Below are 55,833 nucleotides of genomic sequence, written 5' to 3'. Positions count from 1 at the left end.
CCTCAAACGGCGTCAACGCCCCGTCGCGGTCGAGGTCGCGGAAGGAAATGCCGTCCGCCTCCAGCACGGCGATGCTGCGGCTCTCGATCGATGGCGCCTCGTCCGCCCCGCCCGCGCATCCGCCCAGCGCCAGCGCCGCAAGCGCCACCGCGCGAAAATCGCATTTCACGTGTAAAACCCCCTCATGTCAGGCGCTTGCCCTTGGCATGGATTACCTCGACGAGCAAACCGCGACACACCTTGCCCAACAGGCGCTTAACCCCTATCTGCGCGGGCAAATCCTGACACTTTCAAGATACTCCACGAAGGACGACGAATGGCCGCCCAATACGCATATGTCATGAAGGACATGACGAAGACCTTCCCCGGCGCGCAGAAGCCGGTGCTGGAGCATATCAACATCCAGTTCTACCAGGGCGCCAAGATCGGCATCGTGGGTCCCAACGGCGCGGGTAAGTCCACGCTGATGAAGATCATGGCCGGCATCGACACCGATTTCACGGGCGAGGCATGGCCGGGTGAGAACATCACCGTCGGCTACCTCCCGCAGGAGCCGGAGCTGGACCCCAGCAAGACCGTGCTCGAAAACGTCAAGGACGGCGCGCGCGAGACCGCCGACCTAGTCGACCGTTACAACGCGGTTGCCGCCGAAATGGCCGAGCCCGATGCCGATTACGAGAAGCTGGGCGAGGAGATGGCGGACCTCCAGACCAAGATTGACGCGGTGGACGGCTGGACGCTCGACAACCAGCTCGAAATCGCGATGGAGGCCCTGCGCTGCCCGCCCGGCGATGCCTCGGTCGAAAACCTCTCCGGCGGTGAAAAGCGCCGCGTCGCCCTCACCCGCCTGCTGATCCAGAAGCCCTCCATCCTGCTGCTGGACGAACCGACCAACCACCTCGACGCCGAAAGCGTGCAGTGGCTGGAAAACCACCTGAAGGAATATGCGGGAGCGGTGCTGATGATCACCCATGACCGCTACTTCCTCGACAATGTGGTGGGCTGGATTCTCGAGCTCGATCGCGGGTCCTACTATCCGTACGAAGGCAATTACTCGACCTACCTCGAAAAGAAGGCCAAGCGGCTGGAGCAGGAAAGCCGCGAGGAAAGCGGCAAGCAGAAGGCATTGCAGCGCGAACTGGAATGGATCCGGCAGACGCCGGCCGCGCGCCAGACCAAGTCCAAGGCGCGTATCCGCAAGTTCGACCAGCTGCAGGACGAGATGGGCCAGCGCAAGCCCGGCAAGGCGCAGATCGTCATCCAGGTGCCCGAACGCCTCGGCGGCAAGGTGATCGAGGCGAAGAACATCTCCAAGGCCTATGGCGACAAGCTGCTGTTCGAAGACCTCTCCTTCATGCTGCCCCCGGGCGGCATTGTCGGCGTGATCGGGCCGAACGGCGCGGGTAAATCCACGCTGTTCAAGATCATCACCGGCAAGGAAACGCCCGATAGCGGCACGATCGAGATCGGCGACACCGTGCATCTGGGCTACGTGGACCAGAGCCGCGACCACCTCGACCCCAAGCACAATGTGTGGGAGGAGATTTCGGACGGCCTCGACTACATGAAGGTCAACGGCCACGACATGTCCACCCGCGCCTATGTCGGCGCCTTCAACTTCAAGGGCGCGGACCAGCAGAAGAATGTCGGCAAGCTCTCTGGCGGTGAACGCAACCGCGTGCACATGGCCAAGATGCTGAAGGAAGGCGGCAACGTGCTGCTGCTGGACGAACCGACCAACGACCTCGACGTGGAAACGCTCTCCGCACTGGAAGAGGCGATCGAGAACTTCGCCGGCTGCGCCGTGGTCATCTCGCACGACCGCTTCTTCCTCGACCGCCTCGCGACGCATATCCTTGCATTCGAAGGCGACAGCCACGTGGAATGGTTCGAGGGGAACTTCGAGGCTTATGAAGAGGACAAGCGGCGTCGTTTGGGCGATGCTGCGGATCGTCCGACGAGGTTGGCGTATAAGAAGCTGACTAGGTAAGTTGAACACGCGCTCAGTATCCGATCGGCTTGAGCCGCTTTACCAGCCGTATATTTCGGCGTTCGCCGACTTGGATACATATATAGAGGAGGTATGGCCGAAGACTGACGCCGAGTACCCCCCAAACCTGAATCAGACTTTGAGATTTTTTGTTGGGGCAATGCAGTCGAGGGCGCGCGCGTCTTTTTTACTATTGCAGGCCAACTCTTATTGGGAATCGGAGATCGTTCTGAGGTCTCTCCTTGAGGCGGTTGTCAAATGTCTAACGTTTGCCCGCAGGAAAGATGTCGATGCGCTGTTAGAACAGTTTTGGGTTGAATTGCAGGCCTCTTCTGACCGTAAGACTGCGCTCAAAGCAGCGATGGCCCAAGAGCTAATGGCGGAGGGCAGCGAGGATCACTCGATCTTTGCGGATCTGCAGAACCCGGAATGGTTTTCCATCGAGCCCGCATCCAACAAGCAGCGGCGGCGTAGCTTAGACCATCAATGGTCGCTTCCCGAGCTTGTAAGAAAGTTGATGGATGAGTCAGAAACGACGGAGCCTGTGGCAGGTCTCGACGCGATGCTCCACAGCTACGGCCTTCAAAGTGAGATCACCCACGTCTCTTCGAAGTACTATGACCTCCTTTGGGATCGAATGATTCGCGGGGCCGAACTGGAGGCGCTGGAAGACACGCACTACTGCCGTCAGATGACCGACGCCCTCTTCCTGACAGCTTTCTCTATCGTTCTCAGTTTGCAGAGACTGAACGTTGATAAAGCGAAGTTGAACAGACCAATTGAAATCGCGGAAAAGTTCTCAAAGCTGGCTAAACCTTATCGGGAAGAGTTCGCGCGCATCAGACGTCCGGACTAGCAAGCGAAATGCCCGCCACCCACCTCATCATCCACGGCCGCGTGCATGGTGTGTTCTACCGGGACTGGACGGTGCGCACCGCGCGCGAACTCGGCCTTGCGGGATGGGTGCGGAATTTGCCGGACGGGACGGTCGAGGCGCATCTGGAGGGAGAGGCGCAGGCGGTCGGCGCGATGATTGCGCTGATGCATGATGGCCCGCCTGCCGCGCGGGTGGATCGGATCGAGCAGAGCGAGGTGGCGGCCGAGGGGCTGGACAGGTTCGTGCGGCGGTAGGGGCCGCCTTGCGCCAAGCTCTCCTCCGTTCGCCCTGAGCTTGTCGAAGGGCCGCTATTCCTTTCGAGGCATCGCTGAAACAAGAACGGTGCTTCGACAAGCTCAGCACGAACGGGAATTCCGGAGACAGTATACCTAGTTCAAGTCCTTTCCTCTGGCGAAGCGGTTTCCCCGGCAGTTCTCCGCATCTTATACGCTCACAAAGACACAGAGGTGTCCTGCAACCCCTTTACGCCTTTGTGCCTCTGTGAGCGCCAAAAACCAGCAACGCCTGCGGCGCAGAACAACCATGCGAGCGGTGCGCCCGGGGGTCGTTTGCCCCTCGACAAGCACACGGCGAACGGGAGGATGGGTCTACATGGCCCAGCAATTGAAGCGCTGACCCACCCGAGATTCCCGCCTTCGCGGGAATGACGAATGGTTACGGGACGGATGCTCTGCACACAAAAAAGGGGCGGACCTTACGGCCCGCCCCCTTGTTCAGCATCAAGCCGAAATCAGATCCCGTCGACAGCCTTGCTGACGAGGATGTTCACCGAGACGCGGCGGTTCTGCGCGCGGCCGGCGGGGGTGGTGTTGTCCGCCATCGGGTCGGCCTCGGCCATGCCGGTGGGGGTCAGCATGCGCCAGGGTTGCCAATCGCATTCCTGCTGCAGGAAGTTGACCACGCGGCCCGCGCGGCGTTCGCTCAGGGTCTGGTTGTAGTCCTGGTCGCCCACGGAATCGGTGTAGCCGACCACCAGCAGCAGGGCGTTGTCCATGCCATTGGCCTGTGCGGCGGCGGCGCAGAGTTCCTGCTGGGCGCCCGGGGCAAGGTTCCACTTGCCGGTGTCGAAATAGACGTTGGTGGTTCCCTTGAGGTTGTACTGGTCGATGTCGCCCACGCGGCCACGCAGGGCCTCGGTGGCGGCGGCGTTCTCCTCGATCAGCTCGCCATGTTCGGCGAACTGCTGGCCCGTGCCGTTGCGCACGATATTGGCGGTCTCCAGGTCTTCATCGTTGAAGCGGACCTGGCTGGCGACGAGGTTGCCGCCCCACTCGACCGTCTTCACCGTGACCGGCAGGCCGTTCATCAGCGCATCGGGGCCGAATTCGGTGCGGTTGATACCGAAGAGGCCGCTGCGCTGGCGGATTTCGGTCGCGGGCGAAATGTGGACCGTGGTGTTGGAACCGTCGGCCGTCGTCACCTGCATGCCGCTGCCGCGGCGCATGGAGATGAAGCCTTCGACTTCGGGGCCTTCTGCCATGCCGGTCAGGTCGGCGGGCACCTGGCCTTCAATGGTGATGCGGGTGTCATCCTGCACCGATGCCAGTTCCTGTGCCGAACCTGAAGTTGCGGGGATCGCCATCGCTGCTGCGAGGGCAATGGGGGCTACTGCTGTCATCGTCCCGGAAATGAATCGCATAATCTACTCCTTCACATGGCGGCAGCCGGTGGCATGGCCTGTCTCTCAACCCATGCCTGCCATCGGTGATGGCGTGTGGCAGCCTGAATTCCTGTCCCTGTGCCGGTCCGATACGACCGGCTGCGATATTGTTAGCCGCACGAGGCGCCTGTGGAGCCGCGACTGATGGGGGCAACCTTGCCTCCTTATTAACGGTTCCCGCAACATGGTTAATGCACGGGTAACCGGAGCGTGGGTTGCGATGAGCCGTTTTTGCGGCGAGCGGCGGGCGGCTTTCCTACAGCGCCTGTGCGGGCGCATCGGGGCGGGATGGCTTGCTTTCGCACCCCTTCCGGCAACCCGCGCAGCGTTCGGGTCGCGCCTCCGCGTGGCGTGGGGGGATTTTATCCAATCAGGACAGTGTTCCATGTGTTCCAGCCGTGCCCGAGCTGCGACGAATGGAGCGATGAAAGTTGTTCATGTAACGAGTTGCCAAGATGAACGTTAAGCTAACACACCGGTTCAGTTAACGGTCAGGGCGAATCGGTAGAACGGGGATCACACGGGCCGCATGCCACTCGGCGGCATTCAGACTAGAGGACGCCGATATGACCATCTCCAAACTCATGAAGACCAGTGGTTTGGCCGCATTGGCCATCGCGCTGGCAACCCCCGCCCTCCCCGCGCAGGCTGCCGCCAGTGCGGACACGGCCGCTGAACAGCAGCGCAGTGATCGCGAGAACCGCGGCAATCGCGGCGACCGCGCTCGCAACGAAACGCGCCAGAACCGCCGCAGCAATGACTCCGATCGCAGCCAGATGCGCGAAGCCCGCCGCGAGGCGCGCCAGGTCGAACGCCGCAGCGAACGGCGTGCCGAGCGCGTCGAGAATCGCGGTGACCGCGCCGCAGCGCGGGCCGCTAGCGAGGGCGAGCAGCGCGCCGCCCGCCAGATCGACCGCAACACCGAACGCCGCGCCCAGCGGATCGAGCGTCAGGGCGACCGCCGTGCCGCGGAGGTCCGCCGCGATGCGCGACAGGATCGTCGCGAGGACAACCGCGCGGTCGCGCAACGCGATGGGTCGCGTGATGGCGACCGCGCTAGGAGCAACGACCGTCCGCACAACTGGGGCGAGCGCCTAGGTGCGACCGACAGCCGCGCGATCGACCGTGCCGAGCGCCGCGACAACCGCCGCGACCGGGATCGCGACTACCGTGACCGGGACCGCAACCGGGACTATCGCGATCGCGACCGGAACCGTGACTATCGCGACCGTGACCGCAATGGCTCCTATCGCGACGGGTATCGCGATGGCCGCCGGGACTATCGCCGGTGGGACCGCCGCTGGCGCGACAACAACCGCTACAACTGGAATCGCTACCGCTATTCCAATCGCAGCCACTACCGCCTGGGCCGCTACTACGCTCCCTACCGGAACTACAGCTATCGCCGCCTGAGCATCGGCTTCTACGTCGATAGCCTGTTCTTCGGCAGCCGCTACTGGATCAACGATCCCTGGCAGTACCGCCTGCCCGACGTCTACGGCCCCTATCGCTGGGTGCGCTATTACGACGACGTGCTGCTGGTGGACATCTATACCGGCGAAGTGGTCGACGTGGTCTACGACTTCTTCTGGTAACCGCCCTTCCAGCCAGATGCCGGAAGAGTGGCCGGCAACTGGAACCCCCGCCTTCGCAAGAGGGCGGGGGTTTTGCATTGCCTATACTCCGCCGCCCCGCATATGCAGGGCCGCATGGCAGTGAAGACGAAGCCCGAATTCCTGAAGGACCAGCCGCGCCTGCGCCGCGTGGGCGCCGAGGTGCGCGAGCGGCTGGCGGCCAATCCAGCCGTGTGGCAGGTACCGACCGACAAGGCGGAGATCTATGCCGTTGCAGACTTCATCAAGCCCGAGGAATGTGATCGGCTGATCGCGATGATCGACGACGTGGCGAAGCCCTCCACCGTCTTCGACATCGACTATTCGGAAGGTTATCGCACCTCCTATTCGGGCGATGTCGATCCGACCGATCCTTTCATCAGGAAGCTCAACCGCCGGCTGAACGACCTGATGGGGGTCTATCCCGAATGGGGTGAGACGATCCAGGGGCAGCGCTACCTGCCGGGGCAGGAATTCAAGCCGCATCATGACTGGTTCCACCCCAATACCAGCTATTGGGATTTCGAAATGGGCCGCGGCGGGCAGCGCGCCTACACCGCCATGGCCTTCCTCAACGATGTGGAGGAAGGCGGCACAACCGATTTCACCGACCTGGAGATGTCGATCGAGCCCAAGCCCGGTGCGCTGCTGCTTTGGAACAATGCCGACAAGGATGGGCTGCCCAACCCGCACACGATCCATGCCGGGCGGCCGGTCGTGAAAGGCGTCAAATACATCTTCACCAAGTGGTACCGCGCGCAGAAGTGGAACTGAGCGCAGTCTAGAGCCTCCGCCCGTCATTGCGAGGAGGCCCGAACTCGTTTCGGGGCGACGCGGCAATCCAGTTCCGACGGTCGCCCCGTATGGCCAAGCTAGGGACTGGATTGCTTCGCTTCGCCCGCAATGACGAAGTTCAGGCGGCTTTCGCCAAAGCCTCGGCGATCAGCTTGCGGCTGTTCTCGATCCCGTAAAGCGCGATGAAGCTGCCCATGCGCGGCCCCTGGTCGCTGCCGAGCAGCGTCTGGTAGAGCGCGCGGAACCAGTCGCGCAGGTTTTCGAAGCCATACTCTTCCTTCTTGCCGATCTCGTAGACTTCGGTCTGCAAGTCCTCGCCCGACGTATCGGCGGGGACCGAGGCGAGATAGGCGTCGAGCTCGCGCAAGGCTGCTGCCTCATTCGGCTCCGGCGCGCGCTTCTTCAGCGTCGGCGCGACGAAATCGCGGTTGTAGGCGAGCGCCTTCTCCACCAGCCGGTAGAGGTCCGGATGATCATCCGGATCGGCATCCTGAATGTAGTTGCCGAGGTACGACCACACTTGGCTGTGCGTCGCATCGGCACCCAGCACGCCGACCAGGTTCAGCAGCAGGCCGTAGGTGACAGGCAGGCTATCCCCTGCCCCCTCGTCATGGCCGGCGGCATGCAGCAGGTTCCACGCCGGATTGCCCAGCCGCTTGTCCCACTCCTGATCGGGAATGCGTTCGCGGAACTGCCAGTATTCGTCCACCGCGCGCGGGATCACGCCGATATGCAGCTGCTTGGCGCTCTTCGGATTGGCGAAGAGGTAATGGCCGAGGCTCTCCTCGCTGCCATAGGTCAGCCATTCCTCGATCGAGAGGCCGTTGCCCTTGGACTTGGATATCTTCTCCCCATTGGCGTCGAGGAACAGCTCGTAGATCATGCCTTCCGGCTTGCGGCCGCCCAGCACCTTCACGATGCGGCCCGACTGGGTGACGCTGTCGGTCAGGTCCTTGCCGCACATCTCGTAATCTACGCCCAGCGCATACCAGCGCATGGCCCAGTCGACCTTCCATTGCAGCTTGGACCGGCCGCCGAAGATCGACTGTTCGACCACCTCGCCCTCATCCTCGAAACGGACGATCCCGTTCTCGGCATCGATGACTTCGATCGGGACCTGCAGCACAATACCGCTCCTGGCGCTGATCGGCAGGACCGGCGAATAGGTTTTGCGCCGCTCCTCGCGCAAGGTCGGCAGCATGATCGCCTGGATATCGTCATACTTGCGCAGCACCTGGCGCAGCGCATCGTCGAAACCGCCCGAATTATAGCGCTCGCTGGCAGAGACGAACTCGTAATCGAAGCCGAAACGGTCGAGGAATTCGCGCAAGCGTCGGTTGTTGGTCCCGGCAAAGCTGTCATTCGAGCCGAAGGGATCGGGAATGCGGCTGAGCGGCATGCCAAGGTGACGCGTCAGCATCTCCTTGTTGGGCACATTGTCGGGCACCTTGCGCAGCCCGTCCATGTCGTCGCTGAAAGCCACCAGGCGCGTGGGCGCGGGCGTGCCGTCCGCACTCGCCACGATCTCGTAAGCCTTGCGGACCAGAGTTGTGCGCAGCACTTCCTGGAACGTGCCGATATGCGGCAGGCCGGAGGGGCCGTAACCCGTCTCGAACAGTACCGGCACCACAGTGCCATCGGCATCCGTCTTGGAACCATTGAAACGCTTCACGAGTTTCATGGCCTCCTGGAAGGGCCAGGCCTTGGAAGTTCGGGCGGCAGAGATCAGGGCGTCGTCAAACATGATGGTCGCGCCCATTGCCCAAAGAACGGTTTTTCGCAAGCGCGAAAGGGCATGGAGGCCATCCCGCACGCATAACCACAACAGGGGAAATTACCTTGGATTTCGTTGCCACTATTCGCGAGCAGATCGATGGAATGCTGATGGGGGCGGTAGCGATTCTGCCCAACCTGGCTGTCGCGCTGGTCGTGCTCATCATCACCTGGCTGGTCGCCAAATCGGCAGTGAAAATCGCCGACCGCATCACGGGGAAGACCGATGTGCGCGAGGATCTGCGAAACCTCACCGCCACGCTGGTGCGGGTCCTGATCTGGATCTTCGGCCTGCTGATCGCGGCGGCTGTCGCCATTCCCGGCTTCACCCCTGCGGGACTGATCGCCGGCCTCGGCATCGGCGCGCTAGCCATCGGCTTTGCCTTCCAGGACATCTTCGAAAACTTCCTCGCCGGTGTGCTGATCATGCTGCGCAACAAGATGAATATCGGCGACGTGATCGAGGTGGAGGGCGTGCTGGGCAAGGTTGAGCATATCACCCTGCGCGAAACGCATGTGCGCCACCTCTCCAACGAGCTGACGATCATGCCCAATTCGATGATCTTCAAGAACCAGGTGAAGATCCTCACCGACCAGGACGTGCGGCGCGACCAGATCGTAGTCGGTGTTGCCTATGATACGGACCTGCCCGCCGCCAAGGCCGCGATCCAGCAGGCGGTGGAGGGGCTGGACATTATCCTCGTGGACCGGGGCGTGGACGTCTTCGCGCAGGAGTTCAATTCCAGCTCGATCGACTTCCTCGTCCGCTACTGGACTCAGTCGCGCCCTCGCGACCTGCGCGAGACCAAGAGCGAGGTCGTTTTCACGATCAAGCAGGCGCTGGACGATGCGGGGATCGAGATTCCCTTCCCCTATATCACGCATACCTTCAAGGAGCCTGTGCCGCTGGTGCAGTAACGAAAAGGGCGGCCCCGCGAGGCCGCCCTTCCCCCCTCTCCACTCGGAAATTGGTGTCAGGCGAGGTCGAGGCTGGCGATCAGCCAGCCCTCGCCGCGCTTGGCGTATTGCGCGGACAGCGTCACGCGGGCCGACTGGCTGCCGGCCGAGTTCCCCTGCATGCGTGCCATCTGGACGAGGGTTTCCTTTCCGGCGAGCTCGTCCGCGATCTCCGCCGTGCAATCGTAGCGGGCCGTGGCGGTGGCGCCGTCCTCGGCAATCGCGAAGCTCCTGGGCTCCTCGGCAAGGTCGAGGCTCAGCTTGCTGACGCCTTTCGCAAAGGCCGGGCCCTTGCGGTCGGCGAACAGGCTCGCCGTGTCCTTCGCCCCGCCCCGGTTGAAGGCGCGCAGGAAGTCACGGTTGAGTGCTTCAATCGCGCGCTCATCCTGCAAGCGGGCGAGCGCGGCCTTGCTGCCATCCTCCGCCATCGCAGCGACCGGAATGCCGATAGCCGCCGCCGGGGCCGCGACCAGTGCGCCGACCTTGAGGAAGGAGCGGCGCGTGGTGTCGATAGTCTTGCTCATGGCCTTATCCCCCATATCCTCAACTCCTTGTCCGGTGCTGATAGAAGCGATCGAGATCGAACTGCCCGGCATGGCGCAGCAGCGCGCTGACCGGGCTCATGCTCAGCCCCTCCGTCCCGCAATGATAGCCGATGCCGATATCGTGCATGGTCCGCAGGTTGAGCAGGATAGTGCCCAGCGTGCCGTTACACGCCTCCTCGATCCAGTAGAGGAAGTAGAGCCCGTCGCGGATCTTGATCTGCGCGCCGGAACCCGCCCATTGCAGGCCGGCCGATCCGGTCGGCGTGAAGATGATCCAGCTGGTCGTGCTCGGCGTGGAGTAGAAGTGCATCGAGGTGAGGCCGGGCGAATAGCTGTAGGTGATGCAGCGGCCCAGCATGTCCTCGGTGAATTCGTGCCGTTTGACGCCTGGATCGGGCACGCCTTCAGCCTCCAGCTTCCCGAATAGCGGGCGGCACCCCGCCTCATTGGCGATATAGGGCGTGTTGAGGTAGCCGTTATAGCAAGTGGCCTTGCCCTCCTCGAAATCGAGGACGGTGATATGGCCGTCATGGTTGGGCTCGCCGTGCAGCACGTGGCCCATCAGGAATACGTCGTCGATGGCTTCCCATGCATGGTAGCGCGTGCTGGTCCAGGCCCCGCCATCCTTGCGGTAGCGCAGTTCGTCCACGCTGGTGAATTCGTAATCCATCACCGGTCCGCCGTCATAGCGGATCGTGGCCGTCTTCCCGACCAGCTTGTCGCTGGGCGTGCCGACATTGGCGGCCATGCCGGTCGCCCCGCTGCCCGCGCCGACCCGTTGGGCGAAGACGCGCGTATGGTCGGGAACGATCGCATCAACCTCTGCCTTCGTCATGGTGGCGTAGGTTTCCATCGGGCGGTAGACCGCCCGCGCACCCTTCGCCGTGGCATCCACCTCGCCGGTCTGGCCCGGCCCCGGACGCGGCAGCATCGGCCCGCCCTCGGTGACGCCGAAATCCTCGAACTTGGCGATCTGGCCCAGCCATTCGCCTGTGCCGCGGAAGACATAGAATTCCAGCTCGTCCGCCGCGTTGAAGCCCAGCCGCAGCCCGACTTGCTTCAGCGCGTTCACGTCCATCGTATAGACGGTGAACATGCCGGAAAACTCGCATTCGGTGCGGGTGTAGATGTATTTTCCGTGGCCGATCTCGATATAGTCGGCAGGCGCGCAATAGCCTTGCGAGCGGTCCATCCGGCTGAGTTCGACCCAGTGCGTGTAGGCAATCGAATCGTAGAATTCGAGCGTCTCTGCGCCCGTATCCTGGCGCCAGAAATAGCCTGCGCCTTCCAGCCGGTTGTTGAATTCGTGGCGGACCTCGCTCGGCGCCTGCCCATCGACATGGACATAGCCCTGATAGACCTCGCGCATGACTTCGCGCTTGCGCTTGTAGCCGCCGAACCACAGCTCGAAGACCGTGGCCGAATGCGTGTGGTTATCGACCACCACGGCATAGCCGCGCAGCGATCCGGGCAGCAGGTGGGCTAAGAAGGTCAGGTCGCCAAGTTCGAGCGCCGCATAGCCCGCATCGACTGCCCCGCCCGCATTCTCGCTCAAGGACAGGCGGTTGCCGGTGTTGAAGCGGTAGGACAGCGAAGGCCCATCAACGCCCGTCGTCCCCTTGTCGCAAACGATCTGCATCGTCTGGCCCGCCAGCGACAGGTCGGTGCGCGAGGCACATTTCGGCCCCTCGGCAGCAACGGCGTTCAATCTGGCTCCGATGTCCGCATCCGTCATCGCAGTCCAGTCGATACGGAATAGCGGCAAATCGGGATATGCTTCACTTGGCATGGAATCCCCTCTCCCATTGTTTGGCGCGGAGCCTATCACGCAGGCTTGCGCAGTCCAGCGCGGGAGCGGGCCAAAGCGGCAACTTAATGTGAATTTAATCTAAGCCCATGCCTTGCCGCCGCCGGGCGCCGCCACAAGACGGTTGGCAGCCCCCATGCCTCAAGCTAGCGTCCGCGCCGAAACTCATTTTGGGGAGAGAAGATGATGAGGAAACTTGCTGCCGTCAGCCTGACGGCGCTTGCACTTGCGGCCTGCAATTCCAGCGAAGACACTCCCGCCGTGGCGATGGCTGGCGCCGAGGATTGCGCCGCGATCGACGTGTCGGTGCTGGGCGTGGAAGGGGCCTCCACCAACTGGGTGGAAGCGACCGAGGAGCTGCCTGCCTTCTGCGAAGTCTCCGCCACGCTGAGCCCGGCGGAAGGCTCCACCATCGGCGTGGTTTATCGCCTGCCCGAGGCCTGGAACGGCAAGCTGCTGGGCCTGGGTGGTGGCGGCTGGGCCGGCAATATCACGCTGCAATCGGCATCGGACGGCCTCTCCAAGGGCTATGCCACGATGCAGACCGATGGCGGCAATGCCGGCACCGACGTCTGGAACAATAGCTGGGTGGCCGAGCGGCCCGAAAGCGCGACCGACTTCTCGCACCGCGCGATCCACGAAATGACCGTTGCGGGCAAGGCGCTCGCCAATGCACATTACGGGCAGGCGCACCAGCGCGCCTATTTCCAGGGCTGCTCCACCGGTGGCCGCATGGCGCTGATGGAAGCGCAGCGATACCCGACCGATTACGACGCGATCATAGCCGGCGCGCCCGTTTATACCTTGCAGGTGCAGACCAGCGCCGTCTTCCGCAACCAGACCTTTGCCGCCAATGGCGGTGCGGGCGGTTTCACTCCCGAAGACCTGCAGTTGGTGCAGACCAGCGTCCTCGCGCTGTGCGACGCGGCGGACGGGCTGGCGGATGGCATCGTCAACGATCCCGCCTCCTGCAGCTGGGAGCCTGCCAGCCTGCAATGCGAGGGCGCGAAGGACGCCTCCTGCCTTTCCAGCGGCCAGGTCACCGCGATGCAGGCCGCCTATGACGGCCGCCGCGCTTCGGACGGCAGCTGGATGATGCACCCGATGCGCAGGGGTGGAGAGGCCGGCTGGGCCTTCTTCGTCGGCACTGACGGGACCGGCAACGATCCCACCGGCGGCGGCGGGCTCGCCAACCTGTTCCCGCTGTTCTTCGGCGAGAACAACCGCGTCAAGCTCGGCAACTTCAACGATGCCAACTACCTCGGCGTGCGTGGTAGCGACTTCGCGGAAATGTATGAGGCGAAGAATGCCGACCTCAGCGAGTTCTTCGCCAATGGCGGACGGCTGATGCTGTGGCATGGCGAGAGCGATCCCGGTCCCAGCCCGGTCGGATCGAACGAATATGCCGAAGCGGTCATGAGCGGGAATCCCGCCGCCGCCAGCCAGTTCCGCTATTTCACCCTGCCCGGAGTGGGCCATTGCGCGGGCGGCCCCGGCGCGGACATGGTCGATTATGTCGCCGCCATGGATGACTGGGTGGAAAGCGGCACCGCCCCCGAACGGCTGATCGGCTCCAAGCTGGATGGCTCGATCACCCGCCCGCATTGTGCATGGCCCAATGTCGCCCGCTTCGAAGGCGAAGGCGATGCCAATGATCCGGACAGCTGGAGCTGCGTGCCCCGCACCTGATCCCGCCGCGCCAATATTGAAAAGGGGCGGTGCCGCAGGGTGCCGCCCCTTTCGTTTGGGATGAGCCGGCACCGCGCGTTTACTTTTCGTTCCGCGCTGCCCATGGTCCCGCTCATGCCCGCACTACCTCTTCCCGCGCTCCATGCCAGCCATGCCGGATGCTGGCTGCGCGCCGCCAATGGCGCCACCCGCGCGCTGGGCAAGGGAGAGGCGGTAATGGCCGCGGCCGATACGCCGCTGCTGATGGTCAACGCGCCGCTGGTGGCGACGCGGCTCGGCTACCCCGACCTCTCGGGCCTCGACCTGCTGGAGCTGTTCGCCTTCGTCCACCCGGCGCGCTTCTGCGTGCCCACCGCCAAGGGCCTCGCCCATGCGTTGGGGTTGGAGGAGCCAGCCGATGGCGATGACGTGCCGCGCTTCCTGCAGGAGGCTGCGGGCGCATTGCTGGAAACCTGCGAAAGCCCCGAGTGGCCCGAGCGTGAGGGCGCGTGGAGCGCACTGCAATCGCTCGCCCGGCTGCGCTGGCCATGGGCGGGCGTGATCGCGCCGCATATCCGCCAGCCGGAACGGGCGGAGAAGTGGCTGTTCTCCCGCCTGCCCGAATGGGAAGAAAGCGGCGAGCGGCCCCAGCCCGCGCAAGTCACGCTCGATGATGGCGATGTGCAGGCGCAGCTGGCGCGGCTGACCGGCGAAGGCGCCGAAAAACGGCAGGGCCAGCGCGATTACTCCAGTGCGGTGGCAGGCATCTTCGCCCCGCGCACGCGGCGGGAGGCGCCGCATATGCTGCTGGCGCAGGCGGGCACGGGCATCGGCAAGACGCTCGGCTACCTTGCCCCCGCCTCGCTCTGGGCCAAGGCTTCGGGCGGCACGGTCTGGGTCTCCACCTTTACCAAGAACCTGCAACGCCAGCTGCGCAGCGAAAGCGCACGCGCCTGGCCGGAGGAACGGCCCGACGGCTCGCGCCCGGTGGTAATCCGCAAGGGGCGCGAGAACTATCTCTGCCTGCTCAATCTGGAAGACGCCTTGCAAGGCGGATTCGGCGGGCGCGCGGCGGTACTGGCGCAGCTGGTGGCGCGCTGGGCCGCCTATAGCCGCGATGGCGACATGATCGGTGGCGACCTGCCCGGCTGGCTCGGCACCTTGTTCCGCAGCCGTGCTATCCGTTCGCTGACCGATCAGCGCGGCGAATGCGTCTATGCCGGCTGCCCGCATTACCGCAAATGCTTCATCGAACATGCAAGCCGCGCCAGCGCGCAGGCAGACCTCGTCATCGCCAACCATGCGCTGGTGATGGTCAATGCCGCGCGCGGACGCGACCATGCGCAGCGCCCCGCCCGCATCATTTTCGACGAAGGCCACCACGTTTTCGAGGCCGCCGATTCGACTTTCTCCGCCGCGCTGACCGGTATGGAGGCGATCGAATTGAAGCGCTGGCTACTGGGACCAGAACGCGGGTCGAAGGGCCGCCGAAGGGGCCTCGCCGCGCGGCTCGCGGATGTGTCGAGCTATGATGAACAAGGCGGCAAGGCAATTTCCGCGGCTTGCCATGCGGCGGAGGCTTTGCCTGGCGGCGGCTGGCTGCAAAGGCTGGCCGATGGCGAACCCTCAGGTCCGGTTGAGGAATTGCTCGCAGCGGTCCGGTCGCTCACCTATGCGCGCGATGAAAGCGGAGGGCAGGAAGCAGGCTATGGCATCGAGACCGAGGCCGCACAGCTCGAAGGCGATTTCGTCGAACGTGCACAGGCGGCCGCCATGGCGCTGGCCGAGATTCGCCAGCCGCTCATCCGCCTCGGCGTCCGGCTGGAAGCGGTGCAGGAGGATGCGCCCGACTGGCTCGATTCTCAGGGCCGCGCGCGGCTGGAAGGGGCGCGTCATTCGCTCGCCTGGCGGATCGAGATGCTCGCGGCGTGGGAGGCTTTGCTGGAGCGGCTCGGCGGCCCGGCCAATCCCGATTTCGTCGATTGGCTGGCGGTCGACCGCTCCGACGCACGCGAATATGATATCGGCATCCACCGCCATTTCCTCGACCCGATGAAGCCATTTGCGCAGACCGTGCTCGAAGGCGCGCATGGCGTGATGCTGACCAGCGCCACGCTCTGCGACCGTGGGACTGAGGGTGAGGACTGGAACAGCGCCATCGCGCGATCCGGCGCGGCCTATATCGATACGGCGCCGCAGAAGGTGCAGGCCGAAAGCCCCTTCGATTACGCCTCCCGTGCCGAGGTGCTGATCGTCACCGATGTGAAGAAGGGCGACCTCGCCGGCCTCGCGGGAGCCTATGCCCGCATTGTCGAGGCATCGGGCGGCGGCGTACTGGGCCTGTTCACGGCGATCCGCCGCCTGCGCGCAGTGCATGGCCGCATTGCCGACCGGCTGGCGCGCGCTGGGCTGCCGCTCTTCGCCCAGCATGTCGATCCGATCGATACCGGCACGCTGGTGGATATCTTCCGCGACGATCCGCATGCGAGCCTGCTCGGCACCGATGCCTTGCGCGACGGGGTGGACGTGCCCGGCCATTCGCTGCGCTGCGTGGTGATGGAGCAGGTGCCCTGGCCTAAGCCGAGCATCCTCCACCGCGCCCGCCGTGCGGCAGGCGGTGGCTCCACCTATGACGACCGCATCATCCGCGCGCGTCTGGCACAGGCCTTCGGGCGGCTGATCCGCAGCAAGCAGGATAGCGGCCACTTCATCGTACTGTCCCCCGCCTTCCCCTCGCGCCTGCTCTCCGCCTTCCCGGCGGGCACGCCTGTCACACGATTGACGCTGGAGGAGGCTTTACATCGCGTCGCTGCCGGTGTTGTGATAAATGAAAGGGACGCGCTTGGGGCGCAGGGAGAATAACACGCGGTGAAACTGCTCGGCCTGCTCAGACATGCGAAGTCGGATTGGGACGATCTGTCGCTGCGCGATTTCGACCGCGGCCTGAACGATCGTGGGCGCAAGGGCGCCGGCCTGATGGGCGCGCATATCAGCGATCACGGTGTGAAGTGGGACGCGATCGTCGCCAGTCCCGCCGAGCGGGTGAAATGCACGCTGGAGGCATCGGGCCTGGGCCTGCCGATCACCTATGCCACCGATGCCTATATGGGCGATGCGGCCACGCTGATCCGCCTGCTGCGTGAACATGGCGGCGATGCCCGCGCGTTGCTGCTGGCGGCACATAATCCCGGCCTGCAGGAACTGGCACTTCAGCTGGTCCCGGCGGAAAAGGAAAACGCGCTGTTCGAAGAGGTGATGGAGAAATTCCCCACCGCCGCCTTCGCCGTGTTCGAGCTCGATATCGATGACTGGGCCGATTGCGAACCGGGCTGCGGCAAGCTCGTCCACTTTGCCCGCCCACGCGACCTCGATCCCGAACTGGGGCCCGAACGCGTGAATTGACGAAGCGGCGGCGGGCTGCCCCTATATTCCCAAAGTACGGTATTCCGTTCGATCAGGCCGCTTCGATCGCGGCCGACAGGCGCGCGCGCAAAGCCTTGAGCTGAGGGAGGATGTCCAGCCCCTTGCCCACTGCTTGCGCTGGAGCTGGCGAAGCTTCGCGCGCAGCAGGCTCGGCCCCAGCCGAGCCCGCCGATTGCAGCACCTGCTTTGCGCCCTTCAGCGTGTAGCCTTCGCGATTGATCAGCGCGTCGATCCGCGCGACCAGCTCCACATCCGACGGGCGGTAGAGCCGCCTGCCGCCGCTGCGCTTCAGCGGCTGCAGCATCGGAAACTGCTGCTCCCAATAGCGCAGGATGTGCTGCTTGATGCCCAGCCCCCGCGCCACTTCGCCGATAGTGCGCATGGCATCGGCATCCTTGCCGTCGTCGAATGGAAATGCGGGGGTCATTTTTGTCACGATGCCTTGGCGATCCTGTCTTTCAGCTTCTGGCTCGCGCGAAAAGTCATCACGCGGCGCGGCGTGATCGGCACTTCGACGCCGGTCTTGGGATTGCGGCCGATACGCTCCTTCTTGTCGCGCAATACGAAGCTGCCGAAGCCGGAAATCTTCACATTCTCGCCATCGGCCATGGCGTCGCACATCTTGGCCAGGATCGCTTCGACGAGGTCGAGGCTTTCCGAGCGGGGAAATCCCATTTTGCGATTGATCGTTTCAGCAAGATCGGCGCGGGTCAGCGTTCCGACGGATCGCATCGAATCCATGCGTCCCTTCTCCTTTTCAAGCGCGACCCGCCGCAACAATGCAGCTTTGTCCGGCACTTGGCAAGGTTACGGCGGGCACAAACCCCCCGAATTATCCTATACGCGCAACAGGCTGGCGCCCCAGGTGAAGCCGCCGCCCATAGCCTCCAGCAGCACAAGGTCTCCACGCTTGATGCGCCCGTCGCGCCAGGCGACGTCGAAGGCCAGGGGCACCGAGGCAGCAGAAGTGTTGGCGTGCTTGTCCACCGTCACCACCACCTTGTCCATCGGCAGGCCCAGCTTTCGCGCGGTTGCATCGAGGATGCGCAGATTGGCCTGATGCGGCACCACCCAATCGACCTGCGTGGCAGTAAACCCCGCCTTTTCAATCACATCAGAGAGAACCTGCGCAAGATTTGTCACCGCATGACGGAACACCTCGCGCCCCCGCATCCGCAAATGGCCGACAGTACCGGTGGAGGACGGCCCGCCATCGACATAGAGCAGGTCCTTGTGCTCCCCATCGGCATGCAGCTGTGTGGCGAGCACGCCTTTGTCGCTGTCGTCGGGCAGATCCTCGGCACTGATGACGAAGGCACCGGCGCCATCGCCGAACAGCACGCAGGTTGCCCGGTCTTCCCAGTCGAGAATGCGGCTCATGGTCTCGGCACCGATCACCAGCGCGTTCTTGCTCATGCCCGAGCGGATCATCGAGTCAGCGGTGCCCAGCGCATAAAGGAAGCCGGAGCACACTGCGGCCACGTCGAAAGCAGGGAAGCCCGCGCCGCCCAGTTCCTTCTGCACGATGGTGGCGGTGGCGGGGAAAGTGACGTCAGGCGTAGCAGTAGCGAGCACAATCAGGTCGATCTCGCCAATCGTCATGCCCGCATCTTCCAACGCGCGGCGCGCGGCCTCGGTCGCCAGCGTCGCCGTCGTCTCGCCCTCTCCGGCGATATAGCGCTGGGTAATGCCGGTGCGTTCGCGGATCCACTCGTCGCTGGTGTCGACGCGCTTTGCGAGCTCGTCATTGCTGACGCAATTGGCCGGCAGCGCCGATCCGCAGCCCTTGAAGACGGAACGGATCACTTGGCCGCGGCTCCATTGTCGCGCAGGCGATCCTCGCCCAGTTCGGCCAGGTCCGCGACAATGCGGTCGGTCAGGTCTTCCTCCAGCAGCCGGGCGGTGACTTCCACCGCATTGGCCACACCCTGCATATTGGCGCTGCCATGCGACTTCACCACCACACCGTTAAGGCCGAGGAATACCCCGCCATTGTGGTTGTTGGGATCGAGATGGTGCTTCAACAGCTCGGTCGCCGGGCGCGAAACCAGGAAGCCGATCTTGGAGCGCAGCGAACTGGCAAAGGCATTCTTGAGCAGGTCGGTCACGAAGCGCGCCGATCCCTCGATCGCCTTCAGCGCGATATTGCCGGAGAAGCCGTCGGTCACGACGACATCCACTTCGCCGCGGCTGATCTTGTCGGCCTCGACGAAGCCCTCGAACTGCATCGACAGGCCGGTCGCCTCACGCAGCAAGGCTGCGGCATCCTGAATGTCTCCGGTGCCCTTGATGTCCTCGGTACCGATATTGAGCAGCCGTACACGCGGTGCGTCCTTGCCGGTGACGATGCGCGAATAAGCAGCGCCCATGATGGCAAATTGTACCAGGTTGCGGGCATCGCATTCGGTATTCGCGCCAAGGTCGAGCATGACAACGTCATTGTCCCCAAGAGAGGGGATCAGCGCCGCCAGCGCGGGCCGGTCGATTCCGGGCATGGTGCGCAGGGCCAGCTTGCTCATGGCCATCAGCGCGCCAGTATTGCCGGCACTGACCGCAGCGCCGCAATCGCCGGTTTTCACGGCGTTGATGGCAAGGCCCATGCTGGTGGTCTTGGCGCGGCGCAAGGCCTGCGTCGGCCGCTCTTCGCCGCCGACGACATCCTCGCAATGCAGGATTTCGGATGCGCCTGCCATGCCGGGGTGCTCTGCCAGCGCGGCCTTGATCCGCGCCTCGTCACCCACCAGCAGGAACTTGAATTGCTCATGACGACGGCGAGCAAGCGCCGCGCCCGAGATCATCACGCGCACGCCTTCATCGCCGCCCATCGCATCGATAGCGATACGCGGCAGGCTCATAAGCGCAAATCCCCCAGAACTTTAGGCTTAAAGGCCCTTGGGCTCGAGAACCTGGCGGCCATTATAATGACCGCACGCCGTGCACAGATTATGCGGACGCTTCAACTCGCCGCAGTTGGAGCATTCATGGAATGCCTCCACCTTCAGCGAATCATGGGCCCGACGATTGCCACGACGATGCGGCGAAACTTTTCTTTTAGGGACAGCCATTGCGGCACCTGTTCCTTGAGATCAAAATTGTTGGTAGCCGCCCTAGGGCAAGCACCGCCACCGCGCAAGCGCGGCATCGGGTGCCAAAGGATGCGGCGAAGGCGCGCGCTATAGAGGATTCTCGATCCGTTGCAAGCCATGTTCTCCGCCTCTATCAACCGCACAGGACATGAGGGAAGGATAAGCATGCACGAATTGCATATCACGCTGCTTTCGGCAGCAGCAGCCACGCTGATCGCCATCTGGCTTTCCGCGCGCTGCGGGTCAGTGCGCGGCAAAGAGAAGATCGTCCATGGCGATGGTGGCAGCCCGCTGCTGATGCGGCGCATGCGCGCACAGGCCAATTTCGTCGAATACACGCCGCTGGCGCTGATCCTGATCGGTCTGCTGGAAATGGGCGGCCTGGGCGGCTGGACGCTGGGCCTGTCCGCCCTCGCCTTCCTCATCGGCCGCGTGCTTCATGGCATCGGCATGGATAGCGAGGAAGTGTCGCGGCCGCGCATGATCGGCATGGTACTGACGCTGCCGATCATGCTCGGCTGGGCGATCGCGGCCGTGCTGGTGGCCTTCCGGGCTGTATAATCAGGCTCAGCCGCGGGCCAATGCCGCGTCGCTGACGAAGGCGTTGGTCTTGCGCTCCTGGCCGAAAGTGCTCGGCTGGCCGTGGCCGGGGACGAAGGTAACCTCGTCTCCCAGCGGCCAGAGCTTGCCGGTGATCGCATCGAGCAGGTCCTGATGGTTCCCCATCGGAAAGTCGGTGCGGCCGATCGACCCTGCGAAAAGCACGTCACCGACGAAAGCGAACTTGGTCGGGCGATGGAAGAAGACGACATGGCCGGGCGTGTGGCCGGGGCAATGGATCACTTCCATCTCCACCTCGCCGAAGGAGACGGTGTCGCCATCCTTCAGCCAGCGGTCGGGTTCGAAGATCTCGCAATGCATCTGGAAGCGCGGGCCGTCATCCTCCAGCCGGCTGATCCAGAAGCGGTCATCCTCATGCGGCCCTTCGATCGGCAGGCCGAGTTCCTTGGCCAGCATGCCAGCCTGCCCGCAATGATCGGCATGGCCGTGGGTGAGCAGGATCTTTTCCACCGTGACGCCCGAGCGCGCGATGGCATCCTTCAGCTTGTCGAGATCGCCGCCCGGATCGACCAGCGCGCCGCGCTTGGTCTTCGAGCACCAGACGAGTGAGCAATTCTGCTCGAAAGCGGTGACGGGAATTATGGCGGCGCGCAGCGGCGCTTCGGTGGCGGCGGTCATATCCCCTGTGTGGCCATGCCGTGCCGCAATTACAACTTCCCGCTCTTCCACACGACGCGGCCGACCAGCTCGATCTGCTCCCCCTGCACGGATAGCGGCGGGTAGGAGAGGTTCTGGCTGAGCAGCGAGAAACGCCCCCCACCCTGCGAGGTGACACGCTTGACCAGCAGGCTGTCGTCGAGCCGCACGACGAAGATGCCGTCCCGGAACGGCCTGTCGCTCATGTCGACGAGGAGATCGTCGCCTTCGCGCAGCAATGGTTCCATCGAATCGCCGATGACGCGCACAGCGGAAAGGCTTCCCGGCCGCAAGCCCTGCTCACGTAGCCAGCGGCGCGAGAAGCGGAAGGAATCGAAGGCTTGCTCTGCCGCATTGGAAGCCCCCGGCCCGGCTGATGCCTCAACCGAAAGGCGGGGCACTTCGACCCAGTCGCGCTCCGCTTCATAGGATTTTTCCTGCGATGCACCGAGTTCGGTCTCCGGCACCCCGAAGAATCGCGCCAGCTTTCGCCGATCATCCTCCTCCAGCTTACGCGGACTCCCCTTGGAGATATATTGCTGCAAATACGTGGTGTTACGCCCCAACATACGCGAGAGCGAGGCGAGACTCGTCCCCTTTTCGCGAACCAGCTCTGACAGTCTCTGGCGCGGATCCATCGCAGTTCACCTCCGTATGCTTACCAAAATTCCTATAGGTGAAGGATTTTTCCTAGACAAGTAGGATTTCGTGGGACAGCAATTGGACATCGGACGAGTCGCCGTCCGAACCACCGAATAGAGATCAGAGAGGAGTCGCAGTGCTGATCCGAAAAATCGAAGTTTTCCTGCGCCGAACAGGAATGCCAGCAACCAAGTTCGGCCGCCTGGCCACCAAGGACCCGCGCTTCGTGCTGGACCTGCGGAATGGCCGTACGCCGCGCACTACGATGGAAAAAAAGGTGGAACATTTCATGAACGAATATCGGGAGCGTACGCATGCTTATTGAGGTCAAATCAGCCCCTGTCCCTCCGCAAACGCCGGCTGCCGACGCGGCGCCGCCCGCGCGCAAACGCCGTCGCCGCACGCTGGGTGAGAAGCTGCTCGATACGCTGAAACAGCTGGGCGAAGGGCGCGGCCGCGTGGCGCGCCACAGTGAGCGTAGCTGGGCCAGCATCACCTTCGCGGGTACCCGCCACCAAGTGGACATGCTGTTCGAAGGCAGTGACGCGATCGCGGCGGGCGAATGCTTCATCGCCTTCCTGCCCGAACACGAATTCTCCATTCCCGGCCATATCGTGGCCGATGCGGCGGTGACGGAAGTCGATCACCGGATGGAGCCGCCCCGGTTGCAGGTCCGCTGCGAACTGCTGCTGCTGGAAGAGGGGTGACGACCCTCCCCGTCATTGCGAGCGAAGCGACGCAATCCAGGGCAGTAACCGACCGCCCTGGATTGCCGCGTCGCCCGAAACATGTTCGGGCCTCCTCGCAATGACGAAAGCCCCTAGACCCTCCTGATCACCAGGTTCCGGATCTCGCTCATATCCTCCATGGCGAAGCGGATGCCTTCACGGCCGAGGCCTGAATCTTTCACGCCGCCATAGGGCATATTGTCCACGCGGTAGGACGACACATCGTTCACCACCACGCCGCCCACGTCGAGCACGTCCCACGCCTCCAGCACCTTGTGGATGTCGCTTGTGAAGATGCCCGCCTGCAGGCCGAACTTGCTGTCGTTCACCTGCTCCAGCGCCTCGTCCCAATCGGAGAACTTCGACAGGTTCGCGAGCGGGCCGAAAGCCTCCTCCTTGCTGGCATCGCATTCGCGCCCTACGCCCTCGAGCAGCGTCGCCTCCAGCATCGCGCCTTCCAGCCCGCCGCCGCAGAGCAGCTTGGCACCCGCCGCTACCGCATCGTCGATCCAGCCTTTGAGGCGCTGCGCCTCTTTCACGGAGATCATCGGGCCGATGAAGGTCTCGCGGTCCTTGGGATCGCCAGCCTTCAGCGTCTTCGTCTTCGCGACGAGCATGTCCTTGAACCGGTCATAAATATCGGCGTGAATGATGATCCGCTGCACGCCGATGCAGCTCTGCCCGCTCTGGTAGAAGGCACCGAAAATGATCCGCTCCACCGCGTGGTCGAGATCGGCATCCTTGTCCACGACCACCGCCGCATTGCCGCCCAGTTCGAGCACGACGGGCTTCTTCCCCGCCTTGGCCTTCAGCGCCCAGCCCACGCCGGGCGAGCCGGTGAAACTCAATAGCTTCAGCCGCTCGTCGGTGGTGAACAGATCCGCCCCGTCGCGGCTGGCGGGCAGGATCGAGAAGGCACCTTCGGGCAGGATATCGCACTCCGCCAGCACCTCGCCCATGATGATCGCGCCCAGCGGTGTCATGCTGGCGGGCTTCATCACGAAGGGGCAGCCCACCGCGATGGCCGGCGCGATCTTGTGCGCGGCGAGGTTGAGCGGGAAGTTGAAGGGCGAGATGAAGCTGCACGGCCCGATCGGCACGCGCTTCCACATGCCCATATAACCCTTGGCGCGCGCGGAGATATCGAGCGGCTGGACCTCGCCATAATTGCGCACCGCTTCCTCGGCCGCGATGCGGAACGTGTCGATCAGGCGGCTGACTTCGCCTTCCGCATCCTTGATCGGCTTGCCCGCCTCGATGCACAATGCATAGGCCAGCTCCTCCTGCCGCTCCTTGAACCGCGACACGCAGTGGTTGAGCACATCCTGTTTCTCATAGCTTGCAAGCCGCGCCATCGGCTCCGCCGCGCGCGCAGCCCCGGCAATCGCCTCCTCAATCACGTCGGGCGTCGCGAGCGCGGTGCGGAAGGCGACTTCGCCGGTATATTTGTCCGTCACCGCAAGATCGGTGTTGGGCTGCACCGCCTTGTTGTTGAGGTAGAGCGGGTAGGTGTCTTTCAGCTTGACCAACGGATTCTCCTCTTCGTCATTCCCGCGAAGGCGGGAATCCAGCTGGACCCCCGCCTGCGCGGGGGTGACGAGCTATCTTATAGCTCCTTGGAAAGCCGCTTGATATCGACATTCAGGATCTGGTCGTTCTCCGAATAATCAACCGGACAATCAATAAGATGCACGCCTGGTGTATCGCGGCAATGGGCAAGAACCTCGCGCAAATGATCGCTACTTTCCACCCGGTGCCCATGCGCCCCGAAGCTCTCCGCAAACTTCACGAAATCGGGATTGCCATAGGTGAGGCCGAAATCCGCAAAGCCCATATTGGCCTGCTTCCAGCGGATCATGCCGTATGCATCGTCGCGCAGGATCAGCACGGTCAGGTTGAGGCCGAGGCGAACCGCAGTCTCCATCTCCTGGTCGTTCATCATGAAGCCGCCATCGCCGCAGATCGCCATCACCTTGCGGTCGGGATAGAGCATGGCGCTCATCATCGCGCTGGGCAGCCCCGCGCCCATGGTGGCGAGCGCATTGTCGAGCAGCACGGTGTTGGGAAGGTAGGCGGTGTAGCCGCGCGCGAACCAGATCTTGTAGACGCCATTGTCGAGGCAGATGATCCCGTCATGCGGCATCGTCTCGCGCACCTGCGCAACGAGATGCGGCGGGAAGATCGGGAAGCGCCCGTCTGCGGCGAGGCCCTCCGTATGCGCGACCTCCGCCTTGCGATAGGCGAGCATGTGGTCGAAATTCCATGACCGGTTCGGGGCGATGTCTTCCTTGATCTGCCAGATGGCATTGGCGATGTCGCCGATCACCTCGATCTGCGGGAAATAGACCGGATCTACTTCCGCCGTCTTGGTCGAGACATGGATTACGCAAGGCCCGCCCGCTTTCATGAAGAAAGGCGGCTTTTCGATCACGTCATGGCCGACATTGATGATGCAATCGGCATCCTCCACCGCGCGGTGGACGAAGTCTCCAGCGGATAGGGCGGCACAGCCGAGGAAGAGCGGGTGCCGCTCGTCGATCACGCCCTTGCCCATCTGCGTGGTGAGGAAGGGGATGCCGGTCTTCTCAACGAACTGGAGGAGCATGCGCCCGGTCATCTTGCGGTTGGCGCCCGCGCCGATGACGAGGATCGGCGCCTTGGCCTTCTCGATCGCTTCCACCGCCTGCCGCACCGCCTTGGGCTCGGCAGAGGGACGGCGCGCTGTCGAGCGCGGGATCGGCTTCGCATCGGTATGCTCGTCGGCAATATCCTCGGGCAGTTCGAGATGGACCGCGCCGGGCTTTTCCTCCTCGGCAAGGCGATAGGCCTCTCGCACGCGGCTGGGGATATTGTCGCCCGCCGCCAGCTGGTGCGTGTATTTCGTGATCGGGTCCATCATCGCGACCACGTCGAGGATCTGGAAGCGGCCCTGCTTCGATTTCTTGATCGGCTTCTGCCCGGTGATCATCATCATCGGCATGCCGCCCAATTGCGCATAGGCCGCAGCGGTCACGAAATTGGTCGCGCCCGGCCCAAGCGTCGCGATGCAGACGCCCGTCTTCCCCGTGTGACGCCCATAGGTCGCCGCCATGAAGCCCGCGCCCTGCTCATGCCGGGTCAGGATCAGCCTGATCTTGTCTGAACGGGAAAGCGAATCGAGGAAGTCGAGATTTTCTTCCCCCGGCACGCCGAAGATATATTCGCAGCCCTCTTCCTCCAGGCACTGGATGAACAGGTCCGAAGCTTTCTGCTTGCCGGATTCGGCCATGATCGCAATTCCCCCCACGCGCCCGCAGGCCCCTTCCCCAAAGGACCTTTCACGGGTGATTTTGCGACCACGGGCTGTTGCCCTGGCGCGGAGCCTTACCAGAGCCGCCCGGTCGAGTCAGGAACTAATAGCCGCGCGCGAGATCCACCGCGCTGATCAGTGGTTCGCCGCGTTTCCAGCGGGCGCAGTTTTCGAGGAAACGCTTGGCCGCCATTGCCTGGTTGGACTTTGTCGGCAGGCCGGCTGCATGCATGGTGATATGCGCGCCCGGCGCATCCCATAGCGGGTGGCTTGGCGGCAGTGGCTCGGGATCGGTGAGGTCGAGGATCGCCCCGCCCAGCCTGCCTCCGTGCAGCGCGCCGATCAGCGCATCCTGATCGACGATATCGGCGCGCGCGACATTCACCAGCACTGCATCGGGTTTCATCGCGGCGATCACTTCGGCGGAGATCATCCCGCGCGTTTCCTCCGTGCCGGGCATGGCAAGCACCACCCAGTCGAACTCGCCGATCCGCGCCTGCCATTCATCCGGTCCCAGCGCGCCTTCGGCAGCAGAGCGGCGCATCGGCGTGACCTCGGCATCGAAGGCTTGGAGGAGGTGCCCGACCCGCTGGCCGATCGCGCCATAGCCCATCACCAGCACCTTGCTTCCCGCCAGCTCGCGCGCGCGGCCCGGATGCGGCGCACGCCATTCATGGCGGTCGGCGCAGCGCACGATATCGGCATGATTGCGGGCGAAGGCGAGCATCGCCATCAGCGTGAATTCTGCCACCACATTGGCATTGATGCCCGATCCGTTGGTCAGCGTGACTCCGCGCGCGGCAAGGTCATCCAGCGGCATCCAGTCGACGCCGGCAAAGATGGTGTTGAGCCATTTGAGGTTCTTGGCGCGGCGGAGCGCTTCGAGCGGCGCGGCCTTGTCGAACATGTCGAACCAGCCGATCTCCGCCTCTGGCGCAAGCGCCACCAGCTGCTCGCCGGTCTCCCACCACAGCGGCTCGATCGCTTCGGGCACCTGCGTTTCGAACAGCGGGCGCAGGCGAGCGGGAAGGACGGCCTTGGTCAAAGCTGCCATTCCCAACCGAGCGGATCGCCATCCATCACCTCGACGCCCTTCGCGGCAAGCTCGTCGCGCAAGGCATCGGAAGTCGCGAAATCCTTCGCCGCGCGGGCTTCCTTCCGGCGGGCGAGCGCATCCTCGATCTCGGCCTCGGTGATGGTCGCGGTCTTGGGTCGCACGCGAAGGTCGGCGCGTTCCAGCTCCAGCACGCCCAGCCCCAGCACCGCGTCCATCGCCGCCAGCGCCTGCAATTTGTGTTCCGGATCGACCTTCTTCATCGCCAGCAATTCCTCGAACACAGTGAGGGCTTGCGGGGAATTGAGATCGTCCGCCATCGCCTCGTCAAAGCGGGCGAGCAGCGGCAGCAACTGGCCGCCAATATCGCCATGCGCGTCTTCCAGCGTCCAGCCGCCTTCGGGCTCGGCTGGGAGGGTTTCGACCTGCGCTCTCGCCTTCTCGACCCCGATCAGCACCCGCTTGAGCCGCGTCAGTGCCGCTTCGAGGCCCTCCCAGCTGAACTCCAGCTCGCTGCGGTAATGCGCCTGCAGGCACATCATGCGGTAGGCTAGCGGGTGGTAGCCCTTGTCGATCAGCAGCTGCAGGCGCAGGAACTCGCCCGCGCTCTTCGACATCTTGCCGCTTCGTTCGACCAGGAAGTTGTTGTGCATCCAGATGCGCGCGCCGGAATTGGCCGCCTCGCCAAGGCCGCCACAGCCGCAGAAAGCCTGGTTTTGCGCAATCTCGTTTGGGTGGTGGATCTCGCGATGGTCGATGCCGCCGGTATGGATATCGAAGGGAAAGCCCAGCAGCTTGCCGCTCATCACGCTGCATTCGAGATGCCAGCCGGGCGCGCCCTTGCCCCAGAGAGAATCCCATTCCATCTGCCGCTTTTCGCCCGGCGGAGTCTTGCGCCAGATCGCGAAGTCCGCCGCGTTGCGCTTACCCTCGACCGTCTCGATCCGGCCCTCTCCTTCCTCGGTAACGGCACGGGCCAGCCGCCCGTAATCCTCAACGGTCGAGACGTCGAAATAGAGGCCGCTATCGAGCTCGTAGCAATGCTTGTCCGCGATCGACTTCGCGAACTCCAGCATCTCTTCAATGTAATCCGTCGCCACCGACCAATGCGCCGGCTGGCGGATGTTCAGCGCCTTTACATCGGCCCAATAGGCCTCGGTGTAATGCTTCGCGATGTCCCAGATCGACTGCGCGCGTTCGGCAGCCATCTTCTCCATCTTGTCCTCGCCCGCATCAGCATCGTCGGTCAGGTGCCCGACATCGGTGATGTTGATGACATGGGTGAGCTTGAAGCCCTTCCAGCTCAGCGTCCGGCCCAGAAGGTCCGCGAAGACATAGGCGCGCATATTGCCGATATGCGGGTAATTGTAGACCGTCGGCCCGCAAGTATAGACGCGCGCCTCGCCATCATGGACGGGGTGGAAGGTTTCGATCTTCCGGGTCAGCGAGTTGAAGAGCTTGAGAGCGGACATGCGCGCAGCCTTTGGCGGCATTCGCCGCTGGCGGTCAAGCGCGGAGCATCAGAATTCGGCCCGATCCACGCCAACGAGGTCCACGCCCACGAGGTCCCAGCCGATCCCGTCCCGCTCGAAGCGCATCACCGGCCCTGCACTGCCGTCTTCCCAGATGGAGACGCCGCTGAAGCTATTGAGCCCCTCACGCTCGACATCCCATTCCAGCTCCTGCCCGCGAAAGCGTTCGGGCACGAAGGCAGACGCTACTGATCCCATGCAGACGCGATCGAGCCCATGGTGACGACATTCGCGATCCCGCGCGGCGTCAGCGCATTGCCCACCGCGCTTTCGGCAATCTCGCCGGCAATCGCCCCGCCGATTTGCGCGAGCACGCCGCCATCTTCGGTCCGCTCGGCAATCTGCGCGGAAATCCGTGTATTCGCCTCCGCCTGCAGGCGCTCGAAATCGACCCGCTCATCCAGCGCCTCGAGGTCCCCCTCCTCGGCCGCATCGACAATGCCCTTCATCGCCAGCCATGGCGAGGCAGCATACCAGCCGCCGACGATAACGGCGGCGGCCAACAGAAGTGCGAATAGGCTGCGCATCAGGATCCTCCCTGCCGGGGAACGTCGAGCTTCCCCTCGCAAGCAGGAGCTACCTCCTGACGATCACTCCGACAATGGCGGAAGCGCGGCAGGCTGTACTGCCAGGCAATCGTGGCGGTCGAAGAGCAGCCGGTAGCCCAACCCTTCCAGCCGGTCGCGCAAGGCGGCGGAGCGTTCGGACGAGAGGAAGACGTGCTCGAACAGGATCACCGGCACCCGGTTCGCGGCGAGGTCGAAGGTCGACAGCACGACGTCGTCATTCCCCTCGCAATCCATGGCGATCACTTCGGGAATGACCCCGTGGCGATTGCACAAGCCCCCGAGCCGTTCGGTCTGCACCTCGATCGGCTCCAGCATGGCGGCAAGGTCCTCGTACTTGGCCGCATGCATCATGATCGCCTCACGCGAGAAGGAGCTGAGCACGCTCGCCCCGTTCACCTGCCAGAAGGCTGGCGGGTTGTCGTCCGGCCAGATCGCCAGTTGCTCGAAATGCAGCCTTGGGAGCCCGGCATATTCCTGCTGTAGCGAAGCCATCGCACCGGGAAGCGGCTCCACAAGGATACCGTGCCACCTGCCGGTCTTGACGAAGGCGTTGACCATGTCATCGCCGGCGCCGTCATTCGCGCCGACCTGGACGAAGGCGATCCGTCCCAGCCGGTTGGTGAGGTAGCGCAGAACGTCCTCCACCCGCCGACGAAACTCGCGCTTCGGGAGTGCGTCGTCGCACAGCGTGAATACGGATTCCGACCGTTCAGCTACGGTAATGTATTGCATATCGACCCTTTTCCGCTTTCTGCGCCGTCTTGCGGTACGGCGTCAACGCAGGGGTCCTACCTAGCTGATTTATCTACTCGATCTCGAAAAGATCGGCGAGCTGTTCAATAATCGTGCCGCCCAGTTGTTCAGCATCCATGATCGTCACCGCGCGCTTGTAGTAGCGGGTCACGTCGTGGCCGATTCCGATGGCGACGAGCTGGACGGGCGATTGCTTCTCGATCCATTCGATCACCTTCCGAAGGTGCGTTTCGAGATAGCCCGCATTGTTGACGCTTAGCGTCGCGTCATCGACTGGCGCGCCGTCGGAAATCACCATCAGGATGCGGCGGTCTTCCGGGCGGGCGAGCAGGCGCTCATGCGCCCAGAGCAGCGCCTCGCCGTCGATATTTTCCTTCAGCAGCCCCTCGCGCATCATCAGGCCAAGGTTGCGGCGCGCACGGCGCATCGGCTCGTCCGCCTTTTTATAGATGATGTGGCGAAGGTCGTTGAGGCGTCCGGGATGGGCCGGCTTGCCGTCGGCCAGCCAGCGCTCGCGGCTCTGCCCGCCTTTCCAGGCACGCGTGGTAAAGCCGAGGATTTCCACCTTCACGCCGCAACGCTCCAGCGTGCGCGAGAGGATATCCGCGCTAATCGCGGCGATGGAGATCGGACGTCCGCGCATACTGCCCGAATTGTCGATCAGCATGGTGACGACCGTGTCCTTGAACTCGATATCCCGTTCGATCTTGTAAGAGAGCGAGTGACCGGGGCTGACGACCACCCGAGCGAGCCGCGCGGCATCGAGCATGCCTTCTTCCTGGTCAAAATCCCAGCTGCGGTTCTGCTGCGCCATCAGCCGGCGCTGGAGGCGGTTGGCAAGGCGCGTCACCACGCCCGCAAGGCCCGCCAGCTGGCTGTCGAGATAAGCGCGCAGCCGGTCCAGCTCCTCGTAATCGCACAGGTCCTGCGCTTCGACCACTTCGTCAAAAGACGTGGTGAAGGCCTTGTAATCGAAGGAATCGGGCAAGTCCGTCCACGGGCGGTTCGGGCGGACGGGCATCATGCCCTCCTCGCCATCGTCGCCGGGCTCGCCCTCGGTCATCTCGGTTTCTTGTTCGACTTCCTGCGTCTCTTCGGACTCGCCCTCGCCCTCGGACTGTTCCCCGGCGATTTGCTGCTGCTGGCTGTCCTGGTCGATCTGGTCGTCGTCGCCGTCCTTCTCGCTCTCCTCCTCGCCGTCCTCATCCTCGCCGGCATCGTCCTCGGCATCCTCCGGCTCCTCCTCGGAGCGGACGAGTTCGAGATTGCGCAGCATGTCGAGCGAGAGCGACTGGAAGGCCTTCTGGTCATCGAGCGAGAGGGCGAGGCGTTCGAAATCTTCGCCCGCCTTCTCCTCGATCCACTCGCGCACCATGTCCACGCCCTTTTCGGCGTCGGCGGGCACGGGCTGGCCGGTCAGCTTCTCGCGCAACAGTAGCGCCAGGGCGGAGGGGATCGGCACGTCCTCGCGCCGTTCGGCACGGGTGATCGGATCGGCAGCGATGCGCAGCGCCTGCGAGGCGTCGAGATTGCTGCGCATACCCGCAAAATTGTTCGATCCCAACGCTTCGTAGCGAACATTTTCCACCACGTCGTAACAAGCGCGGGCATCGGGTTCGGCCGGTGCATTGCGGGCATGCAGCGCCGAGTTGTGATGGCGCATCTTGAGCGCGAAACTGTCGGCAAAGCCGCGTGCCTCGCGTGCCTGGTCGGCTGGCAGGGCGCGGCCCGGCATGGGCACGCGCAATGTGTGGCCCTGCAGGCTGGGGGCTTCCGCAGTCCAGTTCACCTCCGCCTCGGCATCGCGGCCAATGGCGCGGGCGGCGCCGGTCAGGGCAAGCTTGAAGCGATCAAGTGGGGATTCGTTGGCCATCGCCCACGGCTATAGGTGCGCAGGGGACCCGGCGAAACCCCGTCCTGCAGCCCTCAGAGCAAATCGGACCCTGCAAAGACGCCGATCAGCAGCGGATTGTTTGTCGATCGCGGATCGCGGCGGATGGCGGCTTCCTCCACCCCGATTTCCTGCCAGATCACGTTGTTGACCGTGTTGGAGAAGGTGTTGGTGACATTGGCCACGTCCACGCCGGTCAGTTGGCCAAGCAGCTGGCCTACCAACGGCTCTCGTGCCACGCGCATGGCCTGACCGACCTCGGGCACCATCGCCTCGACTAGTGCATTGCCCATGTTCCCGCGCAGGAATTCGGTTGCCGCGGTGGGCCCGCCGCGCACCAGCGCTAGCGCATTGTCGATCCCGATCACCCGCACCGCATCGGCAACCATGGGCGCCGCCCGGTCGGAGGCATCGGCGGCGATACCGGCAAAGGCATCTTCCAACCGATCGCGGAACAGGGCGGAGGTGAGGATCGAGGCGAGGATATTGCCGCGATTGCCGAGGAAACCGTCAAGACCGAGCTGGCCCACGCCCTCATCCCAATAGCCGCCCTCGGAGGTCAGGCGGGCGAAAGCGCGTGTCGAGGAGAGATAGAGCAGCTCGCGGATCGCATCGACGAAGCTGAAACCACCCATGGTGGTACAACCCGGCAGCGCCAGCACGCTCGCCCCGGCCATTCCGCCCAGCAGAGTGCGACGGCCCATGCGCTTATCCAGAACTGTCATCCAATTTTCTCCTCTAACCCGCTTGCGGGAGGGGCCCTGCCCCGCCCATATCACTCGGCAGACCCATGCAACGCGCCCGCCTGCTCATCTTCAACGCCGCTCTCGGCCCGTTGGACTACCGTGTCCCCGATGGCATGGAAGTGCAAGCCGGATCGGTCGTGGTTGCCCCGCTCGGACCGCGGCAAATCATTGGCATCGTTTGGGATCCTGAACGCATGCCCAGCGAAACGGTGCCCGACGCCAAGCTGCGTCCGCTTATAGGATTGCTACCTGTCCCCCCGCTGAAGCCGGAGCTGATGCGGCTGATCGAATGGACGGCAGACTATTACTGCGCCTCCATGGCGGCGGTGGCGCGAATGGTCATAACCAGCGGCGGCGCGCTGAAGGGTCCGGCCACCATGACCGAATACCGCCTGACCGGCGGCATGCCCGAACGCATGACGCCGCAGCGGCAGGCGGCGATGGAGGCTCTGGAAGGCGAGCAGGCGACCATTCGCGAGCTGGCGGGCATTGCGGGCGTCTCCGAAGGCGTGCTGCGCGGCCTCGTCAACCAGGGCGTGCTGGAGCCGGTGGAGGTCGATTGCGACCGCCCCTACCCCCGCGCCCGAGCGGATTTCGACGAGCCCAGGCTAAGCGATGACCAGCGCGAGGCGGCGGATCGCTTTGTCGCGGCCGTAAAGGCGCATGACTTTGCGCCCTTCCTGCTCGACGGGGTGACCGGGTCTGGCAAGACCGAAACCTATTTCGAAGCCATCGCCGCCGCGATTGAGGAGGATCGGCAGGTCCTCGTCCTGCTGCCCGAAATCGCGTTGACCGAGGCGTTCCTCAAGCGTTTCGAGGACCGCTTCGGCACAGCTCCTGTCCTGTGGCACAGCTCATTGAAGAGCACCGAGCGCCGTCGCGCCTGGCGCGCGATATCGAGTGGCGAGGCGCAGGTGGTGGTGGGCGCGCGCTCGGCCCTGTTCCTGCCCTACGCTAATCTCGGCCTGATCGTGGTGGACGAAGCGCATGAAGTGAGCTTCAAGCAGGACGACGGCGTGCGCTACAATGCCCGCGATGTGGCTGTAATGCGCGCCCATTTCGAGAGGATCCCGGTGATCCTCGCCAGCGCCACGCCTGCGCTCGAAAGCCTCGCCATGGCCGACCAGGGGATTTACGAGAAGCTGGTGCTGCCCAGCCGCTTCGGCGGCGCGCAATTGCCGACGATCGAGACGGTCGACCTCACCAAGGAAAAGCCTCCCAGCCAGCACTGGCTCGCCCCGCCGCTGGTGGAGGCGTTGAAGGACCGGCTGGAGCGCGGCGAGCAATCGCTGCTCTTCCTCAACCGTCGCGGCTACGCCCCGCTGACCCTGTGCCGCCATTGCGGATACCGCTTCAAATGCCCGCATTGCAGCGCCTGGCTGGTCGAACACCGCCTGTCGCAACGGCTCGCCTGCCACCATTGCGGGCTGGAGACTTCGCCGCCCGACACCTGCCCCGAATGCGGCGAAAGCGATTGCCTTGTCGCCTGCGGCCCCGGCGTGGAACGCATTGCCGACGAGGTAGCGGAAATCCTCCCCGATGCGCGCGTGGCGGTGGTCACCTCGGATACACTCAACTCGCCCGAGAAAGCTGCCGAATTCATCGCCCAGGCCGAAGGCGGCGCGATCGACGTGATCGTGGGCACGCAGCTCGTCACCAAGGGCTTCCACTTCCCTGAGCTGACGCTGGTAGGCGTGGTCGATGCCGATCTCGGCCTTGAAGGCGGGGACCTGCGCGCGGCGGAACGAACATACCAACAGGTGGCGCAGGTCGCGGGGCGCGCCGGGCGCGGCTCCAAGCCTGGCGAAGTGCTAATCCAGACGCGCCACCCCGAAGCCGCCGTGATCGCCGCGCTCGCCGCCGGGGACCGCGATGCCTTCTACGAGGCGGAGACCGAGGCGCGCCGCCATGCCGGTGCCCCGCCCTTCGGCCGCTGGGCCGCGATCATCGTGTCGAGCGAGGACGATGCCGAAGCGCGCGAGGCGGCGAACCGCATCGGTGCCACCCGCCCGATGCTCGACGACGTCCAGATCCTCGGCCCTGCCCCTGCGCCGATGGCGCTGCTACGCGGTCGCTATCGTTATCGCCTGCTGATCAACGCACGCCGCAGCGCCAATGTGCAGGACGTGATCCGCCAATGGCTCGGTGCCCTCAACCACCCGCCCGGCGTACGCGTGGGCGTGGACATCGATCCCTATAGCTTCGTGTAAACTTGAGCCCCGCCAAGAATGGTTGGGAAAGGAAGAACTGATTTCAGGCGAAATCGCCGGTTCAGTTTTGTGGGACCTGCCCTATCATGCTCCCATCGAATCAAATCGATATGGGGACTGAATAATGCGATTTCTTGTGGCGGCCGTGGCCGCTTTGATGCTGGCCCTGCCCGCGCAAGCACAGGACTGGTGGTATGCCGAAACCGCCCATTTCATCATCAAATCGCGCTCCAGCAAGGATGACACGCTGGAATTCGCCGCCAAGGTCGAACGCTTCGATCGCGGCATGCGTTTCCTTCAGGGGCTGCCCGAAGATCATGTCGAGGAAAGCCATGCCAACAAGCCGATCATCTATCGCCTGCGCGATCCGCGGACCATCTCGCGCCTTGCCGGAGCGGGTGGCGGCGGAGTCCTCGGCTTCTTCATTCCCCGTGCCGGGCACAGCGTGGGCTTTGCGCCTGTGCGTCAGTCACGCAGCAACAATTCGCGCGCGCGCCGCGACCGGACAAGCGATCCGAACGAGACGCTGTTCCACGAATATACGCACTATTTCATGATGCAGAACGTGCCGGCCACTTACCCACGGTGGTATTCGGAAGGCTATGCCGAAATGATGTCGACCATGCGCTTCCATGACGATGGCAGCTTCCACATCGGCGACCCGCCACAGGACCGCTATCACCAGGTCATGGAGATGTCGCAGTCGCGCCTCAACGAAATGCTCGACAACGATCATGAGGTGAACTTCGTCGACTATATCCAGCACTACGGCACCGGCTGGCTGCTGACCCACTATCTCAGTTTCGATGTCGAGCGCGAGGCGAAGCTGCGCGAATTCCTCTTCGCGCTGGGCAATGGCGAGGACAGCCTGACTGCCGCCGAGCGCATCTTCGGCGACCTCAATGAGCTGCAGCGCGAAATCCTGCGTTACCGCCGGGATGATTTCCCCGGCTACAATGTGCGACCCAACCTCCTTGCCGAACCCGAAGTGTCGATCCGTCCGATCGAAGGGGCGGAAGATGCCGCCATCCAAGAGGAGATGGAGCTGTGGATCGGCGTGTCCGAGGATGAAGCGGCGGGAGTCGCGGCGAAGCTGCGCGCAGTGGTTGCGGAATATCCCGACAGCGCCCACGCCTATATGCTGCTGGCCGAGGCGGAGCACGATGCGGGCAAGCTCCAGGCCGCGCAGGAAGCGGCAGCAAGGGCAGTCGAGCTTGATCCCGAAAACCAGCATGCCTGGCTCTATCGCGGCCGCATCGCCCTGAAGATGGCGGAGGATGATCCGGCCCAATATGAAGTCGCGCGCGATCACATCGCCTCTGCCCGGACGATCGACCTCGACGATCCGCGCCCGCTGATCGACTATTACGAAAGCTATTATGAAGAGAGTGGCGGGCAGGACATTCCCGAACACGCGATCATCGCACTCGAACAGGCCTATGACACGGCTGGCAGCGACACACGTTATCGCCTGCTGCTGGGCCGCCAGCTGGTGAATGAAAGCCGCTTCCAGGAAGCGACCGTGGTGATGCTCCCGGCCCTGTTCTCGGGCCACAGCTTCGACAATGTGGACGAAGACGACTTCACGCCCAACCGCCTGTTCACCGCGCTAGAGGCACAGGACCGCACACGGGCACTCGAACTGATCAACAAGGTGCTGGAGCCGGAGGAAGAGGAGGACTAAGCCCGCTCCCGCCGCAGCAGTTCCGCCTTGATCTTGGTGCCATAGGCATAGCCGCCGAGCGTGCCATCGGCCGCCACCACGCGGTGGCAGGGCACGATCACCGCGACCGGGTTGGCGCCATTGGCCCCGCCCACCGCGCGGCTGGCTTTCGGGTTGCCGATGGCCTCGGCGATATCGGCATAGCTGCGTGTTTCACCTGCGGGAATCGCGTTCAACTGCTCCCACACGCGCCGCTGGAACGGCGTGCCGCCAACATCGAGCGGGACATCCGCCCGGTGCGAGGGGCGCTCGATCACCGCGACGACTTTCTTCGCCAGGTCGTCCGGGACGGCATTCTCGACCAGGTCCGCGTTGGGGAAGCGGGTATGCAGGTCATCCTCGCCTTCGCCGAAGGCCACGCGGCAAATCCCGCTCTGGGTCGCAGCAACGAGCACCGGACCAAGCGAGCTTTCCGCCACCGTCCATCCGATGCGCACGCCTGCACCGCCCCTGCGCCAGGCTGACGGCGCCATGCCCAGCCGCCTCTGCATCGCGGCATAGAAGCGCGCGGGGCTGTCGAACCCGGCATCATATATGGCATCGGTCACGCGCGCGCCGTTCTCCAAAGCGGCAACGGCCCGCTCCTCCCTGATCGCGCGGGCAAAGGCGGCGGGCGAAAGGCCCGTCACCTGCTTGAACACGCGCTGGAGATGGCCGGGCGAATAATCGACCGCATCGGCAAGCTCTGCCAGCGAGGGAGCCTTGCCATCCTCGTCGAGCAGCCGGGCCACCTGCTTCACCATGTCTTCGGCATCTTTTGTCGTTCGGGGAATCGTCATGTTGGACATGATAGGGCGCGCGTCATGGAATGCTTCTCGAATCTTGCGCTTGCACGCGGCTGCTGTGATGAGGGGCGCATGAATCGCACCTCCCTTGCCGCGCGCCTGCTGGCGCTGGCCGCCCTTGCCCTCGCCAGCCTTCTGACGGCTGCTCCCGCCCATGCGGATCCGGCAGATATAGATGCCGCCGCGCGCGGGGTCGTGCGCGTGGTGGTGATGGGCCGCGATGGGGAGGAGGTATTCCCGATCAGCCACGGTTCGGGCTTCGCCGTGAATGGCGAGACGATCATCACCAATGCCCATGTGGTCGGCCCGGCGGTCGACGATCCGCGCCTGTCTATAGGCATCGTACCGTCGGATGGCGGGGAATCGGTCTATGGCCGCGTGATCTCCGTCAGCCCGCGCAACGATCTGGCGCTGGTCACCACGACCAGCCCGATGCGGCTGCCCCCGCTCACCATTGCCGGCAATCCGCCGGGCAGCGCCGGCAGCGTCACCGCGATCGGCTTCCCGATGAATGTCGACCAGGCGCAGGGTCTGGGTGAGCGCGACATCTTTCGCGCGCAGCCGCCGGTCACCAGCCAGGGCTTCCTTTCTGGCCGCCGCCCCAGCCGCGAATTCGACACCGTGCTGCACACCGCACCCATTGCTCGCGGCAATAGCGGCGGCCCGCTGGTGGACGATTGCGGGCGCGTGATCGGCGTCAATTCCTTCGGCGCGGAGAGCGAGGGGACCGAGGCAGAGTTCTTCTTCGCCGTCACCGTGCGCGAGCTGCTGCCTTTCCTGCGCGCCAATGACATCACCCCGCGCATCAATTCGCTGCCCTGCCGCAGCCTTGCCGATCTCGATGCAGAAGAACGCGCGCGCGAGGCGCAGAGGCAGATGGTCGCGCAGATGCAAGCCGAGGCAGCGGAAGAAGAACGCGCCCAGCGCCGCGCGGACCTGCGACGCAATATCGAATTCGCTGTGCTGGACGAACGCTCCAACGGGCAGGCCCTCGCCCTTCTGCTCGCCATGGTGGCGCTGGGCGGCGCAGCCTTCGCCTATGATTCGCATCGCCGCGCGGACTTCCGCCAGCGCGCGATCGGCGGCTCGGTTGCCCTGCTGGCGATTACCGGTGCACTAGTCGCCTGGCTCTCCCGCCCCGCCTTTGCCGAAGTCGAGGAGCGGCTGGAGGACCAATTGCGGGCGGAGATGTCCGACGAAAGCAGCGGCGTGATCGCGCAAGCAAGCACCAATGGCACGCTCGCCTGCACGCTCGACCTGTCGCGCAGCCGCGTGCTCGGCGCGCCGGTGGAAAGCGTCCCGCTCGAATGGGAAGAGGACGGCTGCGTCAATGAGCGCACGCAATATGGCCTCGATGCACGCGGCTGGTCGCGCGCCTTCGTCCCCGCCAATGAAGAAGCCGTATCGATCAACCGCTTCGACCCGGAAACGGGCGAATATGTGATCGACCGCTATTTGCTCGACCGCGAGACCATGACCTCCGCCCGTTCGGCGCGCGCCAGCTTCGAGGCTCCGCAATGCGGCGACGGGCAGGAGGCTGCACGGCAGCTTGGCACCGCTCAAGGCGAGATCATCGCCCTGCTGCCCGATGCGCCTAACGAACGGCTGGTCTATGACTGCGGCGTGACCTTGGAAGGGCCGATCGAGCTCGATCCCTGAGGCTTTCCCGCCCGCACGGCTTGCATCCCCGCCACCCCGATGCTAGGCGCGCGCCAACCTTGCCCGGACCCACCCGTTTGAGTCCATTTAGCGGCAAGTGAAACCTACTGTTTTCGGTAACCTCGCAAGGGACCATACGCGTGGAGCTTTCCGCCGGTATCAAGGCCAGCCTGGCAGGGCGTTACGCCACTGCATTGTTCGACCTCGCAAGCGAGGCGGGCACCGTCACTGCGGTCGAATCCGACCTAGAGAAGCTTGATTCGGCGCTCGGCGAATCAGCCGAACTTCGCGCGCTGATCCAGAATCCTGAAGTGAGCCGCAGCCAGCTGGGCAAGGTGATGGGCGGCCTGTCCGACCATCTCGGCCTGTCGGACCTGACCGGCAACTTCCTTGGCGTCCTTGCAGAAAACCGCCGCGTGGCAGACCTGCCCGCGATGATCCGCGCCTTCTCTTCCATCGCCGCCGCCCAGCGTGGCGAGGTGAATGCGGAAGTCGCCAGCGCCCATCCGCTGACCGACACGCAGCTGACCGAACTGGAAGGCAAGCTGCGCGCCCGCGAAGGCCGCACGATCAAGCTGAAATCCCGCGTCGACCCCGCCCTTCTCGGCGGCCTGGTCGTCACCATCGGTTCGAAGCGCATCGACAATTCGATCCGGACCCGTCTCAACTCGCTGTCCCAGGCCATGAAGAGCGCCTAAGCGCTCGAACTGGACCCGCCAAATTTGCTGAAAGGCCCAATGATGGAAATCCGCGCCGCAGAAATCTCCAAGGTCATCAAGGACCAGATCGCCAGTTTCGGCAGCGAAGCCGAAGTCAGCGAAGTCGGCTCCGTGCTGTCGGTCGGTGACGGCATCGCCCGTATCCACGGCCTCGACAAGGTGCAGGCCGGTGAAATGGTCGAGTTCGCCAATGGCGTGCAGGGCATGGCGCTGAACCTGGAAGCGGACAATGTCGGCGTCGTGATCTTCGGCTCGGACGCCGAGATCAAGGAAGGCGACAGCGTCAAGCGCACCGGCACCATCGTGGACGTGCCGGTCGGCAAGGGCCTGCTGGGCCGCGTGGTCGATGCCCTCGGCAACCCGATCGACGGCAAGGGCCCGCTTACCGACGTGAAGCGCGAGCGCGTTGAATCCAAGGCGCCGGGCATCATCCCGCGTAAATCGGTGCACGAACCCGTACAGACCGGCCTCAAGGCTATCGACGCGCTGGTTCCGATCGGCCGCGGCCAGCGTGAGCTGATCATCGGTGACCGCCAGACCGGCAAGACCGCCGTCGCCATCGACGCCTTCATCAACCAGAAGACCAACAACAGCGGGACTGACGAGGGCAAGAAGCTCTACTGCATCTATGTTGCCGTGGGCCAGAAGCGCTCCACCGTGGCGCAGATCGTCAAGAGCCTCGAAGAAAACGGCGCGATGGAATATTCCATCGTTGTCGCCGCCACCGCTTCGGAGCCCGCTCCGCTGCAGTATCTGGCCCCCTATACGGGCGCGGCCATGGGCGAATTCTTCCGCGACAACGGCATGCACGCCGTGATCGTGTATGACGATCTTTCCAAGCAGGCCGTGGCCTATCGCCAGATGTCGCTGCTGCTGCGTCGTCCTCCGGGCCGCGAAGCCTATCCGGGCGACGTGTTCTACCTGCACTCCCGCCTGCTGGAACGTGCGGCGAAGATGAACGAGGAAAACGGCGCCGGTTCGCTGACCGCGCTGCCGATCATCGAAACGCAGGCCGGTGACGTGTCCGCCTACATCCCGACCAACGTGATTTCGATCACCGACGGCCAGATCTTCCTCGAAACCGACCTGTTCTACCAGGGCGTCCGCCCGGCCATTAACGTGGGCCTGTCGGTGTCGCGTGTGGGCGGTGCAGCCCAGACCAAGGCGATGAAGAAGGTCTCCGGCTCGATCAAGCTGGAGCTGGCGCAGTATCGCGAAATGGCTGCCTTCGCGCAGTTTGGCTCGGATCTCGACGCCGCAACGCAGAAGCTGCTGAACCGCGGTTCGCGCCTGACCGAGCTGCTGAAGCAGGCCCAGTTCTCGCCGATGCCTTTCGAAGAGCAGACCGTGTCGATCTATGCCGGCACCAACGGCTATCTCGATGCGATCCCGGTGAACCGCGTGAACGAGTACGAAGCTGCCATGCTCAGCTTCATGCGCAACGAGCATGCCGACGTGCTGGCCGAGATCCGTTCGAGCGGCAAGTTCGAAGGCGAAGTGGCCGACAAGACCAAGGCCGCGCTCGACACCTTCGCCAAGCAGTTCGCCTGAGCCTGAGAGAACACGAGAATAGGGAGCCGAAATGGCTAACCTCAAGGAACTCAAGGGTCGGATCAACTCGGTCAAGTCGACCCAGAAGATCACCAAGGCCAAGCAGATGGTCGCCGCGGCCAAGCTGCGCAAGGCGCAGGCTGCTGCCGAAGCCGCCCGCCCCTATGCGGAGCGTCTGGCATCGGTGATGGGCTCGCTCGCCACCAAGGTGAGCGGCGACAGCGCGCCCAAGCTGCTGCGCGGCACCGGATCGGACAAGCGCCACCTGCTGGTGGTCGTGAACACCGACAAGGGCCTGTGCGGCGGTCTCAACGCGAATATCGTGAAGGAAGCGAAGAAGCAGGCGCGCGAACTGACCGCCGCCGGCAAGGACGTGTCCTTCTACCTCGTCGGCAAGAAGGGCCGCGCGCCGATCAAGCGCGACTATCCCGATGCCGGCAAGCAGGGCTTCGACACCAGCGCCGTGCGCCATATCGGCTTCGACGAAGCGACGCAGATCGCCGAAGAGTTGGTCGAGCTGTACGAAGCCGGCCAGTTCGACGTCGCCCACCTGGTCTATCCGGTGTTCAAGTCCGCACTGGCGCAGGACCCGGTCACCCAGCAGCTGATCCCCGTCCCCTCCCCCAACACCGCCGAAGCTTCGGAAGCGGTGGTGGAGTATGAGCCGGACGAGGAAGCGATCCTGGAAGAGCTGCTGCCGCGTTACGTGAAGACGCAGCTGTTCGGCGCGCTTCTGGAACGCGAAGCTTCCGAACAGGGCGCATCGATGACCGCCATGGACAATGCCACGCGCAATGCCGGCGAGCTGATCGAGAAGCTGACCATCGTTTACAATCGCACCCGCCAGGCTGCGATCACCACCGAACTGATTGAAATTATTGCGGGTGCGGAGGCGTTGTAAGTGGGCGCTTGGGGTCTTCTCTTTGACGAAAACGACGATGCCGCCGATTGGCTGGCCGGTTTCGCCGACGCGCCCGACTGGTCTGCGGTAGACGATGCTTTCGCGCTCGACGAAGACTATGTAGAGGCTCCCGAAGCGAGCAACGCGCTCGCAGCGGCGGAAGTCGTGGCCGCTGCCATTGGGAATGCCTCGCCCCGCCTCAAAGCGAACGTTGGAGGTTGGGCATCAGATCAGCCCGATCAGGGAAATGCGCGCCGCGAGATTGCGATCAAGGCAGTTAAACGTGTGCGAGATGACAGTGAGCTCAGCGAGCTCTGGGAAGAAACCGACGAATTCGAGGACTGGAAGAAGTCCGTTGACGAAACAATAGCAAGACTCTGAAACCCGGAAGGTAAATCAATGGCCACCGCCCCCGCCCTTAACCAGAGCCCCAACGGCTCGATCGCCCAGGTCATCGGCGCCGTCGTCGACGTGCAGTTCGAAGGTGAACTGCCCGCCATTCTGACCGCGCTGGAAACCAGGAATGGCGACCAGACGCTCGTGCTCGAAGTTGCCCAGCACCTGGGTGAGAACACCGTGCGCACCATCGCCATGGACAGCACGGACGGCCTGACCCGTGGCCAGGAAGTCACCTCCACCGGCGCGCAGATCTCCGTGCCCGTTGGTCCGAAGACGCTCGGCCGCATCATGAACGTGGTAGGCGAGGCGATTGACGAGCGCGGCCCGATCGGCGCCGAAATGTCTGCTCCGATCCATGCCGAGGCACCCGCCTTCATCGACCAGTCGACCGAAGCCGACATCCTCGTCACCGGCATCAAGGTGATCGACCTGCTCGCTCCCTATGCGAAGGGCGGCAAGATCGGCCTGTTCGGCGGCGCGGGCGTGGGCAAGACCGTGCTGATCCAGGAACTGATCAACAACATCGCCAAGGGTCACGGCGGCGTGTCCGTCTTCGCCGGCGTGGGTGAGCGTACCCGCGAAGGTAACGACCTCTATCACGAATTCCTCGACGCCGGCGTTATCGCCAAGGACGCGGACGGCAATGCGACGTCCGAGGGTTCCAAGGTGGCGCTGGTCTTCGGCCAGATGAACGAACCGCCGGGCGCACGTGCTCGCGTCGCACTGTCGGGCCTGACCATGGCGGAATATTTCCGCGACCAGGAAGGCCAGGACGTGCTGTTCTTCGTGGACAACATCTTCCGCTTCACCCAGGCCGGCGCAGAAGTGTCCGCCCTGCTCGGCCGTATTCCTTCGGCTGTGGGCTACCAGCCGACGCTGTCGACCGACATGGGTAACCTGCAGGAACGCATTACCTCGACCACCAAGGGCTCGATCACCTCGGTGCAGGCCATCTACGTTCCCGCGGATGACTTGACCGACCCGGCACCTGCCGCCTCGTTTGCCCACCTTGACGCAACGACCACGCTGAACCGGGCGATCTCCGAGCTGGGCATCTACCCGGCGGTGGACCCGCTGGACTCGACCAGCCGCGTTCTCGAACCGCGCGTCGTGGGCCAGGAGCATTACGACACGGCCCGCCGCGTCCAGGAAATCCTGCAGAAGTACAAGAGCTTGCAGGACATCATCGCCATTCTCGGCATGGACGAGCTGTCCGAAGAGGACAAGCTGACCGTCGCCCGTGCGCGCAAGATCCAGCGCTTCCTGTCCCAGCCGTTCCACGTGGCCGAGGTGTTCACCAACATCCCGGGCAAGTTCGTGCAGCTGGAAGACACGGTTCGCTCGTTCAAGGCAGTTGTGGACGGTGAATACGACCACCTGCCCGAATCCGCCTTCTACATGGTCGGCGGCATCGACGAAGCAGTCGAGAAGGCCAAGAAGATGGCCGAGGAAGCCTGATCCAGATGGCTCTTCACTTCGAACTCGTCACACCGGCCAAGCTGGTCCGCTCCGAGGAGGTCCACATGGTGGTCGTCCCCGGATCGGAAGGTGATTTCGGTGTGCTGGAGGGCCATGCGCCCTTCATGTCGACGATCAAGGACGGCAATGTGCAGGTCTACAAGACCGCCGGTGCCGAGCCGGAAAACATCGCGGTGCGCGGCGGCTTTGCCGAAGTGGGCGATGCCGGCCTGACGGTGCTGGCCGAACACGTCGAGGGCTAAGCGCCCTTCCCAACTGACAAGACAAAGGGCGCCCGCTGCGGCGCCCTTTTTCGTATGCGCTACTCGCCGCCGATATCCACCAGCGTCTCGGCATAAAGCGCGTTATATTCGGGGGTGAAATGCGCCCCGTCGGTGGTGTAACCCTCATTCAGCGGCGGCACTGGCAGCAGCTTCAGCCCTTCCCGCTCCGCGATCGCGGCCAGCGCCGCATCGAGGCGGGCGATCACGTCGAGGTCATAGGCGTCGCCGAGCGGCTCTACACCAGATTCGGCCGGCCAGATCTGCGCCAGCTTCACCTCGGACGGTTGGCACGCCCGGACGATGCTTTCCATGCTCGCGATCGAATCCTCGACCGTATCGACATGCATCATCGCATCGTTGATGCCGAGCGCGATGGTCGTGGGCGCATCGTGCAGCGCACAGGCCGTGCGCGCCAGCCGCTCCATCTGCTGGATAGTCGCACCGTCATAGCCGATGAACAGCGTGCCACTGCCCGAAGACAGGTCGTGCACACGGCTGTCACCGATCACCAGCCGGTCGGCGAAAGGAACTTGCGCCAGCTCCTTGGCGGTGCGGATGGCGATGGTCTCGCTCGCAGGATAGGGCGCGATCGCCCAGCTTCCCAATACCAGCACGCCTAGCGCCAGAGTGAGCGGAACCGCCAGCAAGGTCATGCGCAAGCCGCGCGTCATCGCATCTCTCCCATCGCCACAGCTTCGCACAGCTGAAACTTCTGGCGCAGCAGCGCCCTGATCTGCGGGCTCTTATCCTCGACCAGCACCATAAGCGCCGCCAGCCCGCGTAAGAGGTCGAGCAGGATGGACATGGACGGAGAAAGAAAGACCGACGCCCTCATTGTCCAGCCTTGGCAGCTGCGGGTTGAAACGTGGTTAAGCCTGTCTGATGCAAGCGCCGCGCGTTTGGCCTTGCGGGCGGGCGGTTGTGACGTATCCCGGTTGCCATGGTAACGGGGGAAACAAGCACGATGACAGCAGCCGCGAGCCTTGGCAGGGTAGCGCAGCGGTGGTTCGCCCGCTGGCCGGCGCAACTCGCCTGGTTCCTGGCCTTTGCCCTGCTCACCCGCTTCACCATGCTCGGCGATCCCAATTACCAGGATGACGAGGCGCTGTTCTTCCTGATCGGGCAAGGCTGGGTCGACGGCGCATGGCCCTATGCCGATATGTGGGACCGCAAGGGGCCGGGGCTGTTCCTGCTCTTCGCCGGGTTTGCCGCGATTTCGGACTCGGTCCTGTCCTACCAGATCGGCGCGCTGGCCTTCGCCGCGCTGACGGCGTTCACGGTCAACCGCATCGCCTTCCTCTTCACCGGACGGCTGGGGGCGATGCTGGCGGGCACCCTCTACCTCGCGCAGATCCCGCTCTTCATGGGCGGCGGCGGGCAGGCGGCGGTGTTCTTCAACCTGCCGATTGCGGTTGCGGCCTGGCTCGTGCTTTCCGCCCCGCATCGCGCACTCCCGAGCCGGGGCATGCTGGCTGCGATGCTGTTGGCGGGCGTCGCCGCGACCTTCAAGCAGACTTGCCTGTTCGACGGCATCTTCCTGGGCTCGCTGCTGCTGTGGCGGCACTGGCGCGCGGGAGCCTCCGTCCCGCAACTGGCGAGGAATGTCGCCCAATATGCGTTCTTAGGTGCATTGCCGATATTGCTGTTTTTCGGCGCCTTTGGACTGGCAGGCCATCTGGCCGAACTTTGGCATGCGCTGGTCTGGTCCAATCTCGACAAGTCCTACAACCCGGCGAACAATATCACGGAGCGCGTCGTGCCGCTGGTGCTGATCATTTCGCCCGTCATCCCCTTGGTGGCGGCGACGCTGGCGCTGGGGCCGGAACATGACGGCAAGCGGCCACTGCGAGGGGTGCTCGCTCTGTGGTTGCTGGTGGTCCTCGCCTCGCTCATCGCCGTACCCAACTTCATCGACCATTACATGCTGCCCGTAGTGCTGGTGACGAGCATCTGCGCCGCACCCGCGCTGCAGAAGGAACCGGTGGGACCGCTTTGGGGCTTTGCCGCCATCCTCGGTAGCCTGCTGTTCGGCCCTGCCTTCCAAGCCAATATGCGCGAGCAATCACGCAGCGCGATGGCGCAGGTCAATGCGGAGATCGCCGCGCAGGCCCCACAGCCGCGGCTGTTCGTGTTCCAGGGACCGGTGGCGCTCTATGCGGGCCCGGTGGAGCGGCCGCCTTCCCCGCTCATCTTCCCGCTTCACCTCTATTACGCGCCCGAACGCGATACGAGCTACCTGCCGACCGCAGGCGAGGTGCGCCGCATCCTTGCCTGGCGTCCGCATGTGGTGGTGACCTTCCCAGAGCAACCCGATCTCGCCGATCCCGAATTGAGCGCGATGGTGATGTCCTATGTCGAGGCGCATTGCTCCGACTGGGGCACGCGCGACCTCCCCGATCGCTATGGCGTGAAAAGCTACCGCCTGTGGGGCGATTGCGCCGCGGACTAGCTGCCGCGCTTGCGCCGGGTAGGCGCGTGGAAGTCGGGCGGCTTGTCCGCCACCCAGCGGACGAACTTCGCCACCTCCTCCAGCTCCATCAACACGGCGCGCGAGCCGTCCATGCGGGCGAGCTGCGCATTGGTGGTATGGGCATGGATGGTACGGTGGCAGATGGGATGGACGGCCACCGTCTCCTTGCCGCGCTTGGCCTTGGGCACGGTGTGATGCCACTGCACACGGCGGCCCAGCGGCCTTTCGCACAGCCAGCAGCTCGTCATTGCATCATCATCCATGCCCGCCATCCTAAAGGAAAATTAACCACGATGCAGCCATGAGGGCAGCGAATTCGCATCGGGACACCCACGTGCAAGAGATCCATCCGCGCACTTTCCAGCAGCAGGGGGAGCCTGCCAAGGCAGACCTGCGCAGCTGGCACGCAGGTGCGATCATCCTGCTCTTCCTGGTGCTGGTGCGCAGCACGTGGTTCGGCGACAATTCAGCGACTTACGACGAACAGCTCTACAGCTTTATCGGCTGGCGCATGGGCTATGGAGAGCTGCCCTATATCGACTGGTGGGACCGCAAGCCCTTCGGCCTCTTCGCGATTTACGGCCTCGCCCATGCGCTGTTCGGGCCGGAGGTAATCGCCTTCCAGCTCGTCGCGGCGGCCTCTGCCGGCGCGGCGGCTTGGCTGACCTACCTCCTCGCGCGCGAGTTGGCGGACAGGCTGACCAGCGCCATCGCCGCCTGCCTGGTGATCATCATCCTTGCCTATTACGGCTGCTGGTCGGGCCAGACCGAGGTCTTCCTCGCCCCGCTGATGCTGGCGATGGTGTGGCTGTTGCGCGATCCGGAGCATCCGCAAGCGCTGCGCCGCTCGCTTGTCGCCATGCTGATCGGCGGGATCGCGCTGCAGGTGAAATATACCGTGCTGCCGCAATGCCTGTTCCTCGGCTGCTATGCGCTGTGGGGACAGTTCCGGCAGGACACGAGCCTCCCGAAACTCGCCACGCTCGCCTCCGCGTTCGCCGCGCTGGGCCTGCTGCCGACCGCGCTGGTCGCCGGTTTTTACGCTGCGGTGGGCGGCTGGGACGCGTTCGTCTTCGCCAACTTCATCTCCTTCTTCGACCGTATCCCGGCACCGAGGGGCCGTCTCAACACCGCCCTGTCATGGTTCCACCTGCCGCTGATGGTGCTGCTGGCGGCAGGAGTCCTCGCGCTGTTCCGCCGCCTGCCCGAGCAATACCGGGCGCAGCGCTGGTTCATCATTGGCTGGACGGTCTCGGCCTTCGCCACGGTGCTCTTCCCGGCGACGGTCTATCCCTACTACTACGCCTCGGTCGTTGCACCGCTCGCCCTGTTCGCCCTGCCCGCCTATTTACGCAGCGGCCCGGCGGGCGCGGTCCCCGCGATCGTGCTGCTGGCGGGCGCGCTCTACATGATCAACCTGCCCGGCAATCGCGCCTATGTCGCCTACCAGAATGCGGAAGTGGAGCGGCTGGCCGAGGCGGTGCGTCCGCATGTCGGCGCGAGCGAGAACTGCCTCCTCGTCTATGACGGGCCAACCGTGCTCTACCGCCTGACGGGCAGCTGTGCGCCCTCGCGCCTTGTCTATCCAGACCACCTCAACAACCAGCTCGAGAGCAATGCACTGGGCATGTCGCAGGCGGGCGAGGTGGCGCGCATCCTGGCGACGAGACCCGGCGCGATCATCACCTCGGAAAGCGCGCTCACCCCGCAAAACCCGGATTCGCAGCGCCTGATCGAGCAGGCGCTCGCCGCCTATTACGTCGAGGTCGAACGCGCCGATTTGCGCGGCCGCGAAACCGTCGCCTGGGTGCGCCGTTAGCGCTGCCTGGTCGAGGCGAGCAACCTTCCGTCCCACCACAGGATCATCCCCGCCCCGACAATGATCAGCGCGCCTGCCAGCGTCGCCAGCGAAGGAATGTCGCCGAATGCTAGCCAGCCCAGCGCGCTAGCGGTGATTAGCTGGATATAGGTTGCGGGCGCCACATGCGCCGCGCCTGCTCGCGTGGTGCCGTAATAGATCAGCCAGTGCCCGGTCGTCCCCGTCACAGCGACCATCGCGCAGCGGACCACGACCGTCCAGTCCGGCCAGCCGAGCGCGAACATGGCGATCCCGCTCGCCCCGCCAGCCAGCGAAACCACCAGCAATATCGCCGCCGATCCTGCCGCAACGAAGAACTGCATGGAGAGCACGCTGCCCTGCCCTGCGGCCGCGCGGTTGGTGATGACCAGCAGGCTCATCCCCAGCGCCGTGCCGAGTGGCAACAATGCGGGCCAGCCCAGCGTAACCACATTCGGCTGCAGGATCACCAGCACGCCGGAAAAGGCGATAGCGATGGCGAGCCATGTCAGCGGGCGCACCGTCTCTCCCAGCAGAGGCTTGCTCAGCAGCGCGGTGATGGCGGGCGCGAAGAAGGCGATTGAAATGGCGGTCGCCAGCGGCATGATGAAGACGGCGGTGAAGAAGCACACGGTCGCAAGGCCAAGGCTCGCCCCGCGGGCCACCTGCAGCCAGGGCCGGGTAGGGATGAAGGCCTTGCGACCCTCGGCCCGCGCCAGCACCGTGCCCAGCACCAGCGCGCCCATGGTGAAGCGCAAAGCCGCCACCGCCAGCGGCGACCATGCGCCCGCCATGCTCTTGGTGATCGTGTCGCCGATGGAGAAGAGCGCGAAGCCCGCAATCGCGGCGAGCAGCCCCGCGCGGCTGTCCGATATCATCGCCCGCTCACGGCTTTGCCGCCCCCGCACGCTGACGTGCGGCGTACCACAGGTAGAGCCCCGCCCCGATGATGATGGCCGCGCCAAGCATGGCGAGGGCATCGGGCGCATCGCCGAAGAAGATCCAGCCCAGCCCGACCGCCATAAGCAGCTGGCCGTAGGTCATGGGCGCAATCGTTCCCGCACCCGCGCGCGCCGTGCCCATATAGATGAGGTACTGCGCCAGCGTAGCGCTGAAGCCGATAAAGGCGCAGCGCGCCACCACCGACCAGTGCGGCCAGTCCAGCGCGAAGCCCTCAACCCCGCTGAAATGCCCGGCTGCGGTGGCGAAACACAGGAAGATCATTGCCGTGACCGACATGTAATATTGCAGGGCCAGCACGCTCGCCCGCCCGTGGCTGGCGCGGTTGGCGATGATCGTCACCGCCATGCCGGTCGCGCCGATCAGCGGGAACAGCACGCCCCAGCCCGCCGTCTCGAAATTGGGCCGCAGCACGATGAACACACCGACAAAGGCAGCGAAGGTGGCGATCCAGGTACTCGCCCGCGCGCGCTCTCCCAGCAGGAATGCGGCGAGGACCGCAGTGATCATGGGTTGGGTGAAGGCGATGGTGGTCGCTTCCGCCAGCGGCATGATCCACACCGCCAGGAACATGCCGATGGCGGAGCAGCTGATCGCCACGCCGCGCACCCATTGCAGCTTGTCCTTCGGCAGAGCCAGCGCGCCAAACCCCTCCGCCCGCGCCAGCATCACCCCCAGCAAAACTGTTCCCACCACATAGCGGGTCAGCGCCATGGCGGGCGCGGGCCAGTCCCCCGCCATGCCCTTGATGATCGCATCGCCGATAGAGAGCGTGCAGAAGCCGGCCAGCGCATAAAGCAGTCCGGCGCGATCCGATTGTTGCATGGCTGGTGAAGTCCCCTTCCTTCGGAAACCTCGCTTAGGCGCTTCGCCGCCGCGCCGCAAATGCTGCTTTTGCGCCGCCTCCGGGCGGCCTTGCCCGCTTTACCGATTGTTAAACCGTCATGCTTAACAAAGCCCTATCCGGCGGGTCCTTCGAGGGCCTGCGATCCCGGGGGCCCGATGACCAAGCTGATTATCCAGATCCCCTGCCTCAATGAGGCGGAGACGCTGCCAGAGACGATCGCGGCCCTGCCGCGGTGGATCAATGGCATCGACGTGATCGAATATATGGTGATCGACGACGGCAGCAGCGACGATACCGCACAGGTCGCGCGCCGCTGGGGCGTGCATCACGTGGTCCAGCACCGCCGCAACCGGGGGCTCGCCGCCGCCTTCCGCAGCGGGATCGACGCGGCGCTGGCCGCAGGCGCCGACATTATCGTGAACACCGATGCCGACGGGCAGTATGAGGGCGAGGACATTGCCTCACTGGTGCAACCGATCCTGCACGGCCGGGCCGATATCGTGGTGGGCGACCGCGGCGTTGCCGACAACCGCCATTTCCATCCCTTCAAGCGCCTGCTCCAACGCCTGGGCAGCCGCGTGGTGCAAAAGCTCGCCGGGACCGAGGTGAATGATGCGGTGAGCGGGTTCCGCGCCATCAGCCGCGATGCCGCGCGGCGGATCAATATCACCACCGAGTTTTCCTATACCACCGACATGCTGATCCAGGCGGGCCGCAAGCGCATGGCCATCGCCACCGTGCCGGTGCGCACCCATGCCGCCAAGCGCCCCAGCCGGTTGTTCAAGTCCATCCCCGCCTTCATCGGGCAGACCGGGGTGACGATCATGCGCGCCTATACCACCCACAACGCCCTGCGCGTCTTCGTGGGAACGGGCATGGTGGTGGCGCTGCTGGGCGCGATCCCGATCCTGCGCTTCCTGTGGTTCTGGGCCACTGGCGATAGCGGCGGGCATATCCAGTCGCTGGTGATCGGCGGCGCCCTGCTGATGCTGGGCACGATCATGGCGGTGATGGGCATCCTCGCGGACCTGATCGCCACCAATCGCAAGCTGTTGGAAATGAACCTGCAGAAGCTGCGCCAGCTGGAAGAGGCGATTGCGAAGCAGAATGGCGATGCGCCCGCTGCGACCAGTGTCGAGGCTGCCGCCGATATCGTGCCGCTGGACCAGCAGCGCAAAGCCGGATCGTGAGCAACAGTCTGGCTGCTGAGGCGGCCCCTTCTACGGTGACCACGACGCACGCGCGATTCTCTCCTTCCAGCATCGCGTGGCCACTCGCCGCCATTGGCCTCGTGCTGGCGATGCAGCTGACCATGGTCTTCACCCGCCCTGTGAATTGGGATGAGTTCTGGTTCCATTACCACGTCCATGAATTCGTGCGCGGCGCGCAGCAGAACCCCCTGCAGAGCCTCCACGGGCGGCTGTTCGCCTGGCTGACCGCGATCCCCGGCAATACGGTAGAGGCGATCGCGATGGCGCGCCTTGTCATGCTGGGTTGCGAGATGCTGACGCTGGGGGCGATCTATGCCCTCGCCCGGCGTTTCACGACTTCGGGCATCGCCGCGCTCGCCGCACTGCTCTATATCTCGGCGGGTTTCGTGTTTCAGCACGGCTTTTCCTTCCGCACGGACCCAATGATCACCGCCGCGCTGATGTGGGCACTGGTGGTGCTCGCGCGCACGCGGCTGCGCCTGCCCGAGATTCTCGCATTCGGTCTGCTGGCCGGCTTTGCGACGATGATATCGGTGAAGACCGTCCTGCTCGCCCCTGCCTTCGCCGGGATCGCCTGGCTGCGCTTTGCCAAGAGCAACCGCGATCCGCGCATGGCGCTGCGCATCGTCGCTTGCAGCGTGGCAGCGCTTGCCGCCTTCCTCACGATCTACAGCTGGCATGCGAGCGGGCTCGGCACGGGTTCGCAGGAGGCCAATAGCAATGCCGGAGGCACGCTGGCCGGATCGCTGGCGTGGATGTTCTTCCTCGGCATCCCGCCCTATTGGCACATGTTCGCCAAGGGCGCGATGATCGCCGTGGTGCTCACCGCCCTCGCCTGCTGGACCCCGCGCCTGCTGTGGAAGGAGGATCGCGACCGGGCGGAGAAGATCGCGCTCGCGGGACTGTGGTTCCCGATGCTCTGCCCGCTCTTCTACACCAATACCGCGCCCTATTTTTACGCCTATTCCATGGCGCCTGTGGCGGTGAGCGTGGTCTGGGCTGCAGAGAAGCTGGTTGCCCGATACGACCTGCGCAAGATTGCCATGCTGCTGCTGGTGCTGACCGCCGCGCTCCTCATCACCGAGGACCGGCAGACCGTTTCACGGCAAAAGCAGGTGGTCGAGGCTGCGGATGCAATGTTCGCCGAGGACATCGCCTATTTCGACCATGACGGCATGATTGCCCGCTTCGACAAGGCGAACGACTTCCTCACCCCCTGGGGCATGGCGCAATATGCCCAGCGCGGCACTTCGATCTATCGCGAGACGATGGAGCAGCGCACCGTGCCGCTGCTGCTCGCCAATGCCGATGTGCTGCAGGAGGCGATGGATGGCGAGCCGGTGCCGCTGACCGAGACCGATATCGCGGCGTTGCGGGGCAACTACATCCGTTACTGGGGGCCGTTCTACGTCGCCGGGAAGCGTGTGGATGGAGCAGGACAGGAGGAATTCCTGGTCCCCGGCCCCTATCGCGTCGCTGAAGGGAGCGTCGCGGTCGACGGGACCACATATGACGCGGGTGACGCAATGGAGATCGCGCGCGGGACCCGCAACCTCTCGGGCGAAGGTACGCTCATCTGGAACGGCGTGGGCGACAAACCCGCCGAGGCCTGGGACGACGGCCCGCTCTACGTCGATTTCTGACGGCCCGACAGCGTTCCCGCAATCACCAGCAGCACGCTCCGCAAAAGGCCCGCCAAGATCGCCGCATAGGCAGCACCCGCAGCTCCATATTCGGCAATCATGCTGGCGGCCGTTCCCGCCAGCAGCAGGACCGATAGCAGGTTGACCACGGCCCCTGCGGCAATCCTGCCGTGGATCACCAGCAGCTGCCAGTAGCCATTGGCCATCAGCACCGAAATCGCCAGCATGAGGCAGATCGGCAGAAGCTCGCCCGCCATCCGATATTGCTCCCCAAGCAGCCAGGTGACCACCGGAACGCCGAGCCAGCGCGCACCGAACCAGGCCGGAACCGCCAGGACGATGCAGCCGAGCAGGAACAGCAAGCCGAAATAGCGCGCGCGCTCATCCTCACGTGCCACTGCGCGGCTGAGCACCGATTGCGCCGCGGTGAGCACGCCCTGCAGCGCCATCACGGCGAACATGGACAGCTGCATGGCCAGGCCGAATTGCCCGACCGCGGCGATGTCGCCGGAATAATGCTTCAGCAGGATCAGCGGCGCGGCGAAGAGCAGGAAAGTCAGGCCGCTTGCCACGCCGATAATTGCGCCCTTTCGCACGACGTCGGACAGCTCGGAGCGGCGTATCCGCAGCTGTAGCAGCGCAAGCTTGCGGATGCGCGGCATGATGATCGCGACCTCGACCAGCCAGCTCAGCCCATGCAGGGCCAGCAATGTCAGCAAGTTCGCCCCCGTCAGCACAAGGCCGATGCCGAGCACCAGCTCCGCCGCGCGAACCATCACCATCGGGCGCATGGCCAGCGATGCCTGCTCGAAGCCGATCGCCGCCAATCGCAGCCAGTTGCTGATCCCGCGAAAAAGCACGGTCGGCAGCAAGACGAGCAAGGCGAGCCGCTCCATCGTCTCGGTCGCTCCGAACAGCGCGTAGCCCGCCATCAGCACGCCAAAGGCAGACAGCAGCAGCAGCCGGACGGCAAAAGACGTCTCGATAAAGGGAAGCGCCGCTTCCCGATCCTTCCCTATCCGTTCGGGCAGCAGCAATTCGGAGCCCATGGCCGCGAAGTTGATGCAGATGGCGCTGACCGAGAAGGCATAGCTCCACCAGCCGTAATCCGACGGGCCGAGGAAGCGCGAAATGGCGATGGCGTAGATCGCTCGCAGAAGGACCTCGGCCCACTCGCCGGTGACGAAATGCGCGGCGTTCCGCCCGATCGAGGCAAGGCCCGGAAAGCGGGCCTGCAACTCGCGCAATGCCGCGATCACTTCTGCATGTCCCGTTCTATCGCGGACCAGTCAAACGTGCCTGCGGTGAGGTCTCGGATGCGGTCGAAGTCCTTGAGGCGCCAGGTGTCCTTGCCCCAAAGGAGCGAGGCCTTGAGGTAGGGAAAGCCCTGTTCGACCAGCTCATCATGCCAGCGCACCGTGCGGTTCACGCGGGTGCAATCGAAGGGGATGTGTATCCTCTTACCCAGCACCTCCCAATCGCAGATGCGTATCCGCCGCGCCAATGGCGGGTCGGGCATGTAGGCGGCATAGGAGAAACCGCCGCTTGCCAGCGCGACGGTGATCCCAGCTTCGTAACGCGCGATCACCTCGTCCTTGTCGTCGATATCGGCAACGCCCCGCCAGAAGGACCGCCAGGCGTCGCTGCGGATGACGGGCGCGGAAAAGACGAAGAAATAGCTCTGCAAGTGGTGGCGGATCTGGCGTGAGAAAACCATGCCCCAGAAGTCGAACGCTTCTTTCTCCCGCCGGGTGTCCATCTCGGCGAAAATCGATGCCAGCGGGAAAAGCGGGCCAATGACGCTGGAGTTGGTGAGGATCACCTCGTCCCACTGTGCCATGTCCTCCAGCGCCAGCGCATCGCGCCAGCCGGCAAAGTCCCATCCGGTGTTCGGCCGCTCGATCACCGCGTCGCATATCGCCTCCGCCACCGCGCGATCCTCGGCCGCGACGGGCGAATTGGAGACGAGCACGATCCGCTCCGCCACCGGGCGCAGGCCTTCGAGATGCGCGCGGATGTAATGCGGCACACCGCCAGCGGGGTCGAATTGCTGGAGGATGGCAAGGCGGCGGGTCATGTCACTCTTTCCAGCAGGTCTCGCCATTGGGCCGTCAGCGCAGGCAAGGCGAAGCGCGCCTTGAGGTCCTGATGCAGGCTTTGCGGCAGGCTGTCACGTTCCGCCGCGAAAGCTTCCAGAGCATCGAGCAATGCATCGGGATCAGCGGGCGGGACGAGGTAGAGGCCGCGCGCCTCCCCTTCCGCCAGTTCGCGCATGGCCGGGGAATCGCGCGTCACCAGCGGCAGTCCGGTGGCAAGCGCCTGGAAGGCCTTGTTCGGGATCACACGCGCCGCCTTCTCGCTGGTGCCGAAGATGCCCAGTGCGATATCCGCTTCCGCCATAGCCTGACGCAGAGCGGGATAATCGACCCATGCGATCCGCTCGATATGTGCCGCGTCGGCTGTCGCCAGCAGCGCGTCGATGCGTGGCGCTTCTTGCCCT

The 55,833-nt window shown here is 64.3% G+C and carries 56 protein-coding genes (2 of these 56 cut by a window edge); 26 read left to right on the top strand and 30 right to left on the bottom strand.

What is annotated here, in order from left to right:
• Window positions 1–169 carry the start of a glycoside hydrolase family 3 protein gene (locus tag E5222_RS05430; RefSeq protein ID WP_136692670.1) on the bottom strand. Its footprint begins 1,790 nt before the window's first position, so the window shows 169 of its 1,959 coding nt (coding positions 1–169); its start codon is at window positions 167–169; the stop codon falls past the left edge of the window.
• Between the two features lie 37 nt (window positions 170–206).
• Here E5222_RS05430 and E5222_RS16670 point away from each other — a divergent pair, with 37 nt between their 5' ends.
• The 4 genes from E5222_RS16670 (at window position 207) to E5222_RS05415 (ending at window position 3,121) form a co-directional block, all read left to right on the top strand.
• Complete coding sequence (locus tag E5222_RS16670; protein WP_211196091.1) at window positions 207–344, top strand: hypothetical protein; 138 nt, start codon at window positions 207–209, stop codon at window positions 342–344.
• On the top strand, window positions 317–1,990 hold the full coding sequence (ettA, locus tag E5222_RS05425) for an energy-dependent translational throttle protein EttA (RefSeq protein ID WP_136692669.1): 1,674 nt from the start codon (window positions 317–319) through the stop codon (window positions 1,988–1,990). The genes E5222_RS16670 and ettA overlap by 28 nt, the downstream gene beginning before the upstream one ends.
• Before the next feature lie 70 nt (window positions 1,991–2,060).
• On the top strand, window positions 2,061–2,846 hold the full coding sequence (locus tag E5222_RS05420) for a hypothetical protein (RefSeq protein WP_136692668.1): 786 nt from the start codon (window positions 2,061–2,063) through the stop codon (window positions 2,844–2,846).
• Window positions 2,847–2,854: 8 nt separating this feature from the next.
• Window positions 2,855–3,121, top strand: coding sequence for an acylphosphatase (locus E5222_RS05415; protein WP_136692667.1), 267 nt, complete (start codon window positions 2,855–2,857; stop codon window positions 3,119–3,121).
• Window positions 3,122–3,618: 497 nt separating this feature from the next.
• On the opposite strand, the gene E5222_RS05410 is transcribed toward E5222_RS05415, so the two are convergent.
• Window positions 3,619–4,506 carry an OmpA family protein gene (locus E5222_RS05410; protein ID WP_136692666.1) on the bottom strand — a complete coding sequence of 296 codons (888 nt, stop codon included), beginning with the start codon at window positions 4,504–4,506 and terminating at the stop codon, window positions 3,619–3,621.
• A 608-nt stretch (window positions 4,507–5,114) separates the two neighbouring features.
• On the opposite strand from E5222_RS05410, the gene E5222_RS05405 reads away from it, so the two are divergent.
• Entirely contained in the window at window positions 5,115–6,143 is a 1,029-nt protein-coding gene (locus E5222_RS05405; RefSeq protein ID WP_169053494.1) for an RcnB family protein, read from the top strand.
• A gap of 114 nt (window positions 6,144–6,257) precedes the next feature.
• Complete coding sequence (locus E5222_RS05400; protein WP_136692665.1) at window positions 6,258–6,935, top strand: prolyl hydroxylase family protein; 678 nt, start codon at window positions 6,258–6,260, stop codon at window positions 6,933–6,935.
• Between the two features lie 139 nt (window positions 6,936–7,074).
• Here the strand turns inward: E5222_RS05400 and E5222_RS05395 are convergent, their stop codons facing one another.
• Window positions 7,075–8,700, bottom strand: coding sequence for a lysine--tRNA ligase (locus E5222_RS05395; protein ID WP_136692664.1), 1,626 nt, complete (start codon window positions 8,698–8,700; stop codon window positions 7,075–7,077).
• 95 nt (window positions 8,701–8,795) lie between these two features.
• Between E5222_RS05395 and E5222_RS05390 the strand changes: the two genes are divergently transcribed.
• Window positions 8,796–9,647, top strand: coding sequence for a mechanosensitive ion channel family protein (locus tag E5222_RS05390; RefSeq protein ID WP_136692663.1), 852 nt, complete (start codon window positions 8,796–8,798; stop codon window positions 9,645–9,647).
• Window positions 9,648–9,703: 56 nt separating this feature from the next.
• Here the strand turns inward: E5222_RS05390 and E5222_RS05385 are convergent, their stop codons facing one another.
• Both E5222_RS05385 and E5222_RS05380 read right to left on the bottom strand, forming a co-directional pair.
• Complete coding sequence (locus E5222_RS05385; protein ID WP_136692662.1) at window positions 9,704–10,210, bottom strand: hypothetical protein; 507 nt, start codon at window positions 10,208–10,210, stop codon at window positions 9,704–9,706.
• A gap of 19 nt (window positions 10,211–10,229) precedes the next feature.
• On the bottom strand, window positions 10,230–12,020 hold the full coding sequence (locus E5222_RS05380; RefSeq protein ID WP_136692661.1) for a MoaF N-terminal domain-containing protein: 1,791 nt from the start codon (window positions 12,018–12,020) through the stop codon (window positions 10,230–10,232).
• Window positions 12,021–12,224: 204 nt separating this feature from the next.
• On the opposite strand from E5222_RS05380, the gene E5222_RS05375 reads away from it, so the two are divergent.
• From E5222_RS05375 to E5222_RS05365, 3 genes are all read left to right on the top strand, one after another.
• A complete protein-coding gene (locus E5222_RS05375) occupies window positions 12,225–13,727 on the top strand; it encodes a tannase/feruloyl esterase family alpha/beta hydrolase (RefSeq protein ID WP_169053493.1) in 1,503 nt (500 codons plus the stop codon).
• Between the two features lie 114 nt (window positions 13,728–13,841).
• Complete coding sequence (locus tag E5222_RS05370) at window positions 13,842–16,568, top strand: ATP-dependent DNA helicase (RefSeq protein ID WP_136692659.1); 2,727 nt, start codon at window positions 13,842–13,844, stop codon at window positions 16,566–16,568.
• A 6-nt stretch (window positions 16,569–16,574) separates the two neighbouring features.
• The gene (locus E5222_RS05365) at window positions 16,575–17,108 is read left to right on the top strand and encodes a SixA phosphatase family protein (protein WP_136692658.1); all 534 of its coding nucleotides are present in this window, start codon (window positions 16,575–16,577) and stop codon (window positions 17,106–17,108) included.
• Window positions 17,109–17,160: 52 nt separating this feature from the next.
• On the opposite strand, the gene E5222_RS05360 is transcribed toward E5222_RS05365, so the two are convergent.
• The 5 genes from E5222_RS05360 to rpmF all read right to left on the bottom strand — a co-directional run bounded on the left by E5222_RS05360 (window position 17,161) and on the right by rpmF (window position 20,194).
• Entirely contained in the window at window positions 17,161–17,556 is a 396-nt protein-coding gene (locus tag E5222_RS05360; RefSeq protein ID WP_136692944.1) for a MerR family transcriptional regulator, read from the bottom strand.
• Window positions 17,557–17,561: 5 nt separating this feature from the next.
• The gene (locus E5222_RS05355; protein ID WP_169053511.1) at window positions 17,562–17,861 is read right to left on the bottom strand and encodes an integration host factor subunit alpha; all 300 of its coding nucleotides are present in this window, start codon (window positions 17,859–17,861) and stop codon (window positions 17,562–17,564) included.
• Window positions 17,862–17,966: 105 nt separating this feature from the next.
• Complete coding sequence (locus E5222_RS05350) at window positions 17,967–18,935, bottom strand: beta-ketoacyl-ACP synthase III (RefSeq protein ID WP_136692657.1); 969 nt, start codon at window positions 18,933–18,935, stop codon at window positions 17,967–17,969.
• The gene (gene plsX, locus E5222_RS05345; protein WP_136692656.1) at window positions 18,932–19,984 is read right to left on the bottom strand and encodes a phosphate acyltransferase PlsX; all 1,053 of its coding nucleotides are present in this window, start codon (window positions 19,982–19,984) and stop codon (window positions 18,932–18,934) included. Before plsX ends, E5222_RS05350 begins: the two co-directional genes overlap by 4 nt.
• A 27-nt stretch (window positions 19,985–20,011) precedes the next feature.
• Window positions 20,012–20,194, bottom strand: a complete 183-nt coding sequence (rpmF, locus tag E5222_RS05340; RefSeq protein ID WP_136692655.1) for a 50S ribosomal protein L32 — start codon at window positions 20,192–20,194, stop codon at window positions 20,012–20,014.
• A 186-nt stretch (window positions 20,195–20,380) separates the two neighbouring features.
• On the opposite strand from rpmF, the gene E5222_RS05335 reads away from it, so the two are divergent.
• Window positions 20,381–20,776, top strand: coding sequence for an MAPEG family protein (locus E5222_RS05335; protein ID WP_136692654.1), 396 nt, complete (start codon window positions 20,381–20,383; stop codon window positions 20,774–20,776).
• A 6-nt stretch (window positions 20,777–20,782) separates the two neighbouring features.
• Here E5222_RS05335 and E5222_RS05330 read toward each other — a convergent pair whose 3' ends face one another.
• The gene (locus tag E5222_RS05330) at window positions 20,783–21,454 is read right to left on the bottom strand and encodes an MBL fold metallo-hydrolase (protein ID WP_281276736.1); all 672 of its coding nucleotides are present in this window, start codon (window positions 21,452–21,454) and stop codon (window positions 20,783–20,785) included.
• A gap of 29 nt (window positions 21,455–21,483) precedes the next feature.
• Window positions 21,484–22,110 (bottom strand): S24 family peptidase, encoded by a 627-nt coding sequence (locus E5222_RS05325; protein WP_136692653.1) that lies wholly within the window; start codon window positions 22,108–22,110, stop codon window positions 21,484–21,486.
• A 140-nt stretch (window positions 22,111–22,250) separates the two neighbouring features.
• Here E5222_RS05325 and E5222_RS05320 point away from each other — a divergent pair, with 140 nt between their 5' ends.
• Window positions 22,251–22,439: a hypothetical protein gene (locus E5222_RS05320; RefSeq protein WP_136692652.1), complete on the top strand. Its 189-nt coding sequence runs from the start codon at window positions 22,251–22,253 to the stop codon at window positions 22,437–22,439.
• The gene (locus E5222_RS05315; protein WP_169053492.1) at window positions 22,429–22,821 is read left to right on the top strand and encodes a hypothetical protein; all 393 of its coding nucleotides are present in this window, start codon (window positions 22,429–22,431) and stop codon (window positions 22,819–22,821) included. Before E5222_RS05320 ends, E5222_RS05315 begins: the two co-directional genes overlap by 11 nt.
• Before the next feature lie 113 nt (window positions 22,822–22,934).
• Here the strand turns inward: E5222_RS05315 and E5222_RS05310 are convergent, their stop codons facing one another.
• The 9 genes from E5222_RS05310 to E5222_RS05270 form a co-directional block, all read right to left on the bottom strand.
• Window positions 22,935–24,371 (bottom strand): aldehyde dehydrogenase family protein, encoded by a 1,437-nt coding sequence (locus E5222_RS05310; RefSeq protein WP_136692651.1) that lies wholly within the window; start codon window positions 24,369–24,371, stop codon window positions 22,935–22,937.
• 77 nt (window positions 24,372–24,448) lie between these two features.
• Window positions 24,449–26,110 carry an acetolactate synthase large subunit gene (locus tag E5222_RS05305; RefSeq protein WP_136692650.1) on the bottom strand — a complete coding sequence of 554 codons (1,662 nt, stop codon included), beginning with the start codon at window positions 26,108–26,110 and terminating at the stop codon, window positions 24,449–24,451.
• A 124-nt stretch (window positions 26,111–26,234) separates the two neighbouring features.
• Window positions 26,235–27,185: a D-2-hydroxyacid dehydrogenase gene (locus tag E5222_RS05300; protein WP_342773165.1), complete on the bottom strand. Its 951-nt coding sequence runs from the start codon at window positions 27,183–27,185 to the stop codon at window positions 26,235–26,237.
• A complete protein-coding gene (cysS, locus tag E5222_RS05295; protein WP_136692648.1) occupies window positions 27,173–28,657 on the bottom strand; it encodes a cysteine--tRNA ligase in 1,485 nt (494 codons plus the stop codon). Before cysS ends, E5222_RS05300 begins: the two co-directional genes overlap by 13 nt.
• Window positions 28,658–28,705: 48 nt before the next feature.
• Window positions 28,706–28,915 carry a hypothetical protein gene (locus E5222_RS05290; RefSeq protein ID WP_136692647.1) on the bottom strand — a complete coding sequence of 70 codons (210 nt, stop codon included), beginning with the start codon at window positions 28,913–28,915 and terminating at the stop codon, window positions 28,706–28,708.
• Window positions 28,903–29,244 (bottom strand): DUF2939 domain-containing protein, encoded by a 342-nt coding sequence (locus E5222_RS05285; RefSeq protein WP_136692646.1) that lies wholly within the window; start codon window positions 29,242–29,244, stop codon window positions 28,903–28,905. Before E5222_RS05285 ends, E5222_RS05290 begins: the two co-directional genes overlap by 13 nt.
• A gap of 63 nt (window positions 29,245–29,307) precedes the next feature.
• The gene (locus E5222_RS05280; RefSeq protein WP_136692645.1) at window positions 29,308–30,018 is read right to left on the bottom strand and encodes an FkbM family methyltransferase; all 711 of its coding nucleotides are present in this window, start codon (window positions 30,016–30,018) and stop codon (window positions 29,308–29,310) included.
• 73 nt (window positions 30,019–30,091) lie between these two features.
• Window positions 30,092–31,912 carry a cobaltochelatase subunit CobT gene (gene cobT / locus E5222_RS05275; RefSeq protein WP_136692644.1) on the bottom strand — a complete coding sequence of 607 codons (1,821 nt, stop codon included), beginning with the start codon at window positions 31,910–31,912 and terminating at the stop codon, window positions 30,092–30,094.
• Between the two features lie 53 nt (window positions 31,913–31,965).
• Window positions 31,966–32,655 (bottom strand): DUF4197 domain-containing protein, encoded by a 690-nt coding sequence (locus tag E5222_RS05270; RefSeq protein WP_136692643.1) that lies wholly within the window; start codon window positions 32,653–32,655, stop codon window positions 31,966–31,968.
• A gap of 65 nt (window positions 32,656–32,720) precedes the next feature.
• On the opposite strand from E5222_RS05270, the gene E5222_RS05265 reads away from it, so the two are divergent.
• Both E5222_RS05265 and E5222_RS05260 read left to right on the top strand, forming a co-directional pair.
• Window positions 32,721–34,886 (top strand): primosomal protein N', encoded by a 2,166-nt coding sequence (locus tag E5222_RS05265; RefSeq protein ID WP_136692642.1) that lies wholly within the window; start codon window positions 32,721–32,723, stop codon window positions 34,884–34,886.
• Window positions 34,887–35,010: 124 nt separating this feature from the next.
• Window positions 35,011–36,570: a tetratricopeptide repeat protein gene (locus E5222_RS05260; RefSeq protein WP_136692641.1), complete on the top strand. Its 1,560-nt coding sequence runs from the start codon at window positions 35,011–35,013 to the stop codon at window positions 36,568–36,570.
• On the opposite strand, the gene E5222_RS05255 is transcribed toward E5222_RS05260, so the two are convergent.
• Window positions 36,567–37,388: a bifunctional transcriptional activator/DNA repair enzyme AdaA gene (locus E5222_RS05255; protein WP_246021547.1), complete on the bottom strand. Its 822-nt coding sequence runs from the start codon at window positions 37,386–37,388 to the stop codon at window positions 36,567–36,569. The genes E5222_RS05260 and E5222_RS05255 overlap by 4 nt on opposite strands.
• Before the next feature lie 78 nt (window positions 37,389–37,466).
• Between E5222_RS05255 and E5222_RS05250 the strand changes: the two genes are divergently transcribed.
• The 7 genes from E5222_RS05250 to E5222_RS05220 all read left to right on the top strand — a co-directional run bounded on the left by E5222_RS05250 (window position 37,467) and on the right by E5222_RS05220 (window position 44,344).
• A complete protein-coding gene (locus E5222_RS05250) occupies window positions 37,467–39,053 on the top strand; it encodes a S1 family peptidase (protein WP_136692639.1) in 1,587 nt (528 codons plus the stop codon).
• A 140-nt stretch (window positions 39,054–39,193) separates the two neighbouring features.
• Window positions 39,194–39,751: a F0F1 ATP synthase subunit delta gene (locus E5222_RS05245; protein ID WP_136692638.1), complete on the top strand. Its 558-nt coding sequence runs from the start codon at window positions 39,194–39,196 to the stop codon at window positions 39,749–39,751.
• Between the two features lie 42 nt (window positions 39,752–39,793).
• Window positions 39,794–41,323 carry a F0F1 ATP synthase subunit alpha gene (gene atpA / locus E5222_RS05240; RefSeq protein WP_136692940.1) on the top strand — a complete coding sequence of 510 codons (1,530 nt, stop codon included), beginning with the start codon at window positions 39,794–39,796 and terminating at the stop codon, window positions 41,321–41,323.
• Window positions 41,324–41,354: 31 nt separating this feature from the next.
• Window positions 41,355–42,224 (top strand): F0F1 ATP synthase subunit gamma, encoded by an 870-nt coding sequence (locus tag E5222_RS05235; RefSeq protein WP_136692637.1) that lies wholly within the window; start codon window positions 41,355–41,357, stop codon window positions 42,222–42,224.
• Window positions 42,225–42,605 (top strand): DUF4259 domain-containing protein, encoded by a 381-nt coding sequence (locus tag E5222_RS05230; RefSeq protein ID WP_136692636.1) that lies wholly within the window; start codon window positions 42,225–42,227, stop codon window positions 42,603–42,605.
• An 18-nt stretch (window positions 42,606–42,623) separates the two neighbouring features.
• Window positions 42,624–44,081, top strand: a complete 1,458-nt coding sequence (gene atpD / locus E5222_RS05225) for a F0F1 ATP synthase subunit beta (protein ID WP_136692635.1) — start codon at window positions 42,624–42,626, stop codon at window positions 44,079–44,081.
• Window positions 44,082–44,086: 5 nt separating this feature from the next.
• On the top strand, window positions 44,087–44,344 hold the full coding sequence (locus E5222_RS05220) for an ATP synthase F1 subunit epsilon (protein ID WP_136692634.1): 258 nt from the start codon (window positions 44,087–44,089) through the stop codon (window positions 44,342–44,344).
• A gap of 59 nt (window positions 44,345–44,403) precedes the next feature.
• On the opposite strand, the gene E5222_RS05215 is transcribed toward E5222_RS05220, so the two are convergent.
• Window positions 44,404–45,036: a GDSL-type esterase/lipase family protein gene (locus tag E5222_RS05215; RefSeq protein WP_136692633.1), complete on the bottom strand. Its 633-nt coding sequence runs from the start codon at window positions 45,034–45,036 to the stop codon at window positions 44,404–44,406.
• Window positions 45,033–45,170, bottom strand: a complete 138-nt coding sequence (locus E5222_RS16515; protein WP_169053491.1) for a hypothetical protein — start codon at window positions 45,168–45,170, stop codon at window positions 45,033–45,035. The genes E5222_RS05215 and E5222_RS16515 overlap by 4 nt, the downstream gene beginning before the upstream one ends.
• A gap of 159 nt (window positions 45,171–45,329) precedes the next feature.
• Between E5222_RS16515 and E5222_RS05210 the strand changes: the two genes are divergently transcribed.
• Entirely contained in the window at window positions 45,330–46,814 is a 1,485-nt protein-coding gene (locus E5222_RS05210; protein ID WP_136692632.1) for a hypothetical protein, read from the top strand.
• Here E5222_RS05210 and E5222_RS05205 read toward each other — a convergent pair.
• Entirely contained in the window at window positions 46,811–47,098 is a 288-nt protein-coding gene (locus tag E5222_RS05205; RefSeq protein ID WP_136692631.1) for an HNH endonuclease, read from the bottom strand. The genes E5222_RS05210 and E5222_RS05205 overlap by 4 nt on opposite strands.
• A gap of 71 nt (window positions 47,099–47,169) precedes the next feature.
• Here E5222_RS05205 and E5222_RS05200 point away from each other — a divergent pair, with 71 nt between their 5' ends.
• A complete protein-coding gene (locus E5222_RS05200; RefSeq protein ID WP_169053490.1) occupies window positions 47,170–48,654 on the top strand; it encodes an ArnT family glycosyltransferase in 1,485 nt (494 codons plus the stop codon).
• Here E5222_RS05200 and E5222_RS05195 read toward each other — a convergent pair.
• A complete protein-coding gene (locus E5222_RS05195; RefSeq protein WP_136692629.1) occupies window positions 48,651–49,550 on the bottom strand; it encodes a DMT family transporter in 900 nt (299 codons plus the stop codon). The two genes, E5222_RS05200 and E5222_RS05195, sit on opposite strands and share 4 nt — an antisense overlap.
• A 7-nt stretch (window positions 49,551–49,557) precedes the next feature.
• Entirely contained in the window at window positions 49,558–50,457 is a 900-nt protein-coding gene (locus tag E5222_RS05190) for a DMT family transporter (RefSeq protein WP_136692628.1), read from the bottom strand.
• Window positions 50,458–50,634: 177 nt separating this feature from the next.
• Here E5222_RS05190 and E5222_RS05185 point away from each other — a divergent pair, with 177 nt between their 5' ends.
• Together E5222_RS05185 and E5222_RS05180 are read left to right on the top strand one after the other, a co-directional pair.
• On the top strand, window positions 50,635–51,669 hold the full coding sequence (locus tag E5222_RS05185; RefSeq protein ID WP_136692627.1) for a glycosyltransferase family 2 protein: 1,035 nt from the start codon (window positions 50,635–50,637) through the stop codon (window positions 51,667–51,669).
• 35 nt (window positions 51,670–51,704) lie between these two features.
• The gene (locus E5222_RS05180; protein ID WP_136692626.1) at window positions 51,705–53,333 is read left to right on the top strand and encodes an ArnT family glycosyltransferase; all 1,629 of its coding nucleotides are present in this window, start codon (window positions 51,705–51,707) and stop codon (window positions 53,331–53,333) included.
• Here the strand turns inward: E5222_RS05180 and E5222_RS05175 are convergent.
• The 3 genes in view from E5222_RS05175 to E5222_RS05165 are tightly spaced (each overlapping or abutting the next) and all read right to left on the bottom strand, a layout consistent with a single transcriptional unit that may run on beyond the window.
• A complete protein-coding gene (locus E5222_RS05175) occupies window positions 53,318–54,592 on the bottom strand; it encodes an oligosaccharide flippase family protein (RefSeq protein ID WP_169053489.1) in 1,275 nt (424 codons plus the stop codon). The two genes, E5222_RS05180 and E5222_RS05175, sit on opposite strands and share 16 nt — an antisense overlap.
• Window positions 54,589–55,410, bottom strand: a complete 822-nt coding sequence (locus tag E5222_RS05170; RefSeq protein WP_169053488.1) for a rhamnan synthesis F family protein — start codon at window positions 55,408–55,410, stop codon at window positions 54,589–54,591. The genes E5222_RS05175 and E5222_RS05170 overlap by 4 nt, the downstream gene beginning before the upstream one ends.
• Window positions 55,407–55,833 carry the end of a glycosyltransferase gene (locus E5222_RS05165; protein ID WP_136692623.1) on the bottom strand. Its footprint extends 695 nt past the window's final position, so 427 of the gene's 1,122 nt are visible here — the last part of the coding sequence; the start codon falls outside the window, past its right edge; it ends in the stop codon at window positions 55,407–55,409. The genes E5222_RS05170 and E5222_RS05165 overlap by 4 nt, the downstream gene beginning before the upstream one ends.

Origin of the sequence: Alteraurantiacibacter aquimixticola (assembly GCF_004965515.1) — a bacterium.
GTDB lineage: Bacteria > Pseudomonadota > Alphaproteobacteria > Sphingomonadales > Sphingomonadaceae > Alteraurantiacibacter > Alteraurantiacibacter aquimixticola.
Note: the sequence above shows the minus strand (reverse complement) of the source record. Positions and strands in the feature narration are given on the sequence as shown.

What these genes read in the sequence shown, in the direction of transcription:
- E5222_RS16670 (WP_211196091.1), top strand. Translation starts at nt 207, where the DNA reads ATGGATTACCTCGACGAGCAAACCGCGACACACCTTGCCCAACAGGCG.
- ettA (WP_136692669.1), top strand. Translation starts at nt 317, where the DNA reads ATGGCCGCCCAATACGCATATGTCATGAAGGACATGACGAAGACCTTC.
- E5222_RS05415 (WP_136692667.1), top strand. Translation starts at nt 2,855, where the DNA reads ATGCCCGCCACCCACCTCATCATCCACGGCCGCGTGCATGGTGTGTTC.
- E5222_RS05410 (WP_136692666.1), bottom strand. Translation starts at nt 4,506, where the DNA reads ATGACAGCAGTAGCCCCCATTGCCCTCGCAGCAGCGATGGCGATCCCC.
- E5222_RS05405 (WP_169053494.1), top strand. Translation starts at nt 5,115, where the DNA reads ATGACCATCTCCAAACTCATGAAGACCAGTGGTTTGGCCGCATTGGCC.
- E5222_RS05400 (WP_136692665.1), top strand. Translation starts at nt 6,258, where the DNA reads ATGGCAGTGAAGACGAAGCCCGAATTCCTGAAGGACCAGCCGCGCCTG.
- E5222_RS05395 (WP_136692664.1), bottom strand. Translation starts at nt 8,700, where the DNA reads ATGTTTGACGACGCCCTGATCTCTGCCGCCCGAACTTCCAAGGCCTGG.
- E5222_RS05385 (WP_136692662.1), bottom strand. Translation starts at nt 10,210, where the DNA reads ATGAGCAAGACTATCGACACCACGCGCCGCTCCTTCCTCAAGGTCGGC.
- E5222_RS05380 (WP_136692661.1), bottom strand. Translation starts at nt 12,020, where the DNA reads ATGCCAAGTGAAGCATATCCCGATTTGCCGCTATTCCGTATCGACTGG.
- E5222_RS05375 (WP_169053493.1), top strand. Translation starts at nt 12,225, where the DNA reads ATGAGGAAACTTGCTGCCGTCAGCCTGACGGCGCTTGCACTTGCGGCC.
- E5222_RS05370 (WP_136692659.1), top strand. Translation starts at nt 13,842, where the DNA reads ATGCCCGCACTACCTCTTCCCGCGCTCCATGCCAGCCATGCCGGATGC.
- E5222_RS05360 (WP_136692944.1), bottom strand. Translation starts at nt 17,556, where the DNA reads ATGACCCCCGCATTTCCATTCGACGACGGCAAGGATGCCGATGCCATG.
- E5222_RS05355 (WP_169053511.1), bottom strand. Translation starts at nt 17,861, where the DNA reads ATGCGATCCGTCGGAACGCTGACCCGCGCCGATCTTGCTGAAACGATC.
- plsX (WP_136692656.1), bottom strand. Translation starts at nt 19,984, where the DNA reads ATGAGCCTGCCGCGTATCGCTATCGATGCGATGGGCGGCGATGAAGGC.
- rpmF (WP_136692655.1), bottom strand. Translation starts at nt 20,194, where the DNA reads ATGGCTGTCCCTAAAAGAAAAGTTTCGCCGCATCGTCGTGGCAATCGT.
- E5222_RS05335 (WP_136692654.1), top strand. Translation starts at nt 20,381, where the DNA reads ATGCACGAATTGCATATCACGCTGCTTTCGGCAGCAGCAGCCACGCTG.
- E5222_RS05330 (WP_281276736.1), bottom strand. Translation starts at nt 21,454, where the DNA reads ATGACCGCCGCCACCGAAGCGCCGCTGCGCGCCGCCATAATTCCCGTC.
- E5222_RS05325 (WP_136692653.1), bottom strand. Translation starts at nt 22,110, where the DNA reads ATGGATCCGCGCCAGAGACTGTCAGAGCTGGTTCGCGAAAAGGGGACG.
- E5222_RS05315 (WP_169053492.1), top strand. Translation starts at nt 22,429, where the DNA reads ATGCTTATTGAGGTCAAATCAGCCCCTGTCCCTCCGCAAACGCCGGCT.
- E5222_RS05305 (WP_136692650.1), bottom strand. Translation starts at nt 26,110, where the DNA reads ATGGCCGAATCCGGCAAGCAGAAAGCTTCGGACCTGTTCATCCAGTGC.
- E5222_RS05300 (WP_342773165.1), bottom strand. Translation starts at nt 27,185, where the DNA reads ATGGCAGCTTTGACCAAGGCCGTCCTTCCCGCTCGCCTGCGCCCGCTG.
- cysS (WP_136692648.1), bottom strand. Translation starts at nt 28,657, where the DNA reads ATGTCCGCTCTCAAGCTCTTCAACTCGCTGACCCGGAAGATCGAAACC.
- E5222_RS05290 (WP_136692647.1), bottom strand. Translation starts at nt 28,915, where the DNA reads ATGGGATCAGTAGCGTCTGCCTTCGTGCCCGAACGCTTTCGCGGGCAG.
- E5222_RS05285 (WP_136692646.1), bottom strand. Translation starts at nt 29,244, where the DNA reads ATGCGCAGCCTATTCGCACTTCTGTTGGCCGCCGCCGTTATCGTCGGC.
- E5222_RS05280 (WP_136692645.1), bottom strand. Translation starts at nt 30,018, where the DNA reads ATGCAATACATTACCGTAGCTGAACGGTCGGAATCCGTATTCACGCTG.
- cobT (WP_136692644.1), bottom strand. Translation starts at nt 31,912, where the DNA reads ATGGCCAACGAATCCCCACTTGATCGCTTCAAGCTTGCCCTGACCGGC.
- E5222_RS05270 (WP_136692643.1), bottom strand. Translation starts at nt 32,655, where the DNA reads ATGACAGTTCTGGATAAGCGCATGGGCCGTCGCACTCTGCTGGGCGGA.
- E5222_RS05265 (WP_136692642.1), top strand. Translation starts at nt 32,721, where the DNA reads ATGCAACGCGCCCGCCTGCTCATCTTCAACGCCGCTCTCGGCCCGTTG.
- E5222_RS05260 (WP_136692641.1), top strand. Translation starts at nt 35,011, where the DNA reads ATGCGATTTCTTGTGGCGGCCGTGGCCGCTTTGATGCTGGCCCTGCCC.
- E5222_RS05255 (WP_246021547.1), bottom strand. Translation starts at nt 37,388, where the DNA reads ATGACGATTCCCCGAACGACAAAAGATGCCGAAGACATGGTGAAGCAG.
- E5222_RS05250 (WP_136692639.1), top strand. Translation starts at nt 37,467, where the DNA reads ATGAATCGCACCTCCCTTGCCGCGCGCCTGCTGGCGCTGGCCGCCCTT.
- atpA (WP_136692940.1), top strand. Translation starts at nt 39,794, where the DNA reads ATGGAAATCCGCGCCGCAGAAATCTCCAAGGTCATCAAGGACCAGATC.
- E5222_RS05235 (WP_136692637.1), top strand. Translation starts at nt 41,355, where the DNA reads ATGGCTAACCTCAAGGAACTCAAGGGTCGGATCAACTCGGTCAAGTCG.
- atpD (WP_136692635.1), top strand. Translation starts at nt 42,624, where the DNA reads ATGGCCACCGCCCCCGCCCTTAACCAGAGCCCCAACGGCTCGATCGCC.
- E5222_RS05220 (WP_136692634.1), top strand. Translation starts at nt 44,087, where the DNA reads ATGGCTCTTCACTTCGAACTCGTCACACCGGCCAAGCTGGTCCGCTCC.
- E5222_RS05215 (WP_136692633.1), bottom strand. Translation starts at nt 45,036, where the DNA reads ATGACGCGCGGCTTGCGCATGACCTTGCTGGCGGTTCCGCTCACTCTG.
- E5222_RS16515 (WP_169053491.1), bottom strand. Translation starts at nt 45,170, where the DNA reads ATGTCCATCCTGCTCGACCTCTTACGCGGGCTGGCGGCGCTTATGGTG.
- E5222_RS05210 (WP_136692632.1), top strand. Translation starts at nt 45,330, where the DNA reads ATGACAGCAGCCGCGAGCCTTGGCAGGGTAGCGCAGCGGTGGTTCGCC.
- E5222_RS05205 (WP_136692631.1), bottom strand. Translation starts at nt 47,098, where the DNA reads ATGGATGATGATGCAATGACGAGCTGCTGGCTGTGCGAAAGGCCGCTG.
- E5222_RS05195 (WP_136692629.1), bottom strand. Translation starts at nt 49,550, where the DNA reads ATGATATCGGACAGCCGCGCGGGGCTGCTCGCCGCGATTGCGGGCTTC.
- E5222_RS05190 (WP_136692628.1), bottom strand. Translation starts at nt 50,457, where the DNA reads ATGCAACAATCGGATCGCGCCGGACTGCTTTATGCGCTGGCCGGCTTC.
- E5222_RS05185 (WP_136692627.1), top strand. Translation starts at nt 50,635, where the DNA reads ATGACCAAGCTGATTATCCAGATCCCCTGCCTCAATGAGGCGGAGACG.
- E5222_RS05170 (WP_169053488.1), bottom strand. Translation starts at nt 55,410, where the DNA reads ATGACCCGCCGCCTTGCCATCCTCCAGCAATTCGACCCCGCTGGCGGT.